This window comes from Bradyrhizobium sp. SZCCHNS3016 (assembly GCF_032484535.1).
Lineage (GTDB): Bacteria > Pseudomonadota > Alphaproteobacteria > Rhizobiales > Xanthobacteraceae > Bradyrhizobium.
This window is the reverse complement of the sequence record NZ_JAUETE010000013.1, coordinates 54,142-111,812: the sequence shown is the minus strand read 5'-3', so window position 1 is coordinate 111,812 and position 57,671 is coordinate 54,142. Positions and strand designations below refer to the sequence as shown.

At 64.8% G+C, this 57,671-nt stretch carries 47 protein-coding genes and 2 tRNA genes (2 of these 49 only partly in view); 18 read left to right on the top strand and 31 right to left on the bottom strand.

The window, feature by feature from the left end; translation table 11 throughout:
• The 5 genes from QW881_RS23680 to dusB form a co-directional block, all read right to left on the bottom strand.
• Positions 1-352: the 5' portion of a sigma-54 dependent transcriptional regulator gene (locus QW881_RS23680; protein WP_315738011.1), read on the bottom strand. The gene continues 1,019 nt to the left of window position 1, outside the view; only the first 352 of its 1,371 coding nucleotides appear in the window; it begins with the start codon at positions 350-352; its stop codon lies off the left edge, out of view.
• 17 nt (positions 353-369) lie between these two features.
• Positions 370-2,715, bottom strand: a complete 2,346-nt coding sequence (locus QW881_RS23675) for a PAS domain-containing sensor histidine kinase (RefSeq protein ID WP_315757507.1) — start codon at positions 2,713-2,715, stop codon at positions 370-372.
• Between the two features lie 175 nt (positions 2,716-2,890).
• Positions 2,891-4,333 (bottom strand): nitrogen regulation protein NR(I), encoded by a 1,443-nt coding sequence (gene ntrC, locus QW881_RS23670; RefSeq protein WP_315711890.1) that lies wholly within the window; start codon positions 4,331-4,333, stop codon positions 2,891-2,893.
• A gap of 9 nt (positions 4,334-4,342) precedes the next feature.
• Positions 4,343-5,518, bottom strand: coding sequence for a nitrogen regulation protein NR(II) (locus tag QW881_RS23665; protein WP_315757508.1), 1,176 nt, complete (start codon positions 5,516-5,518; stop codon positions 4,343-4,345).
• A complete protein-coding gene (gene dusB / locus QW881_RS23660; protein WP_315757551.1) occupies positions 5,515-6,468 on the bottom strand; it encodes a tRNA dihydrouridine synthase DusB in 954 nt (317 codons plus the stop codon). Before dusB ends, QW881_RS23665 begins: the two co-directional genes overlap by 4 nt.
• 448 nt (positions 6,469-6,916) lie before the next feature.
• Between dusB and QW881_RS23655 the strand changes: the two genes are divergently transcribed.
• The 3 genes from QW881_RS23655 to QW881_RS23645 all read left to right on the top strand — a co-directional run bounded on the left by QW881_RS23655 (position 6,917) and on the right by QW881_RS23645 (position 10,685).
• Positions 6,917-8,098 (top strand): bifunctional 2-C-methyl-D-erythritol 4-phosphate cytidylyltransferase/2-C-methyl-D-erythritol 2,4-cyclodiphosphate synthase, encoded by a 1,182-nt coding sequence (locus QW881_RS23655; RefSeq protein ID WP_315738014.1) that lies wholly within the window; start codon positions 6,917-6,919, stop codon positions 8,096-8,098.
• A gap of 66 nt (positions 8,099-8,164) precedes the next feature.
• Positions 8,165-8,776: a CinA family protein gene (locus QW881_RS23650; protein WP_315757509.1), complete on the top strand. Its 612-nt coding sequence runs from the start codon at positions 8,165-8,167 to the stop codon at positions 8,774-8,776.
• A 940-nt stretch (positions 8,777-9,716) separates the two neighbouring features.
• Positions 9,717-10,685 carry an alpha/beta hydrolase family protein gene (locus tag QW881_RS23645; protein ID WP_315757510.1) on the top strand — a complete coding sequence of 323 codons (969 nt, stop codon included), beginning with the start codon at positions 9,717-9,719 and terminating at the stop codon, positions 10,683-10,685.
• A 36-nt stretch (positions 10,686-10,721) separates the two neighbouring features.
• On the opposite strand, the gene QW881_RS23640 is transcribed toward QW881_RS23645, so the two are convergent.
• Both QW881_RS23640 and QW881_RS23635 read right to left on the bottom strand, forming a co-directional pair.
• Positions 10,722-11,072, bottom strand: coding sequence for a DUF1127 domain-containing protein (locus QW881_RS23640; RefSeq protein ID WP_315757511.1), 351 nt, complete (start codon positions 11,070-11,072; stop codon positions 10,722-10,724).
• Positions 11,073-11,320: 248 nt separating this feature from the next.
• Entirely contained in the window at positions 11,321-11,878 is a 558-nt protein-coding gene (locus QW881_RS23635; protein WP_315757512.1) for an HD domain-containing protein, read from the bottom strand.
• 860 nt (positions 11,879-12,738) lie between these two features.
• Between QW881_RS23635 and QW881_RS23630 the strand changes: the two genes are divergently transcribed.
• Positions 12,739-14,001, top strand: coding sequence for a methyl-accepting chemotaxis protein (locus tag QW881_RS23630; RefSeq protein ID WP_315757513.1), 1,263 nt, complete (start codon positions 12,739-12,741; stop codon positions 13,999-14,001).
• Between the two features lie 299 nt (positions 14,002-14,300).
• Here the strand turns inward: QW881_RS23630 and QW881_RS23625 are convergent, their stop codons facing one another.
• Entirely contained in the window at positions 14,301-14,774 is a 474-nt protein-coding gene (locus QW881_RS23625) for a type II toxin-antitoxin system RatA family toxin (RefSeq protein ID WP_315757514.1), read from the bottom strand.
• A 10-nt stretch (positions 14,775-14,784) separates the two neighbouring features.
• Positions 14,785-15,744, bottom strand: a complete 960-nt coding sequence (lipA, locus tag QW881_RS23620; protein ID WP_315757515.1) for a lipoyl synthase — start codon at positions 15,742-15,744, stop codon at positions 14,785-14,787.
• 135 nt (positions 15,745-15,879) lie between these two features.
• Between lipA and QW881_RS23615 the strand changes: the two genes are divergently transcribed.
• The gene (locus QW881_RS23615; protein ID WP_315757516.1) at positions 15,880-16,503 is read left to right on the top strand and encodes a DNA-3-methyladenine glycosylase; all 624 of its coding nucleotides are present in this window, start codon (positions 15,880-15,882) and stop codon (positions 16,501-16,503) included.
• A 108-nt stretch (positions 16,504-16,611) separates the two neighbouring features.
• Here QW881_RS23615 and QW881_RS23610 read toward each other — a convergent pair whose 3' ends face one another.
• The 5 genes from QW881_RS23610 to QW881_RS23590 all read right to left on the bottom strand — a co-directional run bounded on the left by QW881_RS23610 (position 16,612) and on the right by QW881_RS23590 (position 23,576).
• A complete protein-coding gene (locus tag QW881_RS23610) occupies positions 16,612-19,476 on the bottom strand; it encodes a valine--tRNA ligase (RefSeq protein WP_315757517.1) in 2,865 nt (954 codons plus the stop codon).
• Between the two features lie 309 nt (positions 19,477-19,785).
• A complete protein-coding gene (locus QW881_RS23605; protein ID WP_315757518.1) occupies positions 19,786-20,544 on the bottom strand; it encodes a DUF2497 domain-containing protein in 759 nt (252 codons plus the stop codon).
• A gap of 379 nt (positions 20,545-20,923) precedes the next feature.
• Positions 20,924-22,309 (bottom strand): TolC family outer membrane protein, encoded by a 1,386-nt coding sequence (locus tag QW881_RS23600; protein WP_315757519.1) that lies wholly within the window; start codon positions 22,307-22,309, stop codon positions 20,924-20,926.
• A gap of 283 nt (positions 22,310-22,592) precedes the next feature.
• On the bottom strand, positions 22,593-23,258 hold the full coding sequence (locus QW881_RS23595) for a protein-L-isoaspartate O-methyltransferase family protein (RefSeq protein ID WP_315757520.1): 666 nt from the start codon (positions 23,256-23,258) through the stop codon (positions 22,593-22,595).
• Positions 23,259-23,390: 132 nt separating this feature from the next.
• Positions 23,391-23,576, bottom strand: a complete 186-nt coding sequence (locus tag QW881_RS23590; RefSeq protein WP_315738031.1) for a hypothetical protein — start codon at positions 23,574-23,576, stop codon at positions 23,391-23,393.
• Between the two features lie 257 nt (positions 23,577-23,833).
• Here QW881_RS23590 and QW881_RS23585 point away from each other — a divergent pair.
• From QW881_RS23585 to QW881_RS23560, 6 genes are all read left to right on the top strand, one after another.
• Positions 23,834-23,908, top strand: a tRNA-Asn gene (locus QW881_RS23585).
• Positions 23,875-24,597 (top strand): NUDIX domain-containing protein, encoded by a 723-nt coding sequence (locus tag QW881_RS23580; protein ID WP_315757521.1) that lies wholly within the window; start codon positions 23,875-23,877, stop codon positions 24,595-24,597. The genes QW881_RS23585 and QW881_RS23580 overlap by 34 nt, the downstream gene beginning before the upstream one ends.
• Before the next feature lie 15 nt (positions 24,598-24,612).
• Positions 24,613-25,458 (top strand): EamA family transporter, encoded by an 846-nt coding sequence (locus tag QW881_RS23575; RefSeq protein WP_315757522.1) that lies wholly within the window; start codon positions 24,613-24,615, stop codon positions 25,456-25,458.
• Positions 25,459-25,677: 219 nt separating this feature from the next.
• On the top strand, positions 25,678-26,142 hold the full coding sequence (locus QW881_RS23570; RefSeq protein WP_315757523.1) for a response regulator: 465 nt from the start codon (positions 25,678-25,680) through the stop codon (positions 26,140-26,142).
• Positions 26,120-26,524: a response regulator gene (locus tag QW881_RS23565; protein WP_315757524.1), complete on the top strand. Its 405-nt coding sequence runs from the start codon at positions 26,120-26,122 to the stop codon at positions 26,522-26,524. The genes QW881_RS23570 and QW881_RS23565 overlap by 23 nt, the downstream gene beginning before the upstream one ends.
• A 371-nt stretch (positions 26,525-26,895) precedes the next feature.
• Positions 26,896-27,075 carry a hypothetical protein gene (locus tag QW881_RS23560; RefSeq protein ID WP_315711867.1) on the top strand — a complete coding sequence of 60 codons (180 nt, stop codon included), beginning with the start codon at positions 26,896-26,898 and terminating at the stop codon, positions 27,073-27,075.
• A 120-nt stretch (positions 27,076-27,195) separates the two neighbouring features.
• On the opposite strand, the gene QW881_RS23555 is transcribed toward QW881_RS23560, so the two are convergent.
• Together QW881_RS23555 and QW881_RS23550 are read right to left on the bottom strand one after the other, a co-directional pair.
• Positions 27,196-28,938: a methanol/ethanol family PQQ-dependent dehydrogenase gene (locus QW881_RS23555; RefSeq protein ID WP_315757525.1), complete on the bottom strand. Its 1,743-nt coding sequence runs from the start codon at positions 28,936-28,938 to the stop codon at positions 27,196-27,198.
• Positions 28,939-29,030: 92 nt separating this feature from the next.
• On the bottom strand, positions 29,031-29,606 hold the full coding sequence (locus tag QW881_RS23550; RefSeq protein WP_315757526.1) for a ubiquinol-cytochrome c reductase iron-sulfur subunit: 576 nt from the start codon (positions 29,604-29,606) through the stop codon (positions 29,031-29,033).
• A gap of 451 nt (positions 29,607-30,057) precedes the next feature.
• Between QW881_RS23550 and QW881_RS23545 the strand changes: the two genes are divergently transcribed.
• Positions 30,058-30,131: transfer RNA gene (locus tag QW881_RS23545), tRNA-Cys, on the top strand.
• Positions 30,132-30,181: 50 nt separating this feature from the next.
• Here the strand turns inward: QW881_RS23545 and QW881_RS23540 are convergent.
• The 6 genes from QW881_RS23540 to QW881_RS23515 are packed head-to-tail and all read right to left on the bottom strand — an operon-like array spanning position 30,182 to position 40,283.
• Complete coding sequence (locus tag QW881_RS23540; protein ID WP_315757527.1) at positions 30,182-30,355, bottom strand: hypothetical protein; 174 nt, start codon at positions 30,353-30,355, stop codon at positions 30,182-30,184.
• 50 nt (positions 30,356-30,405) lie between these two features.
• Entirely contained in the window at positions 30,406-31,143 is a 738-nt protein-coding gene (locus QW881_RS23535; RefSeq protein WP_315757528.1) for a tRNA-uridine aminocarboxypropyltransferase, read from the bottom strand.
• 39 nt (positions 31,144-31,182) lie between these two features.
• Complete coding sequence (locus QW881_RS23530) at positions 31,183-34,287, bottom strand: efflux RND transporter permease subunit (RefSeq protein ID WP_315757529.1); 3,105 nt, start codon at positions 34,285-34,287, stop codon at positions 31,183-31,185.
• Positions 34,287-37,415, bottom strand: coding sequence for an efflux RND transporter permease subunit (locus QW881_RS23525; protein ID WP_315757530.1), 3,129 nt, complete (start codon positions 37,413-37,415; stop codon positions 34,287-34,289). Before QW881_RS23525 ends, QW881_RS23530 begins: the two co-directional genes overlap by 1 nt.
• A gap of 29 nt (positions 37,416-37,444) precedes the next feature.
• Entirely contained in the window at positions 37,445-38,839 is a 1,395-nt protein-coding gene (locus QW881_RS23520; RefSeq protein ID WP_315757531.1) for an efflux RND transporter periplasmic adaptor subunit, read from the bottom strand.
• Entirely contained in the window at positions 38,829-40,283 is a 1,455-nt protein-coding gene (locus QW881_RS23515) for an efflux transporter outer membrane subunit (protein WP_315757532.1), read from the bottom strand. The genes QW881_RS23520 and QW881_RS23515 overlap by 11 nt, the downstream gene beginning before the upstream one ends.
• 366 nt (positions 40,284-40,649) lie before the next feature.
• Between QW881_RS23515 and QW881_RS23510 the strand changes: the two genes are divergently transcribed.
• The 4 genes from QW881_RS23510 (at position 40,650) to QW881_RS23495 (ending at position 45,276) form a co-directional block, all read left to right on the top strand.
• The gene (locus QW881_RS23510; protein ID WP_315738044.1) at positions 40,650-41,963 is read left to right on the top strand and encodes an NAD(P)/FAD-dependent oxidoreductase; all 1,314 of its coding nucleotides are present in this window, start codon (positions 40,650-40,652) and stop codon (positions 41,961-41,963) included.
• Positions 41,964-41,970: 7 nt separating this feature from the next.
• Entirely contained in the window at positions 41,971-42,816 is an 846-nt protein-coding gene (locus QW881_RS23505) for a DUF1365 domain-containing protein (RefSeq protein WP_315757533.1), read from the top strand.
• A 110-nt stretch (positions 42,817-42,926) separates the two neighbouring features.
• Complete coding sequence (locus QW881_RS23500; protein ID WP_315757534.1) at positions 42,927-44,159, top strand: cyclopropane-fatty-acyl-phospholipid synthase family protein; 1,233 nt, start codon at positions 42,927-42,929, stop codon at positions 44,157-44,159.
• Positions 44,160-44,241: 82 nt separating this feature from the next.
• The gene (locus QW881_RS23495) at positions 44,242-45,276 is read left to right on the top strand and encodes a cysteine synthase A (protein ID WP_315757535.1); all 1,035 of its coding nucleotides are present in this window, start codon (positions 44,242-44,244) and stop codon (positions 45,274-45,276) included.
• Between the two features lie 64 nt (positions 45,277-45,340).
• On the opposite strand, the gene QW881_RS23490 is transcribed toward QW881_RS23495, so the two are convergent.
• The 4 genes from QW881_RS23490 to QW881_RS23475 are packed head-to-tail and all read right to left on the bottom strand — an operon-like array spanning position 45,341 to position 49,874.
• Entirely contained in the window at positions 45,341-46,084 is a 744-nt protein-coding gene (locus QW881_RS23490) for an amino acid ABC transporter ATP-binding protein (protein WP_315711850.1), read from the bottom strand.
• Positions 46,085-46,106: 22 nt separating this feature from the next.
• Complete coding sequence (locus tag QW881_RS23485; RefSeq protein WP_315757536.1) at positions 46,107-47,627, bottom strand: amino acid ABC transporter permease; 1,521 nt, start codon at positions 47,625-47,627, stop codon at positions 46,107-46,109.
• On the bottom strand, positions 47,624-48,829 hold the full coding sequence (locus QW881_RS23480; RefSeq protein ID WP_315757537.1) for an amino acid ABC transporter permease: 1,206 nt from the start codon (positions 48,827-48,829) through the stop codon (positions 47,624-47,626). Before QW881_RS23480 ends, QW881_RS23485 begins: the two co-directional genes overlap by 4 nt.
• A gap of 28 nt (positions 48,830-48,857) precedes the next feature.
• Positions 48,858-49,874, bottom strand: a complete 1,017-nt coding sequence (locus QW881_RS23475) for an amino acid ABC transporter substrate-binding protein (RefSeq protein ID WP_315738050.1) — start codon at positions 49,872-49,874, stop codon at positions 48,858-48,860.
• Positions 49,875-50,189: 315 nt separating this feature from the next.
• Between QW881_RS23475 and metC the strand changes: the two genes are divergently transcribed.
• Both metC and QW881_RS23465 read left to right on the top strand, forming a co-directional pair.
• Positions 50,190-51,383 (top strand): cystathionine beta-lyase, encoded by a 1,194-nt coding sequence (gene metC, locus QW881_RS23470; RefSeq protein WP_315738051.1) that lies wholly within the window; start codon positions 50,190-50,192, stop codon positions 51,381-51,383.
• A gap of 121 nt (positions 51,384-51,504) precedes the next feature.
• Positions 51,505-53,199 carry a Na/Pi cotransporter family protein gene (locus QW881_RS23465; protein WP_315757538.1) on the top strand — a complete coding sequence of 565 codons (1,695 nt, stop codon included), beginning with the start codon at positions 51,505-51,507 and terminating at the stop codon, positions 53,197-53,199.
• Positions 53,200-53,344: 145 nt separating this feature from the next.
• Here the strand turns inward: QW881_RS23465 and QW881_RS23460 are convergent, their stop codons facing one another.
• The 5 genes from QW881_RS23460 to pbpC all read right to left on the bottom strand — a co-directional run.
• Positions 53,345-53,683: a lipid-A-disaccharide synthase N-terminal domain-containing protein gene (locus QW881_RS23460; RefSeq protein ID WP_172109779.1), complete on the bottom strand. Its 339-nt coding sequence runs from the start codon at positions 53,681-53,683 to the stop codon at positions 53,345-53,347.
• Positions 53,683-54,420 carry a glycosyltransferase family 2 protein gene (locus QW881_RS23455; protein ID WP_316158791.1) on the bottom strand — a complete coding sequence of 246 codons (738 nt, stop codon included), beginning with the start codon at positions 54,418-54,420 and terminating at the stop codon, positions 53,683-53,685. Before QW881_RS23455 ends, QW881_RS23460 begins: the two co-directional genes overlap by 1 nt.
• Before the next feature lie 96 nt (positions 54,421-54,516).
• Complete coding sequence (locus tag QW881_RS23450; RefSeq protein WP_316158790.1) at positions 54,517-55,308, bottom strand: phosphatase PAP2 family protein; 792 nt, start codon at positions 55,306-55,308, stop codon at positions 54,517-54,519.
• Positions 55,309-57,051 carry a glycosyltransferase family 39 protein gene (locus QW881_RS23445; protein ID WP_316158788.1) on the bottom strand — a complete coding sequence of 581 codons (1,743 nt, stop codon included), beginning with the start codon at positions 57,049-57,051 and terminating at the stop codon, positions 55,309-55,311. It abuts the gene before it with no gap.
• A 51-nt stretch (positions 57,052-57,102) separates the two neighbouring features.
• Positions 57,103-57,671, bottom strand: partial view of a penicillin-binding protein 1C gene (gene pbpC, locus QW881_RS23440; RefSeq protein ID WP_316158787.1) — the final stretch only. Its footprint extends 1,660 nt past the window's final position; 569 of the gene's 2,229 nt are visible here — the last part of the coding sequence; its start codon lies off the right edge, out of view — the gene reads right to left on this strand; it ends in the stop codon at positions 57,103-57,105.

The following is a 57,671-nucleotide window of genomic DNA, read 5'->3' as shown; positions in this document are numbered from 1 at the left end:
GCGTGGCAACCAGAATCAGGCGGTCAGACTTGAACGGCTTCTCGATGAAGTCATAGGCGCCGCGCTTGATCGCGGCGACCGCCGTTTCGATGTTGCCGTGGCCGGAGATCATCACGACCGGAAGGTCGGGATGGTCCTTCTTGATCTGCTCAAGGAGCTGCAGACCGTCGAGCTTGGAGCCCTGCAGCCAGATGTCCAGGAACACCAGGTTGGGACGGCGGCTCGTGATCTCCGCGAGCGCCGAATCGCTGTCGCGCGCGGTTCGCGTCGTGAAGCCTTCGTCATCCAGGATGCCGGCGACCAGCTCCCGGATATCGGCTTCATCGTCGACAATCAGAATATCACTCGCCATGGGTCACGCCTGTCTCGTCAGCTGCCGGTTGCGGCTTGGATTTTTGGTTCATCATTGGTCGTTTTAACTGTGTCAGCGGTTTCGCCGCCGGCCTCGGTCTTCTGCGCATTGTCAGACGCCCCCGCCTGCTCCTTCGCGCCCGTCTTCGCGGCCTGGCCGGAGACGGCAAAGCGCAGTCGCATCCAGGCGCCGCGCTGGCCGGGACGGAAATCGGACGCGTCCTTCAGCTCGAGCTTGCCGCCATGGTCTTCCAGCACGCGGCCGACGATGGCGAGCCCGAGGCCGGTGCCCTTGGCGCGCGTCGTGACATAGGGCTCGAGCAGCCGCTGCCGCGCCACCTTCGGCAGACCGATGCCGTTGTCGATGACGTCGATCAGCACGTCCTCACCCTCGCGCGAGGCGACGACATCGATCCGGCCCTTGCCGAGCTCCGCCTCGGGCACCACCTCGATCGCCTCGGTGGCGTTCTTGATGATGTTGGTCAGCGCCTGCGAGATCAGGCGGCGGTCGAACTGCGCGCGCAACGGGTCCTGCTTGATCTCGGTCTCGATGTCGATCTCGGGATGCGCGACCTTCATCAGGAACACGGCCTGCCGCACGGTGTCGGCGACGTCCTCGCCTTCCATCACCGGCTTCGGCATCCGCGCGAATCGCGAGAACTCGTCGACCATTCGCCTGATGTCGTCGACCTGCCGCACGATCGTCTCGGTACATTGCTCAAATACCGCCTTGTCCTCGGTGATGACCTTGCCGAATTTGCGGCGGATGCGCTCAGCCGAGAGTTGAATCGGCGTCAGCGGATTCTTGATCTCGTGCGCGATGCGGCGCGCGACGTCGCCCCAGGCGGACGTGCGCTGCGCCGAGACCAGCTCGGTGATGTCGTCCAGCGTGATGATGTAGCTGTCGCGCGCCTGGTTGGTCTGCTCGGCGGTGACGCGAACCGACAGATTGCGCTCGTGGCCGTCGCGCTGGATCGTGATCTGCCCCTGCACCAGCCGCTGCTTGCCCTCGCGCGCGGTCTTCATCATGTCGTCGAGTTCGGGCAGCACGTCGGAGAGCGGGTGATCGAGCACCTCCTGCTCGGCATGCCCGATCAGCTTCTCGGCCGAGCGGTTGAGGATGCCGACGCTGCCAGAGGCATCGACGCCGATGATGCCGGCGGAGGCCGACGACAGCACCGCCTCGATGAAACGGCGCCGGCTGTCGATCAATTCGCTGGCGCTGACCAGTTCGTCGCGCTGGGTGCGCAGCTCCTGGGTCATCTTGTTGAAGGTCTGGCCGAGCTGGGCGAGATCGCCCTCCGAGCGATGCACCGGGACCTGGACGTTAAGATCGCCGGTCGACACGGTGTTGGCGGCATTCATCAATTGCCGGATCGGCGCCACCAGCCAGTTGGCGAAGTTCAGCCCGATCAGCACCGAGGCCATCAGGATGGTCAGCGCGATCACCGCGAACATCAGCGCGAAGGCGATCTGGATGCCGAAGCGCCGCGCCTCGACCTGGGCGTATTCGGCGACCGACAGCTCGGTCTGCTTGAGCTGCTCGACGACCTGCGGATCGAGCGGACGCGCGACGTAGAGGAAGGTGTCGTTGAACGCGCGCAGCCGGATCACCGCGGCGACGTAGTTCGACTCCGGCAGGACCGCGATCTCGGGCTCCTCCTCCCGGACATTGTTGAGGAACTCGGGCGCCGGCGGCGAATAGGCCAGTTGCACCCCGCCGGTCTCGGCCCAGACGATCGGATTGGTGTTCTTGTCGATGATCATCGCGCCCGGCAGGTTGCGCGACGCGGCGCTGGTGGTGAGCAGCTCGCGGAAGCTGGCGCGGTCCTGGTCGAACAGCGGCCTGGCGCGTGCGATGTCGGTCGCCATGCCGATGATGTCACCGCGGATGAATTGCGCGTGCTCCTGCATGTAGGCGCGCGCGATGGTCAGCGAGTTCTGGATCGCGACCTTGGCCGGTCCGGAGAACAGCCGGTCGAGGCCGCGATCGATGGTGACGTTGGCCGCCACGGCGACCAGCACTGCCGGCAATACCGCGATCACCGAGAACAGGCTGACGATCTGCACGTGCAGCCGTGCCGCCGCCCGGCCGCGCCGGCGGGCCTGCACCACCTGCCAGACCTCGCGGATGATGATCCCCACCAGGACCAGGATCGTTCCAGCGTCGATCAGGTAGAAGGTCTTGACCACGTCGGTCGTGGGCTCGACCGGGGTCAGCCCGACCAGCACGATGAAGGTCAGGAAGGCCGACAGCAGCGCCAGCGCCACCGCCACCGGCGCCAGCCAGGTGCGCCAGGTCCAGCGCCGGCCCTCGGTGGACGACGAATCGAAGGGGGTGGCCGATGTCTCTGCGCTGGTCATTCCGGCAAGGTGGGTGATGCTGAACGCGGCATGTCCGGGAATCGGACTGATGCATTCCTACCACGCTGTTGCCAAATTGCGACAAATCCGCGGCACCGGAGCGCGTCGCGGATTTGTCTACATTAATTCTCACCTGAGGCGGGCCTGAGCTCGCCGTAAAGGTATCAAATCACCATCAAGCGCCGCTGCGGTACACCTGAATGTCGAGGTCGCGAATCTTCTTGCGCAGCGTGTTGCGGTTGAGGCCGAGCAGATCGGCCGCGCGGATCTGGTTGCCGCGCGTCGCCGCCAGCGCTGCCGTCAGCAGCGGAATCTCGATCTCCTTGAGGATGCGGTGGTACAGCCCCGGCGGCGGCACGCCGTTGGGAAACCCCTGGAAGTGCGACGACAGATAGGCCTCCACGGCGCCACCGAGATTGTCGATCGAGGTCGGCGTGTTCGAGCCGGTGGTCACCGCCGGCGGCGCCAGCTCGCCATCGATGACTGACGCGGTGATGACGTCCTGCGGATACAGCGCGGCCAAACGCCGGGCGAGATTCTCCAGTTCGCGGACATTGCCCGGCCAGCGGTGCTGCTTGAGCCGCTCCAGCGCCGCGGCATCGAGCTTCTTCGGCGGCAGGCCGTCCTTCTCGGCCAGCGCGAAGAAGTGGCGGACGAGGTCCGGCAGGTCCTCGATGCGCTCGCGCAGCGGCGGCAGCCGCAGCGGCACGACGTTGAGGCGGAAGAACAGATCCTCGCGGAACAGCCCCTGCTGGATCAGGATGCGCAGGTCCTTGTTGGAGGCGGCGACGATGCGCACGTCGGTCTTGATCGGGGTGCGGCCGCCGACGGTGGTGTACTCGCCCTGCTGCAGCACGCGTAAGAGCCGCGTCTGCGCCTCCATCGGCATGTCGCCGATCTCGTCCAGGAACAGCGTGCCGCCCTCGGCCTGCTCGAAACGGCCGGAGGCGCGGGTGTTAGCGCCAGTGAAGGCGCCTCGCTCATGGCCGAACAGTTCCGACTCGATCAGGTCGCGCGGGATCGCCGCCATGTTGACCGCGACGAACGGCCCGTTGCGGCGCTTGCCGTAATCGTGCAGCGCGCGCGCCACCAGCTCCTTGCCGGTGCCGCTCTCGCCCGAGATCATCACCGTGAGATCGGTCTGCATCAGCCGCGCCAGCACGCGGTAGATGTCCTGCATCGCCGGCGAGCGGCCGACCAGCGGAATCGATTCGAACTCGCCGTCGTCGGGCTGGCTCGCCGCGCGCTCCTTCGGCTCGGCCAAGGCACGGCCGACGATCGCAATCAGCTCCTTCAGGTCGAACGGCTTCGGCAGATACTCATAGGCGCCGCGCTCCGACGCCTTGATGGCGGTCATGAAGGTGTTCTGCGCGCTCATGACGATGACCGGCAGGTTCGGCCGCATCTTCTTGATCCGCGGCAGCAGGTCGAACGCGTTCTCGTCCGGCATCACCACGTCGGTGATGACGAGATCGCCCTCGCCCTGGCTCACCCAGCGCCACAGCGTGGCGGCGTTGCCGGTCAGCCGCACCTCATAGCCGGCGCGTGACAGCGCCTGGTTCAGGACCGTGCGGATGGCCGTATCGTCGTCGGCAACGAGAATGCTACCTGCAGGCATAGGTGGTCCTCAATTTGATCCCTGTGAGGCATGCAACGGCGTCCCCGAAACGTCATCGCGATTGCTTTGGTCTGGTTGTCTGGTTGCGCTGTACATCGGCATCAGCACCCGGAAGGTCGTCTTGCGCGGCTGCGACTCGCACTCGATGATCCCGCCATGGTCGCCGACGATCTTCGCGACCAATGCAAGTCCGAGGCCGCTTCCGGTCGGCTTGGTGGTCACGAACGGATCGAACAGATTGGGCATCAGGTCTTCCGGCACGCCGGGGCCGTTGTCCCTGACGCAGAACTCCAGCGGCAGCGACACCCGCGATTTCTTGCCGGGCACCGACAGCCGCACGCCCGGGCGGAAGGCCGTGGTGAGCTGGATCTCGGCATCCGAGCCGAGATCGACGACCGCTTCCGCGGCATTCTTGACCAGGTTCAGGAACACCTGGATCAGTTGATCCTGGTTGGCGAGCACCGGCGGCAGCGACGGATCGTAATCCTCGACGAAGCGGATGTTGCGGGCAAAGCCCGACTGCGCCAGCCGCTTCACATGATCGAGCACGGAATGGATGTTCACGGGCCCGCGCGCCACCGGGCGGTCGTCGCCGAACACCTCCATGCGGTCGACCAAAGTGACGATGCGGTCGGCCTCGTCGCAGATCAGCCGGGTCAGCATGCGGTCCTCGGAGGAGGCCTGCTGCTCCAAAAGCTGCGCGGCGCCACGGATGCCCGACAGCGGGTTCTTGATCTCGTGCGCCAGCATCGCGGCCAGCGCGATCACCGAGCGCGCAGCGCTGCGATGCGTGAGCTGGCGGTCCATCTTGTCGGCGATGGTGCGCTCCTGCAGCATCACCACGATATGGCCGGGCCGCTCCGGCAGCGGCGCGACGTGCAGGTCGACGAGCCGATCGGCGCCGGTGCGCGGCGTGCCCAGATCGACCTTGTACTCGTTGACCGGCGCGCTGGTGGTGCGGACCTGGTCGATCAGCGCCAGCAAGGGGCTGCCGAACGGCACCAGCTTCTTCAGCGACTGCCGCTGCAAAAACTGCGTCGAGGAATCGAAGAAGGATTCCGCCGCCATGTTGGCGTCCACGATCATGCCATCCGGGCCGATGACGAGGACCGGATTCGGCAAAGCGTTGAGGATGGCGTCGCCATCCGACGGAAGTCGCTTGCGCTGTTCTGCGGCTGAGCTCATGCGGCTGCACTCCAGGCAAAATCGTCGAAAGCCTCACGCAGCGCCCGATGCACCAAAGGCGGCTGCTCGGACGTCAGGATACGGTCGCGCCACGCCTTCAGTTTGTCAGCCGGCGCTTGGGCGTGCTGGGCGGCGACGTCGAGCCCCCAACTGAGATGCTTGCGGGCGTGGCGCAGGCCGACACGCGCGCCATAGTGGCGGCAGATCTCGTCATGGAGCGCTGTGAGAAGACTGAGCTGCTGAGCCAGTTCGGGCGCGCCCTCTTCCGCACCGCCGTCGAGCCGGCGGCCGATCTGGCCGGGAAGCCACGGCTGTCCTTGCGCGCCGCGCCCGATCATCACGGCATCGGCGCCGGAGGCGTCGAGCGCCTCGCGCGCGTCTTCGTAGGTGGTGATGTCGCCGTTGACGACGACCGGCAGATCGACGGCGTCCTTCACCGCGCGCACCGCGCTCCAGTCGGCCTCGCCCTTGTAGAACTGCTGCCGCGTACGGCCATGCACGGTGATCAACTGCACGCCCGCGGCCTGCGCGCGGCGCGCCAGCTCCGGGGCATTCAGGCTGCGCTCGTCCCAGCCGAGCCGCATCTTCAGGGTCACGGGCACGTCGACGGCCTCGACCGTCGCCTCGATCAGGGTCAGCGCATGATCGAGATCGCGCATCAGGGCCGAGCCGGACTGGCCGCCGGTCACGTGCCGCGCCGGGCAGCCCATGTTGATGTCGATGATATCAGCTCCGCCCTCCTCGGCGATCCGCGCGCCCTCGGCCATCCAATGCGCCTCGCAGCCGGCGAGCTGCACGACATGCGGTCCGATGCCGCTCGCCTCGCAGCGCAACCGCGATATCCACCGCCCGCGCACGAGATCGTCGCTCGCGGTCATCTCGGACACCACCAGCCCGGCGCCGAGCTCGGCCGCGAGTCGCCGGAGCGGCGCGTCGGTGATGCCCGACATCGGCGCGAGAATGGCCCGGTTGGCGAGTGAAACGTCGCCTATCTTCAAGGCTTTGGCTTGTGTATTGGCCAGACCGGTCACGAACGACTCTTAAAGCTCTCTGGACGCATCATCGCGTCTGCGCTGCACTCTCAAGCACAAATCTTGGGCAGTCAAGCGTCATGCCTACACTTTAGCCAAGACAATCAGCATTTCAAGTGCAGTGCAGCAAAATATGCTTGTTCGGCAGTCATGGTAAACCCGCGAGCCGCCGGATTTTTGCATGGCTCAGCGAGGATGCCCACAGGCGGCGGGCGATCGGCCCGCTCGAGGCCACGGCGCCTCCCGGCACATGCATCGCGATCGCAGTTGCCGCTCAGGCAACGTGTGATCCTGCTCGCTTAACATGTTCTGCAGATGTAAGAAGCCGCGAACCCATCATCTCCCTTTGCATCGATACCCTGTTCCCATGACGACTTCTCAGCGGACTGCAGCCATTCTCGTCGCGGCCGGACGTGGCCTGCGCGCCGGCGCCGGCGGTCCGAAGCAATACCGCATGATCGGCGGCCGCACGGTCATCCATCGCGCGCTCGCCGCCTTCGCCGATCACCCCGAGGTGGCGGTGGTCCAGCCGGTGGTGAACCCCGACGACATCGACATCTTCAACGCAGCCGTCTTCGGCCTGCGCCACGAGGTCCCAGCGCATGGCGGTGCGACGCGCCAGGCCTCGGTGCTCGCGGGCCTGGAAGCGCTGGCGCCGCACAAGCCCGACATCGTGCTGATCCACGATGCCGCGCGTCCGTTCGTCACGCCCGCCGTGATCTCGCGCGCGATTCGAGCGGCCGGCAAGACCGGTGCGGCGATTCCCGTGGTGCCGGTCACCGACACCATCAAGGAAGTCGGCACGGGCGGCGACATCACCGCGACACCGGAGCGCGCGAAGCTGCGCATCGCCCAGACGCCGCAGACCTTCAAGTTCGACACGATCCTGGAGGCACACCGCCGCGCCGCGCGCGACGGCCTCACCGAGTTCACAGATGATGCGGCAATCGCCGAATGGGCGGGATTGACCGTCGCGACCTTTGAGGGCGATGTTGCCAATATGAAGCTCACCACACCGGAAGATTTCGTGCGCGAGGAAGCGCGCCTTGCCGCGCAGCTCGGTGACATCCGGACCGGCACCGGCTACGACGTCCACGCCTTCGGCGAAGGCGACCATGTCTGGCTGTGCGGCCTGCGTGTGCCGCATAGCAAGGGGTTCCTTGCCCACTCCGACGGTGACGTCGGTCTGCACGCTCTGGTTGATGCAATTTTGGGCGCCCTGGCCGATGGCGACATTGGCTCGCACTTCCCGCCCTCCGACATGAAATGGAAAGGCGCCGCCTCCGACCAGTTTTTGAAATACGCCATCGAGCGCGTGACCGCGCGCGGCGGCCGCGTCGCCAATCTCGAGGTCACGATGATCTGCGAGCGCCCGAAGATCGGCCCCCTGCGCGACCAGATGCGCGCCCGCATCGCCGAGATCACCGGCGTCGACATCTCGCGCATCGCGGTAAAGGCCACCACCAGCGAGCGGCTCGGCTTCACCGGCCGCGAGGAAGGCATCGCAGCGACGGCGAGCGCGACGATCCGTCTGCCGTGGAGTGCCTAGAGGCGCACCACCCTGTCACCGCTCATGGAGCTTTCGATCTGACGGTCGGATGAGGACAACGCAGCCATGGCCAGCGAACGTCAAATCGGCTCTACCAGCGCGCTGGCCCGCTCGCTGCTCGACCTCTGCCGGTCGCGCAAGCTGATGATCGCGACCGCCGAGTCCTGCACCGGCGGCCTGGTCGCAGCGGCGCTGACCGACATCCCCGGCTCCTCTGATGTCATCGACCGCGGCTTCGTCACCTATTCCAACGAGGCCAAGCGCGCCATGCTCGGCGTCGAGGCTTCGACGCTGCAGACCTTCGGCGCCGTCTCCAAGGAGACCGCGATCCAGATGGCGGTCGGCGCCCTGGAACGCGCCGATGTCGATCTCGCGGTGGCCATCACCGGCATCGCCGGCCCCGGCGGCGCCACCCCCGGCAAGCCGGTCGGCCTGGTCTATTTCGCCGTCGCCGCCCGCGACGGCCGCATCACCCACCGCGAGCACCGCTTCGGCGCCATCGGCCGCAGCACCGTGCGCACGCGCTCCGTTATCGAGGCCCTGCGCCTGCTGATGGAGCTGGCCCGGCCACAGGTCCCCGCTAAGCCGAAACGCGCGGCGGCGACGCGACTGCGTCCGCGCGTGGCACGGACGCCGCGCCTGCATCCGGTGAAGCGGCCACGCCGGCCGCGGACGTAGTTGGAAGTGACGCGCGCGGCTCTCGCCGCATCGTCATCGCGAGCGCAGCGACGCGATCCAGTATTCTGACTGGCTGAGATTCCGAGTTGCTTCGGCACAGGGCGGAGATTTCCTCGAAGTGGCGCAGCCGTTCAGTTGCATGTCATTGCAGATCGCGCGGAAAAAGTTCCCGACGTGCCGCCCCCAAGCACCGCTTCTCGTCGCCATACTAGAGCTCTGCCGACGCAGAAAATCCAAAGACATCCACAGGAATACTTCCAGGAGTAAAAATGACGACAAAGCCAATATTAGTCCTTTCGATTACATGAGGCTCCGCTCCTGCAGGCAAACCAATGAACGTCAGGCTAGGCGCAATTCGCATAGGAACAGCAAACGTTACTCTGAACGTATTTGGAGCAGCCTTTATTACCAACGCTTGACCACCAGGGCCAGGAACGGTCCTTATCTCGCCGAGAAGCGCTTTCATCTCGTTGAGCACGTGTTCCGCGCTCGCGAGTCGTTCTGCTTGTTCGACCCTGCCCCGAAGACCTTCTATTGTCGCTATACCCGCGAGCAACTGATCGTACTGTTTAAGAAGCTGAGCAAGAACACCCTGGTTTTGTCCGGCGTCTGACAGGGCCTTTTAATAGCGCCGGAGTGTGTCCAGAGGAGGTTTGAGGCTACTTATCTCGTTGCTAATTCCATCAGCTCGCCGTTCAATTCGATCAGACTGACGCTCGTTTTGCAAACGAGCTGAAAGATTATCGTAGCCAAGATAGGTACCTACCATCCCGCCGACGAAGGGGCCAACTACAAGCAGTACAAATAGCAACGGGTAGGCCCTAATCACCTCGATCATGAAGAATGCTCCTGAATTAGTTCTAGTCTGATGGCTGTCGTGTATGGTCTCCCTCAACTATAGCGGTATACGCCATTTCTATCCCGTCTTGAGGAGATCGTCTTGCTGCATCGGACCTCCGCCACTCTCGCCCTCACCCTGTCGCTCCTCACCTCTTCCGCTCAAGCTGCCGGCCTAACACTCCTTGAGACCGATTCCGGATTCCACGGCATCATCTGGACGCCTTGCGCCACAGACGCCGGTAGGGTGCCGGTTGGAAGCCTCGCGATCCCAGGGCTGGAGACACTGCCCGGGGTAAAGAATTGTCCAATCAAGGGCACGAAGCTGCCATTGGTCGTCATGTCCCACGGTCGCGGCGGCTGGATCGGTGGAAACCACGATGTTGCGGAAGCGCTGGCGGACGCGGGATTCATCGTCGCGGCGATCAACCATCCCGGCGACAGTGTCGGTGACCTGGCGCAGCGCGACAGCCTGTCGGTCTGGCTCTCACGGCCGCAGGACATCATGCATCTGATCGATTTCATGTTGAACGATTGGACAAGCAGAGCCGCGATTGATCCGGACCGGATCGGCTTCTTCGGCTTTTCGCGCGGTGGCTACACCGGAACCGTTCTCGCCGGCGTCGACCCGGACTTTCAACGGGTGGCGCACTACTGCACGCAACAGAACCCGTTCTGCGAGCAGGTCCGCAATGGCGAGTTTCCCAGAAGCTGGCCGCACGACGAGAGGATCAAGGCGGCCGTGCTGGCCGACGCCGCCCACACGGTCGGATTCACGCGAGCAAATCTCGCGAGCATCAAGATTCCCCTCCAAGTCTGGCGCTCGGAGCTCGGCGGCAACGGGGTCGATCCGGAAGGGACCGCCCGCGTAACCGCGAGCCTTCCCGGCACGCCCGAGGTCCACACCGTGTCCGCCGCGCATTTTGCTTTCCTCGCGCCGTGCTCCGCGGAGCTCGCGGCCGCCGTCCCGCGCATCTGTGCCGATAAACCGGCGGATTTCGACCGCGCGGCGTTCCACCGAGAGTTTGACGCCGAGGTCGTCAGGTTCTTCTCCGAGAAGCTGGGCAAGTAGGATCCGTGGCAGAACCTGCGTTCCGCCGCGTCGCTCTCATGCGCGCCAGAACGGACGCCGGCACAGCCGCCGCGCCTTGTCGCGTGTCAGGCCGTAGTCCTGCAGCACCTCGTCGGCGATCCACGGCAACTCCCGGGCGAAGCGACCGCGCTCGCGCCAGCGCTTCCACCAGAGCCGCAGCAATGACACTGGCTGCAGCTCGGCGCAGCTTTGATCAGGCGCCGGTCGCGCCAAGTAGTAGATCTCGGCGCCGGGCTTGGGCGAGATGGGATGGCTCGCCGAGGGACCACGGCGCCGCTCGTCGAGCTCCTGGAAACGCAGCACATGATGGAGCGGAGTTCGCTCCTCGATGGCGCTGCCCCTCGGATCGTCGGTCGTGCTCGGCATGGCGGGCTCCCCTTCAAATGAAGAACCTGCCGGCAACAAAAAAACCGCCAGGTTCTGGCGGCTGTTCGGATCAAATGCTGCAATTCGTCAGATTGAGCGCGATCCTCCCGCCGCCAGCGAGCTACGGTGCGTGATGCGACCAAAACGATGAGTGGCGACGGTGATCATGGCCGGCTCTATAGCTGATCGCCCTGAGGTTGTCATCATCGAATCCGGTGCGAGGCGGGCAAGCGCCTTGCCCGATCTGGTTAGGACGGAAAGGCGCCGACGGTCCGCGCGAGTTGCCGCGCCAACGATCCAGGCAGGGCCTGATCGAAGATGCTGCTCAGCGTGCGATAGTACCAGATCGTCCCATCCCTTCCGCCGGTGAAGCGTTGCCACACGACGTCGCCGACCTCATCAAGGTCGCTCGCGATCGCCTCCGCGTTGTCGACCTTGTCAGCGAGCGAGACCAGCAGCGATGTCGCCGGCTTGAGCGGCAGCTTGGCGAGATAGGCTTCCTTCCGCGGGCGCCAGGCCGGCTTCGGATCGACCCAGGAATCCGTGCAGTCCGCGACAATCCCGGCGACGCCATCGCCAAAACGCCGGTGGATCTCATCCAGCGTGGCCTGCCCGCCCTGGTCCTCGGCGGCGTCATGCAACAGTCCCGCGATAGCCTGCACCTCGCTGCCGCCCGCCGACAGCACGCGGCTGGAGACGCTCAGCAGATGCGCGATGTAGGGCACGTTGCTGCCCTTTCTCAATTGGGTCCGGTGCAGCCTTGTCGCATAGACGAGCGCTTCGTCGTAGAGATGGGAGAGTGTCATTGCTTGCTTTCTTCTCTGGCTGACGCAGGGGCAGACCGATGGTTCGTCATTGGGGACTATCGGCATTGTTCCAATCATTGGGCACCACGTCGAGCATCATCCTAGCCGACCCGACGGGCGAATCAGCTGGCGTGCGGAATAGCGGAGAGCCCGCCTCCGGTTCCTTGCTGCGATCGAAGCCCATCGCGAGGGCGTGCGCCGAGACACTGATTTCCTCAATCCGTTCAATGTCCGACTCACTGTCCAGTCCTGCCGACGAAAATATTCTCGTTTCTATTTTCCAGAATTCATGCTTCCCTCCCCTCATCCCGCCTCGACACGAGGGGCGTATCGCGATCGTCACGACACGCGAGGTGGGGAGGCGATGGCCGCCGACGGGCCGCAGCGCGTCTTGGACGTGCGGACGAACGGCTCTTGGCGGACGTGAAGTCGCAGCGTCCTGACACCCCGAAGCTGGTGTCACGCCGGTGGAGATGATGATCCGCCGGTCACGGGGGCAAAACAGCCGGTCCCCGGGGAGACTGCGTATAAACGTGAGGACCATCGCGCAGGGAATGCCGGATGTCGGCTGGACCTGTGGTGACTGCCGCCTGCTTTTTTTGTTGCAGGCGGGCCATGGGTTGCGGCCAGCACCCGGCATTCCCTGCGCCCTCGTGATTTCAGAGGGTCGATCGAGATGCACAGCCCGGGCGTGATTGCGCCGCGGAGGATGCGGCTGCGTGCCCGCTGGATGCCGTCCCTCACCGTCCGGACCGCGATCGCCGACGATTATCGCTCGCCCCTCCACGGCCTAAAGGTTTTGGTTAATTTTGTCCTGCTACGTCTCGTGCGTTCTTCTCTGACAGTGGATTCGGGACCCCATGGCTTTCTTCTCCGGCAAGTCGGCTGATCGCACGCATAATCTCTTGATGACGGAGCTGTTCGAACGCCATCGCGACGCCATCCTGGTGATGTCCGAAGGCAAGATCATCGCCTGCAACGAGACCGCGGTCCGCTTCGGCGGCTTCCGAAGCAAGCAGGACCTGCTGTCGCGTTCGCCGGCGACCATGGCGCCGGAGTTTCAGCCCAGTGGCAAGCGCTCCGCCGACGTGGTGAAGGAGATGGACGCCAAGGCAAGGCGCGAGGGCCACGCGACGTTCGAGTGGACCACCAAGCGCGCCGACGGCAGCCCGGCGCTGGTCCAGATCACGCTGGTGCCGACCCAGGTCGAGGGCCAGACCTACGTCATAAGCTTCCGCCGCGATCTTTCCGACCTCATCGCCGCACGCGAGGAGAAGAAGCGCGCGCTCGACCGGATCGCCAAGGATTTCGAGACCAGCGTCGGCGCCATCGCCAACGCGATCTCCGGCGCCTCGCGCGAAGTCGAGACGACGGCCGCGTCGCTGACGACCACGGCGGATCAGGCCGCGCAGCGCGTGGCGCTGGTCGCGTCGGCGTCCAACTCCGCATCGTCCAACGTGCAGTCGGTGGCCGGCGCCACCGAGGAGCTCTCGACCTCGGTCAGCGAGATCAACCGCCAGGTCGCGACCTCCTCAACCATCGCAGCCGAGGCGGTCGAGGCGTCCTCGCGCACCAACGACCTCGTCAACAGCCTGGCGGATGCCGCCGCCAAGATCGGCGCCGTCACCGACATGATCAATGCGATCGCCAGCCAGACCAACCTGCTGGCGCTGAACGCGACCATCGAGGCGGCGCGCGCCGGCGATGCCGGTCGCGGCTTCGCCGTCGTCGCCTCGGAGGTGAAGAGCCTGTCGAGCCAGACCGCAAAGGCGACCGACGAGATATCAGCCCACATCAGCGCGATGCAGCGCGCCACCAGCGACACGGTGGCCGCGATCCAGGGCATCGGCGGCACCATCGGCCAGATCAGCGAGATCGCCAAGACCATTGCGACCGCGGTCGACCAGCAGGGCCACGCGACGCAGGAGATCGCCCGCTCGGTCAGCCAGGCCGCCAGCGGCACCCGCGAGGTCGCCACCAACATCGGCTCGGTCAGCCAGACCGTGGAATCAGCTGGCGGCGCCGCGCGGCAGATGCTGGGCGCGGCCGGCCAGCTCGCCAAGCACGCGGACGAACTGCGCGGCAAGGTGAAGGACTTTTTGAGCGCCGTGCAGGCGGCGTAGTTTCGATCGCGGCTCGACGTGTCCGCGATCAGAACGACTCCGCGACGATGTCGCGGAGCAGCTGTTTGAAGACGTGGATAGGAAGGAAAGCGCTCGGGCTTCGCACTCGGAACGCGCGGGGTGAGATGACGAGGAGCGTCCTCACCCTTCGCTGTCGTCCCGGGCAAGCCAGAGCGGCCCGCAGCGTCGCGGAGGCGCCGACCCGGGACCCATACTCCGCGGCGGCTATGGTTCGCGGGGATGACAGCTGAGGTTGGGGCGCCGGACGTGGTCTACCATCGGCAGGGATTGGCAAGGACTTACGTCGACGACACCGCCGGCTTGCGGCCGTAGATCGCATCCGCGCGCTTCTCGAACGCCGCCGACATGCGCGCGAAGATGGTGTCGAACATCGAGCCCATCAGCATCGCCAGCATGCGGCTCTTGAACTCGTAGGCGATGAAGAACGTCACCTCGCAGGCGCCCTGCTCGCGCGGCTCGAAGCTCCAGCGGTTCTCCAGGCTGGAGAACGGCCCGCTGACATATTCGACCAGGATCTTGCGCCCGGCGCGGTCGAGCGTGACGCGGCTGGTGAAGGTCTCCTTCACCAGCTTGAACGACACCGTCATGTCGGCGACGACGACCTCGGTGCCATCGGGCTTCTGGCTACGCTGGCGCACCACCAGCTTCTCGCACAGCGGCACGAATTCGGGATAGCGCTCGACATCGGCGACGAGGTCGAACATCTGCTCGGCCGTATGCGCGACGCGGCGCTTGTTGGAAAATCTCGGCATCTGGTCTCGATCAGCGCGCGATGGCGGCGCGCGCGGCCTTCAGCTTGGCGAAGTCCTCGCCGGCATGGTGCGAGGAGCGCGTGAGCGGGCTCGCCGACACCATCAGGAAGCCCTTGGTGTAGGCGACGGTCTCGTAGCCGGAGAATTCCTCCGGCGTGACGAAGCGCATCACGGCGTGGTGCTTCCTGGTCGGCTGCAGATACTGGCCGATGGTGAGGAAATCGACCTCCGCCGAGCGCAGGTCGTCCATCACCTGCAGCACCTCGTGGCGCTCCTCGCCCAGGCCGACCATGATGCCGGACTTGGTGAAGATGGTCGGATCGATCTCCTTGACCCGCTGCAGCAGCCGGATCGAGTGAAAGTAGCGCGCGCCGGGACGGACCGAGAGGTAGCGCGACGGCACGGTCTCGAGATTGTGGTTGAAGACGTCGGGCTTGGCGGCGACGACCTGCTCAAGCGCGCCGTCCTTGCGCAGGAAGTCCGGGGTCAGCACCTCGATCGTCGTGGTCGGGCACTTGGCGCGGATGGCGCGGATGGTCGCTGCGATATGCGCAGCGCCGCCGTCGGCGAGATCGTCGCGGTCGACGGAGGTGACGACGACATGGGCCAGGCCGAGCTTGAAGGTGGCCTCCGCCACATGCTCGGGCTCGCCGGCGTCGAGCGCCTGAGGCAGGCCGGTCTTGACGTTGCAGAAGGCGCAGGCCCGCGTGCAGGTGTCGCCCATGATCATGAAGGTGGCGTGCTTCTTGTCCCAGCACTCGCCGATGTTGGGGCAGCCGGCCTCCTCGCAGACGGTGACGAGGCCGTTCTCGCGCACGATGTTGCGGGTGTCGGCGTAGCCGCGGGTGGTCGGCGCCTTGACGCGGATCCAGGCAGGCTTGGCCGGCGAGATCGAGTCCGGCCGGTTCGCTTTTTCGGGGTGGCGCGGGCGCAGCGGCGTGTTCGAGAGCGTGTCGACGATGGTGACCATGGGATTCGCACAAACCTCTGTTGCGCCCTAGCTATTCCGTGCCGCGGCGCACCGCAACCGGCTGGCCGAGGATACCAGGGCATGGCAGATATGGGCAGCGCGGAACAGCGCTGATCGAGGCGGATTTTCTCCAGAATGGCGCAAAAACCGGCAAAAGCCCCCGGGGTTTCACGGCCCCGGCGGCATGGCGCGGCCAAACGGCTGACGCGGGCGTTCTTCGCCCGCGAGGTGCTGGAGGTGGCGCCGGAGCTGATCGGGGCGACCTTTCTGGTCGACGGCGTCGGCGGAACCATCGTCGAGGTCGAGGCCTATCATCACACCGACCCGGCGGCGCATTCGTTCCGCGGCCCGACGCCGCGCAACCAAGTGATGTTCGGTCCGCCCGGCTTCGCCTATGTCTACCGCTCCTACGGCATTCACTGGTGCGTGAATTTCGTCTGCGAGGCGGAGGGCTCGGCGAGCGCGGTCCTGATCCGCGCGATCGAGCCGACGTTCGGGATCGATGAGATGCGGCAGCGGCGCGGGCTGGAGGATGTCAGGACACTGTGCTCGGGGCCGGGCAAGCTGACCGAGGCGATGGGGATCACGATCGCCCATAATGGCCTGGCGCTGGATGCTCTACCGATCGAGCTGTTCGCACGAGCGGGTGATGTCGACGTCGTCACCGGCGTGCGCATAGGCATCACCAAGGCCGTCGAGCTGCCCTGGCGGTTCGGACTGAAGGGCTCGCGGTTTTTGAGCAAGCCGTTCGCGCGCTAAGCCCATGGCAGTCATTCCGGGATGGTCCGAAGCACCAGACCCGGAATCTCGAGATTCCGGGTTCGATGCTTCGCATCGCCCCAGAATGACGAAGGAGAGAGGACTACGTCACGCGCCCTGAAGCCGCGACAACGCGTCTTGGAGCTTGGCCTTGCGGGCCAGCGCCGCCTCGCGCTTCTCCTTCTCCTCCTCGACCAGTTCCTCGGGCGCGTTGGCGACGAACTTCTCGTTGCCGAGCTTCTTATCGACGCGCTCGATGTCGGCCTCGGCCTTGGCGATCTCCTTGCCCAGGCGGGTGCGCTCGGCGGCGAGATCGACCACGCCCTTGAGCGGCAGCGCCGCGACCTCACCGCGCACGACGAGCTGGGCGGAGCCTTCGGGCGCCGTATCGGCGAAGGAGATGTCGGAGAGACGCGCAAGGCGCTTGATCACCTCGCTCCAGCGCGGCGCGCGCTCCCTCGTCTCGGCGGAGGCAGCGACGAGCGCGAGCGGCATCAGAGTCGCCGGCGGGATGTTCATCTCCGCGCGGACCGAGCGGATCGCGGTAACGAGATCGACCACCCAGCCGATCTCGGCCTCGGCCGCTTCGTCCTTGAAGCTGGCGGCGTCGAACGAGACCAGCAGCGGCGGCACCAGGGGATCGCCGAAGCTGGCGGCCGACAGCGCGGCGATCTCGGCGACCGTCGGCCTGTCGGTGCGGTGCGGCCAGGGTGACAGGGTCAGCAGACTGTCGCGCTTGGCGGTCGACTCCCACAGCGCCTCGGTGATGAAAGGCATGAAGGGATGCAGGAGCTTGAGGATCTCGTCGCGCGCCCAGGCCACCATCGCGCGGGTCTCGGCCTTGGCCGGGCCGTCCTCGCCGAGCAGGGTCGGCTTGGAGAGCTCGACATACCAGTCGCAATAGACATCCCAGACGAAGCGGTAGATCGCATTGGCCGCGTCGTTGAAGCGATACGCCTCCAGCGCCTCGGTGACCTCGCGCGTCGCGGCGGCCGCCTCATGGGCGATCCAGCGATTCAGCGTCTCCTTGGCGGAGGCCGGATCGAAGCCGTCCGGCACGGTGCAGCCGTTCATCTCGGCGAAGCGGCTGGCGTTCCAGAGCTTGTTGGCGAACTTGCGGTAGCCGTCGACGCGCTGGGTCGACAGCTTGATGTCGCGGCCCTGCGCCGCCATCGCGGCCAGCGTGAAGCGCAGCGCATCGGCGCCGTGCTCGTCGATCAGCGCGAGCGGATCGATGACGTTGCCTTTCGACTTCGACATCTTGGCGCCCTTCTCGTCGCGGACGAGCGCATGGATGTAGACGGTCGAGAACGGCACCTCCTTCATGAAGTGGATGCCCATCATCATCATGCGGGCAACCCAGAAGAAGATGATGTCGAAGCCGGTGACCAGCACGTTGGTCGGGTAGTAGCGCTTCACCTCCGGCGTGGCATCCGGCCAGCCGAGCGTCGAGAACGGCCACAGCGCCGAGGAGAACCAAGTGTCGAGCACGTCCTCGTCACGCGTGATGAAGCCGTCGCGCTTGTTTCGGTCGAGCGCCATCTCGCGCCCCTGCTCCGCGGTGATGACCTCCTGCTCGACATAGTAGCCGAGCGCGTTGGACACCGCCTCCTCCTCGGTCTCGGCGACGAACACCTTGCCGTCGGGCCCGTACCAGGCCGGGATCTGGTGGCCCCACCACAGCTGGCGCGAAATGCACCAGGGCTGGATGTTCTCCATCCAGTCGAAATAGGTCTTCTCCCAGTTGCGCGGCACGAACGTTGTCGCGCCCGACCTGACGGCTGCGATCGCCGGCTGCGCTAGGGTCTTGGCGTCGACGTACCACTGGTCCGTGAGGTACGGCTCGATGACGACACCGGAGCGGTCGCCATGCGGCACCATGTGCGTGTTCGGCTCGACGCGCTCGAGGAAGCCGAAGGATTCCAGCCGCTCCAGGATCTTCTTGCGCGCAGCAAAACGCTCGATGCCGTGGAACTCCCTGGCAAACTCCTCGGAGCCCTCAGGCAAGCCGCGCAGATAGTCCTCGTTGTCGACCAGCGCGATGCAGCCTTCGCGATCGAGAATGCTGATCTGCGGCAGGCCGTGGCGGCGGCCGACCTCGAAGTCGTTGAAGTCGTGCGCCGGCGTGATCTTGACCGCGCCGGTGCCCTTCTCAGGATCGGAATAGGTATCGGCGACGATCGGGATCTCACGCCCGACCAGCGGCAGGATCACGCGCTTGCCGACGAGATGCTGATAGCGTTCGTCGTCCGGATGCACCGCGACCGCGCTGTCGCCGAGCATGGTCTCGGGACGCGTGGTGGCGACCACGATGAAGCTCGTGGGATCCTCGGGGCTGAACGTCGTGCCCTCGATCGGATAGCGCAGGTACCAGAGATTGCCCTTGACCTCGATCTGCTGCACCTCGAGGTCGGAGATCGCGGTCAGGAGCTTCGGGTCCCAGTTGACCAGCCGTTTGTCCTTGTAGATCAGGCCGGCGCGGTGCAGCTCGACGAACACCTTCACGACGGCCTTGGAGAGGCCCTCGTCCATGGTGAAGCGCTCGCGGCCCCAGTCGCAGGAGGCGCCGAGGCGCTTGAGCTGGTTGATGATGGTGCCACCGCTCTCGTCCTTCCACTGCCAGACGCGCGCGAGGAACTTTTCGCGGCCCATCTCGCGGCGGCCGGGCTGCTGGCGCTCCATCAGCTGACGCTCGACCACCATCTGGGTCGCGATGCCCGCATGGTCGGTGCCCGGCTGCCACAGCACGTCGCGGCCGCGCATGCGCTCGAAACGGCACAGGATGTCCTGCAGCGTGTTGTTGAGCGCGTGCCCCATGTGCAGCGAGCCGGTCACGTTCGGCGGCGGGATCACGATGGTGAAGGGATCCGCATTGCGCCGATCGGGGCGACCGGCGGAGAACGCGCGGGCATCCTCCCAGACCAGGGACATGCGACCTTCGAGATCGGTGGGCTGATAATTCTTATCGATCATGGCATTTCCAGCGGCGCGGGGCCGGCTGTCCAATTCGGGATGTCGCGGAACTCGTCCGGGCCTTTTGTGACACGACCTGAAAAAGCTCGCGCAAGCTGTTGGTGCTTGGGCTGTTTTCGGACTGATGTCCGACCGCGGACCGCGCTCCCGGAAGAGCCCTCTCGATCCGTCCGGCAGGGATCAGCTTGACAGGGCTAGAAAGCCGCCGCGGCGCGCCAAGTCAACAGCAGCGGCGAACATTGACGGATAGCGTCTACCGCCCGCCGCGGCTCACTCCAGAACGGAACGGGAGATCGTGCCGTCTTGGCGTCAGCGGCCGCGCGAGACGCGCTCGATCTCCGCCTTGACGATGCGCTCCACCAGGGCCGGAAGATTGTCATCCAGCCACGATTTCAGCATCGGACGCAGCATCTCCTTGACGAGGTCCTCGAGCGTCCGGGCGTTGTTGCTCAGCACCGTATTGGCCAGCGCGTTGAACGCCGATTCGACGGCGTTCACCGTCGATGGGGCCAGGATCGGCTGCTTCGGCGTGACTTGCTCGAACGCGGACTCGAAGCTGGCAGCCTTCTGATTGAGCCGCCCGGCCTCGATGAACTCGATATCGTCCCGCGGATCCACCTTTCGGAAGGATGCCGCGGCGGGGGCTGGCGCTGGAGCGGGAGTCGGTGGGGCCACTGCCATGTCGTCCGTCAACTCGAGTACTTCAGGTTCGGGATCGGGCTCGGGTGCTACCGGCCGAACCTCTGCGACCGGAGTCGTTTCATCCAAACCCGCCAGCAATGCGTCAATGTCGTCCTGGTTGTTGCTCGCGGCGGCCGCAGGCGCTGGCGGCGGTGCGGGAGGTGGAGGTGCGGGCTTGGCGGGAGCCGCAGCGGCGATCTTCGAAGGTGGGATGTCGTTCATCGCCGACTTCGCTGCCGGGGCCGCCGGCTTCTCGGCCTTGACCGGCTCCGGCGCGGCGGCCTTGTCTGCCGCCGGCGGCTTACCCTCGTCGTCGGCAATGATACGCCGGATCGACGCCAGAATCTCCTCCATGGAGGGTTCTTGGACCTTCGCAGGCTGCGTCATTTCCGACTCCAAATCAGCAACGCTGCCGTACGAACCGGCTCAGCGCAAAAGTCCCGGGCGCCGGCCCCAAGTGGCTTGGACTTCTCAACGGACATGCCAACTTGTCTCCGGACAAGGCCTGATCGATGCAAAACAACAGAACGATACTGCCCATGTCGGAGTCTATTCTTGGAAGAACTTCCGACGCAGTCCGAATCGTTCGGCGGCCATTTTGAGGCTATGTCATGGCAACAAATGAATGCAAGCAACGCCGGCCGCGAACCCGGTGGAGCACGGAGGTCGCCCGTCAAGCGTCGCCCATTCGTCACAACCACAGCATGTGCCACAAAAAAATCCCCCGGCCAAGGACCGAGGGATCAGGGTCGATAATAAGAATGTACTAACGACCATCCGGCGTCCGTACACCTGCCCAGTTATCCCGGACCTGCTGGTAGTGCACACTGGGATCGTAGCTGGTGGTCGGCAGGTTCAGCACTTGCGGTGACAGCCGCCCCACGGTCTGAAGCACCGTATAGGATGCCACCACGCGGTCATGCTGGGCGTTCACCAGCGAATTCCGCGCGTTGACCAGCGCCTGCTGAGCGTTGAGCACGTCGAGGGTGGTGCGCTGCCCGGCCTTGGCCTCTTCGCGGACACCATTGAGGGCGATCTCGGAGGCTGAGACCTGGGCCTGTGCCGACTGCACCTGTGCCTTGCCCGCAAGCAGCTTGCCCCAGGCAGATACCACGTCGGAGCGAGCCTGATCGCGCGTCTGCTCAAGGGTAAGACGCCGTTGAGCCAGCGTCTCCTTCGACTGCCGGATCAATGCATATTCGCCGCCACCCTGAAAGATCGGCACGTTGAGCGTTGCCGTCGCACCGGCATTGAACGCCTTGTAGGATTGAACCGACGTTTCGTACGATTCGGTCGCCGAGGCCTGGAGCGTGACGGTCGGCAGCAAAGCACCTTCGTTGATTTTCAGCTGCAGGAATTGAACGTCGATGCCGTACATCGCGGACGTCACGCTCGGGCTTTGGGTCAAGGCCGTCTCGATCGCTTGCTGAAGCGTAGGCGGCAAGTAGCGATCAACAGGGGAGCCCGGCATGAGATTCACCGGCTCACTGCCGATGATGCGTCGGAAATTCGACCGTGTCGCAGTCAGATTCGCTTCGGCCGTGAGCTGCTGCGTGCGGCCTGCCGCCAGCTGCGCCTCGGACTGCGCAACGTCAGTGCGGGTGACTTCGCCGACATTGAAGCGGTCGCGCGTCTGTTTGAGCGTCTGCTCCAGCACCCGTGTATTGCTGCGCTGAACCTCGACGATCGCCGCATCGCGCAGGTAGTCCATGTAGATGGTGGCCGCCGACAACAGCACGTTCTGCTCCAGAACGCGCAGACCTTCCCGCTCACCAGAGACACTTGCTTCAGCCTTCCGGACACCATTGGCCGTCTGCTGACCGTTGTAGAGAGTCTGGTTCACCGTCAAACCGACACTGCGCGGCCGCTGCAGGCCGCTGGCGGCGGGGGCACCGGGAGCAGCCTGCAGATCCGTGTACGACACCCCGCCCGTCGCCGACAGATTTACTTTCGGCCGATACCCCGAGAGCGCCTGGGGGACACCTTCGTCGGTCGCGCGAACAAAGGCGCGCTGGGCATTGAGCTGAGGATTGTTCTGATACGCGCGCACCAGCGCAGCCTCGATCGTGTCGGCCAGCGCTGGCGCCGGGCCCGCACAAGCCATCACGAGGACCGCAGCCGCCGCTGCAGTGACGAGCTTCACCCCAAACATCCCTGTTCCATTCATATGTTACCGGCTCGAACGCCAGAGCCGGGCCGTAACCTGTTGAAGAGACTCCCGCGCACCTCGCACCTTATTCCCCATGCATGCGCAACGGAACTACCCAAGCCTGGAACCTGTGCCGAAAACTGTCAACGTGCAGCATCCGGGCCACACTTCTGATTTAAAACAGAATTTTGCCCGCCAGAGGGCGCGAAAACGACGCAGCAAACCCTCCTGCGCTACGGAATGGCCCGGCAGTTCAGAGAAGCCGCGAAGAGCTTCGTCGGACGCTTTAGAACACGAACTCCGGGACCTGTTCGAGACCGGGAATGACCGGTGCCGCGGCATCGAACAGGACCCTGCTGCCGATATCACCATGCGATCGCGTAAAGATCATGGCGCGGGCGGGACGTACGGTGGCGAAGACACCGACCAGGCGGCCGCCCTCCTTCAATTGACGGCAAAGACCGTCGACAGGGACCTCGGTGGCCCCATTGAGGAGAATCACGTCGAAGCGGCCGTCCGCCGGATCACCCTGCGCGGCCGGCGCGACCCGAATCGTGACCGGGCAGCCATCGACGGCGGCAAGCAGCTGCTTGGCGCGCCCTTCGACAGCAGAATCGACCTCGATCGCCGTCACGCTGCCCGCGAGTCGGGCGGCCAGCGCGGCGAGATAGCCCGTCGCACATCCAACCACGAGCACGCTGTCGGTTGGCTTGATCTCGGCAGCCTGTAGCAGCTTTCCGGTCAGCATCGGCTTGATCAGATACCGCTTGGCAGAGGCGGATTCGGAGACGTCGAGATCCAAGTCGAGATAGGCCAGCGCCTGCCGATCTGCGGGAACGTAGGCTTCCCGCGGCACGGTCAACAACGCATCCAGCACGCGGTGATCGGTGACGTCGCTGGTCCGAACCTGACCATCGACCATTTTCTGGCGCGCCGTCGCGAATGAAGACATGAGCAGACCTGCAAGCAAAGTGGATGGACCGCGGACGATCTGCGCAATCTTTTGGTACAAGGTCCCCGAAAAGGCAACATGCGGGTTTGAACGGATCCGCTGGGAAGCCGCGTCTGCGAGAGCGGTCGCCAGCTACTCGATCACCACGGCGAGTCGTCCGAGCAACTGCACGATCTCGTCAATATGTTCGGAATCACCGCGCGTCACCATGTCGGCCAGCCGCGTGAGGCATTCGTCGTCGCTGAGACGCTCGACCTGGTCGGGAATCAAGGAGGGCGCGGAGGCGGCTTCGGCGAATTGGATCACGGTGTTTGGCATCTGCGACACTCCATGAGCGCGGGCACTGGCCGGTTCCAGCCAAATATCGGTGGCGCTCTACTCCCCTCCAAGTGAAATTCCTGTCATCGAACTGTGGGCGGCCGCTGCCCAGCAAGCGTTCAAAATCAATATAACCATCTGAAAATTCGCTACTTTATTCCATAGTGCGCAATCGTCGCAAAGATGCGATTTCGTTCTATGCAAGGCGGAAAGGCTTTGTTATACGCTGCCCCGCTCGCGAACATTGCTTCGCCTGTTCCTCGGTAGCTCAGCGGTAGAGCATTCGACTGTTAATCGAATGGTCGCTGGTTCGAATCCAGCCCGGGGAGCCATTCTGGCCAAGCCGAATGGTTCTTTATCCTCACATTCCCTCTTTCTTGTGACGCTGGGCACCCGCCGATTCGCGGCGAACGCGCGCCTCCTGACCGTCATCTGGCTGGGCGGCGTGGCTGTCCGCCTTGACGGCGCATGGGGCGTCGGGCAAGCGGGACGGATCTCTTGCAAGTGGCGACCAGCGATGCCGATTTCCGATCATCTGAGAGCCGTCCGCAGCAAGATCGGCCATGATCTGTTGGCGACCACGGCAGTTTCCATCTCCGTGTTCGACGACCATGGCCGCATTCTGCTCGGACGCGACGCGGAGACGGGCCTCTGGACGTTGCCCGGCGGCGCCATCGATCCGAATGAGCACCCAGCCGATGCGGCCACCCGCGAATGCTTCGAGGAGACCGGACTGGTGGTCCGGCCAAAACGTCTGCTCGGGGTGTTCGGCGGCCCGGAGTTCCTCATCCGCTATCCCAACGGTGATCTGACCTACTATACGGTCATCGCGTTCGAGGCCGTCATTGAAGGCGGCGCGCTTGCGCCCGACGGCGAGGAGATGGCGAGCCTGCGATTTGTCGATCGCGCGGAGTGGGAACAGCTTGCGGTTTCACCATCGAGCCGAATCATCTCGCGGCAGGCGCTCCAGCACGACCCCGTCCCCTACTTCGCTGCCGCGAGCTGGCGGCCCGAGAGCTGATCCGGACCCAAGACGTTGGATCCTGTCGCCGCAATTCTCATGCTGATGGCCGGTCTGCTTCACGCGACTTGGCATGCCATCGTCAAGACCGGCAGCAGCCTCTCCCTCCTGGCTGGCATGGGGCTGGTGAGCAGCGTCCTGATCCTGCCCTTCATGTTTCTCGTTCCCGTTCCGGCCCCCTCGACCTGGCCGCTCATCGTCGCTTCGCTCGTCTTGCACGCAGGCTACAAGGCGAGCCTCGCAACGGCCTACCGCTCGGCCGAGCTTGGACGCTCCTACCCGATCGCGCGCGGCGCCGTTCCGCTATTTGCAGCGCTGTTTGCCTCGCTGGGTCTACAGCAACCGCCACGGAGCGGGCAGTTGATCGGGATTGCCGTGATCGTCCTCGGCATCACCGGCCTGGCGCGCGACCGCATCCACGGCCCCGTCGATCGTCGTGCGTTCTGGGCTGCGATCTGCGCCGCCGCACTGGTCGCGGGCTATTCGGTCGTCGATGCGGCAGGCACCCGGCAGACCCAAGGCTGGGCTTCGTTCACGGTCTGGATGATCGTGCTCGACAGTGTCGCGTTCTTCCTCGTCGCGATGATGCTGCGAGGGCCTGCGCTGGTGTGGGAGATCCGCGACGCCTGGATTCCGGTGCTGATCGCAGGAACCCTGGGGCTGGCGTCATTCGTGGTATTCCTTTGGGCCTTGAGCCGCAATCCGATCGCCAATGTGGTGGCCTTCCGCGAATGCAGCGTCTTGTTTGCGACGCTGATCGGCGTGCTGTTCTTGAAGGAGCGAGCGACGCCGCGGCGGCTCTGCTGCGCCGCACTGATCGCAGCCGGGCTGGTCGCCATCGCCTTGCTCAAGCCGGGCTGAGCTTCTCCAAACTGCCGAAGCGATTGGTCCGGAAAGCATGGTTCCATCTCGTCGCGCTTAGTGCACATACGCCCGCCCGCGGCCGGGAAGTTCCGTAAAGCTCCTCGTTGCAGAATCGTAACAACTAATTCAGTGTTAACCACTTTCTCATTTTCGAGCTTCAACCTATTGTCCTTGTAGCGTGAGAGTCCTTCAGTCCCGCTGATACTGAGGTGGCCCATGCCTACTGTCCTCATTATTGATGATGACTATGCTACGCGCGCTGCGCTGGAAGCATCATTGAAGAAGAAGCGGTTCTGCGTGTTTCTCGCGCCGGACGGTCCGACCGGCGTTCGATTGATCGGCAGCGTGTCCTTCGATGCCGTCGTGATCGACATGTTCATGCCGGGTATGGATGGGATCGCAACCATTCGTGAGCTCATCAAGATCGATCCCACGGTGCCGTTCATCGCGATCTCCGGCTACGCATTCACCGACAAGAAACAGGGCGCTCCGGACTTCCTCGGTATGGCAATCAAGCTCGGAGCGACGGCTGCGTTGCAGAAGCCGTTCGACATCCGCGATCTGCTCGAAGCGGTCGATCGTTCGATCGAGGTGCGTCAACGACTTCTGACCGAGGCGCGGCACGTGGCTCCTCGCTCACATCTGTCAGGAAGGCCTCATGATGAACATCCTGGTCGTTGATGACGAAGTCGGCGTTTGCTGTGTCATCCAGCACCTTCTGGTTCGCGAGGGCTACGCGGTGACTGCCGTCACCAACGGTCGGCTGGCGATGGATGCGGTGACCCGCGGTGACTTCGCCGCGGCTCTGATCGATCTCAACTTGGCCGACATGGACGGCAACGACGTGATCCGGGCTGCACGCGCGGCTCGGCCCACGATGCCCATCGTGATGATGTCGGGCATGGTGCTGGAATCAGGACGCGGGACGGCTGATTTGCTCGGCCTCTCGGCCAGAATGGTCGGCCTTCATCGTTTGGCGAAGCCGTTCAAGCCGAAAGACCTGTCGCAGCTGATGCGTGACATTCTGGCGCAGGACACCGAACCTCTCGCCGTCGCGGTCTGACCGCCAGCGATTCGGTCGCACGCGTCGAGCCGGACGTTTGGAGCGGATCGCCTCTTCGACCTTTGCCGGAGAAGCAGCCTGCGACTCGCGGCGGCCATGTCGATCTCTTGCTCACGGTCGGCTGCAGGCCGGCTCGTCGTCGCTGTACGGCATCACCTGGCGCACAGGGAGACGGGTCAAGGGGAGACGAGAAGTCTCGAGGGGTGTGAGCCTGTTCACACCGGAACAGCGCGGACCGCGGTACCTTTTGGAACGACGGGCACCGGTAACGATTAGGTCCTTTGCGCCCGATCGTTAGAATTTGAGCGATCCGCTCAATTTGAACAAAGTGGAATTTTGCCATCGTGGCTCGCAGTTTGCGCGAGGGCAAGATGAGCGAAGCCGAATACGAGTTGTTGATGGACGTTGTGAGAACGGCTATTGCGCCCGAGACCGAGACCGATTCCATGGCCCGCTTGTTTTCGATCCTGCATTTCCCCACGGCAGCCAACGACAACCAGGGCGCCTGGCCGCTGATCCCGTTTCCAGACGGCTGGTTCGCGGCCTGCTGACGCGCGATCCTCTGTCGCCATGCAGGCCAGGCGATCGGCACGTCTTGGCCGGAACATTGCTGCAGTCTTCGTTTCCTGGAATGGCGACGACCGAGGCCGCCGCCATTCAGATCACCGGCGCTACTTCCTGACTGCGAACACCCAGACGACGCCGCCTTGCGGGACGTTGTCTTCGAGACCGATGTTGCCTTTCGAGAGCGCATCCTGGATGCGCTGCGCGTCGACGCCCCAGCCGGACTGCACGGCGATGTACTGGGTGCCATCGACCTCATAGGCGACCGGCATGCCCATGATGCCCGAATTCGTCTTCTGCTCCCACAGCAGCTCGCCGGTGTTGGCATGGAAAGCCCGGAACATCCGGTCATTGGTGCCGCCGACCAGGACGAGATCGCCCGCTGTCGCGGTCACCGACCCGAACAGCTGGGATTTCGGGAAATTGTGCGACCAGACCTTCTTGCCTGTCGCTGGATCCCAGGCCTGCAGCTCCCCGAAATGGTCGGCACCGGGCCGCACCGTGAGCCCGATGTCCTCGGCCTTGGTGCCGAGCCAGAGCTGGCCGGGAACGAACGACAGCTTTTCCCCGGTGAAGCCGCCGCAGAAATTCTCGTTCGCCGGCACGTAGACGAAGCGCGTCTTCTGGCTGTAGGCCGCGGACGGCCAGTCCTTGCCGCCCCACAACGAGGGACAGAAGTCCACCCGCTTGCCGAGCGTCGGCTTGTGCGCGGGATCGACGATCGGCCGTCCCGTCTCGGGCTCGATCCCCTTCCAGACATCGGTGTGGACGAAGTTCCAGCCGTTGACGTAGTTGATGCGCTCCGGCGTGCGCTCGAGCACCCAGAAGATGGCGTCGCGTCCGGGATGGATCAGGCTCTTGAAGCTGCGGCCGTCGCGCTGCAGGTCGACCAGCATCGGTGCATCGACCTCATCCCAGTCCCACGAATCGTTCTGGTGATACTGGAAATGCGTCTTGATCTTTCCGGTCGCAGGATCCAGCGCGATCACCGAGCTGGTGTAGAGATTGTCGCCGGGGTGCAAGCCCCCTGGCCAGGGCGCGGCGTTGCCGACGCCCCAATACACCGTCTCGGCGTCCTTGTCGTAGGTGCCGGTCATCCAGGCAGACCCGCCGCCGTTCTTCCAGTCGTCGCCGCTCCAGGTGTCATGCCCGGGCTCGCCCTCGGCAGGGATCGTGAAGGTGCGCCAGAGCTCCTTGCCGTCCTCGGCGTCATAAGCGGCGACATAGCCGCGGACGCCGAACTCGCCGCCGGAGCCGCCGACCATCACCTTGCCGCCGACGATGAGCGGCATCAGCGTGAGATATTGTCCCTTCTTGTAGTCCTGGACCTTCTTGTCCCAAAGCACCTTGCCGGTCTTGGCGTCGAGCGCGACCAGATGATCGTCCGTCGTGGCGAGGTAGAGCTTGTCCTGCCAGAGGCCGACGCCGCGATTGGTCGGATGCAGCTGGAACAGATCCTCGGGGAGCTCGCGCTTGTAGCGCCAGTACTGGTCGCCTGTCTTGGCGTTCAGCGCGATCACCTGTCCCATCGGCGTCGTGATGAACATGACGCCGTTGTTGACCAGAGGCGGCGCCTCGTGCCCTTCGACGACGCCGGTGGCAAAGGTCCAGACCGGCACCATGTCCTTGACGTTCGTGGTGTTGATCTGGTCGAGCGGACTATAGCCTTGGCCATCATAGGTCCGGCGATAGAGCATCCAGTTGCCTGGCTCGGGATTTTCGAGCCGCGCGGGCGTGACAGGACTGTAGTTGTCGATGGGGCCGGCCACGGCTGCAGGTGCGGCGAGACAGGTGAACGCCATGGTGCTCGATAGCAGCCATTGCTTGATCGCGGTGGACGTGATGGACATGGACAAACCTCCCCTGCTTCGTTTTTGGATTCACTTGTTGTCGTGACGGGTGTCGAGACGATGCGAGTTCCGATCGGCACATGGGATTCTCATCAGCCCTGTTGGCCACCTACCTTTCCAATGAAGGGCGCAGCGATCATGAGCGCGCCGTCCTTGATCACGAGGGGAAGCGCGGCAAGCCGCCGCGGCGCGGGGCCGAACACGACCTGCGCCCCGCGCCTCGGGTCGTACTCGGAATTGTGGCACATGCATTTGAAGACATCGTCGTTGCCCTCGGTCGCCTTGATCCAGGCCGTGACCGGGCATCCCGCATGCGAGCAGATAGCCGAGTAGGCGACGATGCCCTCGGCCGCGCGCTGACGCGTGTCTTCGTCGAGTTCGGTTGGATCGAGCCTGACGAGCAGCACCTCGTTCAATCGCGATCCGTCACGCACGATCGCATTCGCTGGATCCTTCGGCCACCCATGAACCGGTGGCTCGCCGATCTTCAAGTCGTCAGGCGTGATCGTCTGCCCTTCGCGTTCCCCTTCCGAGAACACGATCAGGTCGCCTTTTTGCGGCCGCTTCTCCCTGCGCGGATCGTCGTCATCGGCCGCGGCGCTGGTGACTGTTGCGCATGCGGCAAGCGTGCCGAAAACCACCGAGCGGCGCGTCGGGTGATCATCCATGACAGATCTTTGCGTGTGAAGTCGTGTGTGAGTCGTGGGAGTGCTGCTCTACAGCCCGGCGTCCCGCAACACAGCCCAACATAGAACAATTAGAACAACACAACCTGAAAAAATCAAGGCGCGCTGCGCGATTTCGCCACGATGTTTTCGACTATCGTCGCTGCTGCGCGTCATTGCCGGTGAAGCGGTTCGGCGAAAGGTCCTCGCGATCGAGACCGACGGTGTCGCCAGCGCCGTCTGGAATTGCGACAAAGCGAGATGTGGCTCAAGGTCGCAATGAGCGCGGCGTGACAACATCCCTATGCGCTGCCGTGGCCCGATGCCGACCAGCTCGAAACGCGGCTCGGGGCATCGAACTTCCACTTGGCTAAGGGTCCGGATCGATGGAGTCGGCTTCGCGACGAGAGTGGTTGCCTAAGCGCGAGATTGCCTATATTGCTCCGCCCACAGGGGCCACGTGGCGGAGTGGTTACGCAGCGGTCTGCAAAACCGTTTACACCAGTTCAATTCTGGTCGTGGCCTCCACTCAATCAAAATCAAGCGGTTGGACTACCCATTGGGGCCGCGAACCGGCCCTAGATGGGCAGATCGTCGATGCCGCCGGGATAGCTGACCTGCGCGCGCGGCCAAGTCAGAATTGCCCCTCGTTCACCGGCCGAGACACCGCCCCGATCCGAGCCAGACCTGCCGGCTAGCCGGGGCGCGTAATCCCGCAACTGCACCACATTGGACTTTTCTGCTTCCTGCATGGCTCTCATCCTCGTTCCATGCTGCAATGCAAGAAGCGTACCCTCGGTTCCTAAACCCGCCGTTTGCGGCTGCGCCAATCCGGCTTGCGGGCCTTTGGGCGGGGCGTGAGCTCCGGATGCTCTTTCTCCGCCTCCCGATACCGCGCAAGCATGCGCTCGAAGCTCGCGTCGAGGGCCGTGGCGATCTCAGGCCGCCGTTCCAGCGCGGCCATCAGCATCCCGGCTGCCTCGATGGTCGACAGCCCGTCGCGGCGCGGTTCGCGGCGCAGCCGACCGTAGCGCGACGGCTGCCGCGGCCCGAGGATCACGCGCTGGCACTTCAGCATCCACGGATTGCGCCACCACAGCGCCTTGGCCTGGCTCCAGGTGCCGTCGAGCAGGATCACGCCCTCGATCGACTTGAGGATGGCGCGCTGGTTGTCGGCCACCTCACCCTTGCGGGTCACCGCGACCACCTCGCTCTCGGGATCGAGCTCGGCCGCCTTCGCCGAGCCGAGATAGAGAATGGCCCAGCGCGAGGGATCGGCGACCGGCCGTCCCAGTGCCTTGGCGAGGCTCGGCCAGGATAACCCGACCTTGACCACCGCGTTCTTGAAATGCAGGGCGGCGAGCCGCGCGGTGCCGAGCGCGCGATCCTGCTCCTGCGGATGCTGCAGGATCAGGAGCCCCAGCCGGCTCTCCAGCGGTGTGACGCTGTCGCAGATGCACAGCGGCAGCGGTTTCTGGCAACGCGGGCAATCGGGCGGCGCCTCGGTGGTGAGCGGCGGATGGTCGTGTGGTTCTGGCATGCGGCGGCTATACGCGTCCGCGGACAGCGCCACAACGGCTCATTCAGCGGGCGCGGCGAGCGGCTCCGGCGTAGAGCGGCGGCGCAGCCGGTCGATCAGCAGGTAGATCACCGGCGTGGTGTAGAGGGTGAGGATCTGCGACACCAGCAGCCCGCCGATGATGGTGATGCCGAGGGGACGGCGCAGCTCGGTGCCGGGACCGGTCGCGATCACCAGCGGCAGACCGGCGAACAGCGCGGCGAGCGTCGTCATCAGGATCGGACGGAAGCGCACCCGGCAGGCCTCGAAGATCGCGTCGGCCGAGGACATGCCGCGCTGGCGCTCGGCCTCAAGCGCGAAATCGACCAGCATGATGCCGTTCTTCTTGACGATGCCGATCAGCAGGATGATGCCGACGAAGGCGATCACGGTCAGCGGCGTATTGGTGATCTGCAGCGCGAGCAGCGCGCCGAGCCCCGCCGACGGTAGCGTCGAGATGATGGTCAGCGGATGCGCCAGGCTCTCATAGAGCACGCCCAGCACGATATACATCGCGGCCAGGGCGAACAGGATCAAGAGCGGCTGGCGGCCGCTGCTCTTGTTGAAGTCCCCGGCATTGCCGTCGAAGCTGCCGCGGATGCCCTCCGGCATGTGCAGCTCATCGACGGCGCGCTGAATGTTGGCCGTCGCGGTCTGCAAGGGCACGTCCGGCAGCAGGTTGAACGACACGGTGGTCGAAGGGAACGATTGTGAGTGATACACCGCCAGCGGTGACAGGCCGCGCTCGGCCTTGACCAGCGCCGACAGCGGCACCTGCGCGTCCCCTGCCCCGGCCACATAGATGCGGTCGAGATTCGAGGGATCGGTCTGGAATTTCGGGTCGATCTCCAGCACGACCATGTACTGGTTGCGCTGGCTGTAGACGATCGAGATCTGGCGTTGCGCGAAGGCGTTGTTGAGCGCGTTGTCGATGTCCTGGACGCGGACGCCGAGGCTCGCCGCCTTCTGTCGGTCGATCCGCAGCGCGAGCTGCAGCCCGCCGGGATCGCGGTCGCTGGAAATGTCGGTGATGCCGTCGACCGTCTCCAGGCGCTTGGCGACGATCGGCGCCCATTTCTGCAGAAGATCGAGGTCGGGACTGCTCAACGTGTACTGGTAGTCGGAATCGCTCTGGCGACCGCCGGTGCGCACGTCCTGCGCGGCGAACATGAAGAGCCGAATGCCGGGGACCATCGCGAGGCTCCGCCTGAGGCGGTTGATCACGAGCTCAGTCGAGACGCCCTCGCGCTCCGCCGGGGGCTTGAGGTTGATGAACATGGTGCCGCGGTTCGAGGTCGCCCCGCCCGGCCCGCCGCCGCCACCGATGGTCGAGCCAATCCCGGCCACGGCCGGATCGGCCATCACGATGTCGGCGAGCCGCTGCTGCAGTCCCAGCATGGACTGGAACGAAATGTCGGCCGAGGCGCGCGTCGCACCGATGACGAAGCCGGAATCGTCGGTCGGGAAATAGCCCTTGGGCACCTTGATGTAGAGCGTCACCGTGAGCGCGATGGTGGCGAAGAACACGATCAAGGTGAGGAACGGATAAACCAGCACGCCGCGCAGCGTCCAGGCATAGAAGCGGACCATGCCGGACAGCACGCCTTCGACGATACGGTCGAACCAGGTGGCACGATCGGACAGCGTCTCCTTGATGTAATGCGCGCAGATCATCGGCGTCACCGTCAGCGACACCAATGTCGACACGACGATCGCGAAGGTCAGCGTCAGCGAGAACTCGCGCAGGAGACGGCCAACGACGCCGTCCATGAAGATCAAGGGCACGAAGGCCGCAATCAAGGAGAGGCTGATCGACAACACGGTAAAGCCGATCTGGCGGGCGCCATCGAGCGCGGCGCGCATCGGCGACAGACCATGCTCGAGATTGCGGTACATGTTCTCGATCATGACGATGGCGTCGTCGACGACGAAGCCGACGGAGATCGCGAGCGCCATCAGCGAGAGATTGTCGATCGAGAAGCCTGCGAGCCACATCGCCGCGCAGGTGCCAGCCAGCGCCAGTGGAACCGAGACGCCGGCCGCCACCGTCGGCACCAGGCGGCGCAGGAACAGGAACACGACGACCATCACCAGCACGGCAGTCGCGAGCAAGGTCCACTGCATGTCCTCGACCGAGGCGCGAATGGTCCCGGTGCGGTCGACCAGAGTGGAGATCTCGATGCCGGCCGGCAGCCATTGCTTGAGCTCCGGGAGCAGCGCCTTCACACGGTCGACGGTCTCGATCACGTTGGCGTCGCCCTGTTTTGCAATCTGGATCAGCACCGCCGGCTGCTTGTTGAACCAGGCAATCGAACGCACGTTGCGTACGGAATCCTCGACGTCGGCGACATCCGACAGCCGCACGAAGCTGCCATTGCTGCTCTTGATCAGGATGTCGCGGAATTCGGCCGCGCTGCGCATCTGCCTATTGATGGCAATGGTCTCGCTCTGCCGCGCGCCCTCGAAGATGCCGACCGGCCCGATCGGATTGGCGTTGATGATCGCCGTCCGGACATCGTCGGTCGAAATCCCGGCATTGGCGAGGGAGACCGGATTGAGTGCGATGCGCACGGCAGGCTGATCGGCGCCGCTGACAGTGACGTTGCCGACGCCGGGCACCTGGAACAGACGCTGCGCCAGAACGGTGTCGGCGACGTCGTACATCGCGCTCGGCGTCATCGTCTTCGAGGTCAGGGCCAGAACGAATACGGGAGCCGCGGCCGTGTTCGCTTTGCGGAAGCGCGGCAGCGCCGGCAGGTCGCTCGGAAGGTCCGACAGCGAGGCGTTGATGGCCGCCTGGACGTCACGCGCGGCCTTGTCGATGTCGCGGCCGATCGAGAATTGGATCTGGATGTTGGTGGTGCCGAGCGAGCTCGTCGAGGTGATCTGGTCGACGCCTGAGATCTCGCCGAGCCGCCGCTCCAGGGGCGCCGCGACCGTCCCCGCCATGACGGACGGGTCCGCACCCGGGCGCGACGCGCTGACGAAGATCGCGGGGAAATCGACGTTCGGCACCGGCGCGACGGGAAGGAAGATATAGGCGACGATCCCGACCAGGAACAGGCCGATCGAGAGCAGCGTGGTGCCGACCGGCCGGCGAATGAACGGCTCGGAGATCGAGGCCATCACTGGATGCCTTCGGTCGCACCTGCGATCGGCGGCGACGGCAGGTTCGGCGCCGGCGGCAGCGCGCGCTCGAAGCGACGATTGATGCGGTCGAGCGCGAGATAGATGACCGGCGTCGTGTACAGCGTCAGCAATTGGCTGAGCAGCAGGCCGCCAATGATGGAGATGCCGAGCGGAAAGCGCAGCTCCGAGCCGGTGCCGCTTTCGATCGCCAGCGGCAGCGCGCCGAACAGCGCGGCCAGGGTCGTCATCATGATCGGGCGAAAGCGCAGGAGACACGCCTGCACGATCGCGTCGTAGGGTGTGCGGTTTTCGTGACGCTCCGCTTCGAGCGCGAAGTCGATCATCATGATCGCGTTCTTCTTGACGATGCCCATCAGCAGAATGATGCCGATCAGACCGATCACCGACAGGTCCTGGCCGAACAGCATCAGCGCCAGAATGGCGCCGACACCCGCCGAGGGCAGCGTCGACAGGATGGTGATCGGATGGATGTAGCTCTCATAGAGCACGCCGAGCACGATGTAGATCGTGACCACGGCCGCCAGCAGCAACCAGGGCTGGCCGGCCAGCGACTTGGCGAACTCGGCGGCATCGCCCGAATAGACACCGATGATGCTGCCGGGCATGCCGATGCGATTCTCGGTCGCATGGAGCGCCTCGACCGCCTCGCTCAGCGCCGCGCCGGGAGCGAGATTGAAGCTCAGCGACACCGCCGGAAACTGCGCCTGGTGCGAGATGGCGAGCGGCGCGGTGGTGCGCTTCAGGCTCGCCACCGCCGAGAGCGGCACCTGGCCGCCGGCGCCAGGCAGATAGAGCTTCGACAGGATCGAGGGATCGCGCTGATACATCGGCAGCGCCTCCAGCACGACGCGGTACTGATTGGCCTGACCATAGATCGTCGAGATCTGCCGCTGCGCGAAGGCGTCGTTGAGCGTGTCGGTGACGCCCTGCAGGCTGACGCCGAGCTGGCCGGCGCGCTGGCGGTCAATGGTCAGCTCCGCGCGCAGGCCGCCCTCCTGGGCTTCGGAGGAGACGTCGCGGAATAGAGGGTCGCGGCGCATTTCTCCGACAAGCTGCCTCGCCCATTTCGACACCTCGGTGGCATCGGCGCCGGTCAGCGTGTACTGATATTGCGAGCGGCTCGCCTGGGTCGAGATCTGCACGTCCTGGACCGGCTGGAAGTACACGGTCATGCCGGGCACGCCCGAGGTCTTCTGCTTCAGCCGGTCGATCACCTCGGCGACGCCATCTTGCCGCTCGCCGAGCGGCTTCAAGGTCATGACGAGACGGCCGACATTGGTGGTCGGGTTGACCGATCCGGCGCCGATCACCGAGACGACGCCGACGACGTCGGCGTCAGCTTGGATCGCGGCGGCGACGTCCGCCTGGCGTTTCGTCATTTCGGCGAACGACACGTCGGGGCCGGCCTCGGTCACTGCAGTGATCGAGCCGGTATCCTGCAGCGGCAGAAAGCCCTTGGGCGCGACGACGTAGAGCGCCAAGGTCGCCGCCAAGGTCGCGAAGGTCACGACCAGCGTCTCGGTCTGGCGATCCAGCACCCACAGCAGGCTGCGATGATAGACGGCCACGGTGCGGTCGATGAAGCGGCTGACGGCGTTCAGCCCCGGCAGCACCCACTCCTCGCTGGCGTGCTTCAACAGCCGCGAGCACATCATCGGCGTCAAGGTCAACGACACCACCGCCGATGTCACCACTGCAATCGTCAGCGTCAGCGCAAATTCCCGAAACATGCGGCCGACCAGACCGGACATGAACAAGAGCGGAATGAACACTGCGATCAGCGAGACAGTCAGCGAGATGACGGTGAAGCCGATCTCGCGCGCGCCGCGCAGCGAGGCGTTCATCGCGCTCTCGCCATTCTCCATGTGGCGCACGATGTTCTCGATCATCACGATGGCGTCGTCGACGACGAAGCCGGTGCCGATGGTGAGTGCCATCAGCGAGAGATTGTCGAGGCTGAAGCCGGCGAAGTACATCACGCCGAAGCTCGTGATCAGCGACAGCGGCAGCGCGACGCCGGCGATGATCGTGGCCCGCAACGAGCGCAGGAACAGCAGCACGACCAGCGTCACCAGCACCACGCTGAGCAGCAGCGTGAACTGCACGTCGTGCACCGAGGCGCGGATGGTCACGGTACGATCGCTGACGATAGCGAGCTTCACCCCGGCCGGAATCATGCGCTGCAGCTTCGGGATCTCGGCACGGATCTGCTTGACGACCTCGATGACGTTGGCACCCGGCTGCCGCTGGATGTCGAGGATGACCGCAGGGACGCCCTGGTACCAGCCGCCGGTCCGATCGTTCTCCAAACCGTCGATGATCGTTGCGACATCGCCGATCGTGACCGGCGAGCCGTTGCGGTAGGCGATGATGATCGGCTTGTAGGCGTCGGCGGCCCCGATCTGGTCGTTGGCCGTGATCAGATAGGCCTGCTGCGCCCCGTCCAGCGATCCCTTGGGTCCGGAGACGTTGGCGCCTGCGATGGCGGCGCGCAGGTCCTCCATCGAGATGCCATAGGCCGCGAGCCGCGCCAGGTCGGCCTGCACGCGCACCGCGGGCTTCAGTCCGCCGAGCACCGAGACGCGGCCGACGCCGGAGACCTGGCTCAGCCGCTGCGCCAGGATCGTGTCGGCCATGTCGCTCATCGCGCGCAAAGAGATCGTGTCCGAGGTCAGCGCGAGCGTCATGACCGGCGCGTCGGCCGGATTGACCTTGGCGTAGGTCGGCGGATAGGGCAGCGACTTTGGCAAGACGCCGGCGGCGGCATTGATTGCCGCCTGGACGTCCTGCGTGGCGCCGTCGATGTCGCGTCCGAGATCGAACTGCAGCGAGATCTGGCTGACGCCGAACGAGCTCGTCGAGTTCATCGCGGACAACGACGGGATCTGGCCGAGCTGGCGCTCCAGTGGGGCCGTGATCAGCGAGGCGATCACATCAGGGCTGGCGCCCGGCAGTTGCGTTGTCACCTGGACAGTCGGGAAGTCGACCTGCGGCAGCGCCGAGACCGGCAGCGCGAGATAGCCGAGCAGGCCGCCGATCAGCAGGGCGACGCCGAGCAGCGAGGTCGCGATGGGACGGCGGATGAAGGGTTCGGAGACGCTCATCGCGACTGCTCGTCACTCTTGCGGTTGCGTCATGGCTGTGCCTTCGCACCGCGACCTGCTTCACTCCCTCCCTGGGGCGCTGCACCGCCGGGGTCGGTCTGACCCCCAGCCTCAGGCCTGCGGCGCCGCTCGCCGTCCTTCGGCGCACCTTCGGGTGGCGCTCCGCCCTCCTTCGCCTGCTCTTTTCCTTGCGGATTGCGGCTGCGCTTGCGCGGCGCCAGATCGGCCTGCGGCGTCTGCTCGGCGCGTCCGACCACGACTTTGACGCCGTCGGCCAGATTGGCAAAGCCGGTCGTCACCACGCGGTCCGACGGGCTCAAGCCGCTGGCGATCACGGCCTCGCTCTCGTTCTGCTGCACGACCGTCACCGGATGCGCCGAGGCGATGTCGCCCTCGCCGATCACGTAGCTGAACGTGCCTGCCGGCCCGCGCTGCACGGCCGAGGTCGGCACCGTGATCGCCTGCGACAAGGTCTCGACCTTGAGGCGGACATTGACGAACTGTCCGGGCCAGAGCTGGAATTTGCCGTTGGGGAATTCTGCTTTCAGTTTCAGCGTGCCCGTCGTCTGATCGACCTGGTTGTCGATACCCCGCAACGTGCCGGTGTCGATGACGGTGACGCCGTCATTGCCGAACACGTCGACAGCGAGCGGCCCCTTGGCGGCGGCCGCATTGACGCGCATGATCTGCTGCTGCGGCAGGCTGAACTGCACCGCAATCGGCTGAAGCTGCGTGATGACGACGAGACCGGTCGCGTCGGACGCATGAACGATGTTGCCCTGGTCGACCTGGCGCAGGCCGGCGCGGCCGGAGAGCGGCGCCACGATCTTGGTGTAGCTCAAGGTCGTCGCCGCATTATCGATCGCGGCCTGATCCGCCTTGATCAGCGCCTGCTGCTGCGCCACCACCGCGCGCTGCGTGTCGGCCTGCTGCTTGGAGCCGGCATTGCTGGCGGCGAGCTGCTCGTAGCGGGCGAGGTCGAGCTTCTGGTTGGCGAGCTGCGCCTCGTCCTGCGCCTTCTTGGCGACGGCCTGGTCGTACTGCGCCTGGTAGATCGCCGGATCGATCTCGGCGAGCACGTCGCCCTTCTTGACGTCCTGCCCCTCGACGAAATTGACCGCGACTAGCTTGCCGTCGACCTGGGAGCGCACCGTGACGGTGTTGAGCGCGCGGACGGAGCCGACGCCGTCGAGATACACCGGCACGTCCTTGATGACAGGCGAGGCGGCCAGGACCGGAACCGGAAGGTCGGGCCGCGCGAAGCGGTTATTGGCCTGCTGCTTCTGCTGCATCGCCGACCAGCCGATATAGCCGAGGCCGCCCAGGATCAGCAGCGTGATCGCGATCGACACCAGCCGCCGTGCCACGCTGGACCGCGCGCGCTTCACTGCCGCTGCTCCCTTCTCGTCCGGTTTAAAGAGCATCGGCCGACTTCTCCATGCGCGGCTCCCAGCCGCCGCCGAGCGCCTGATAGAGGCTCACGAACGCCTGCAGGCGCGCCAGTTGCGCCTGCCATAGCGCGTCCTCGGCCTGGAACAGCGTCAATTGCGTATTCAAGACTGTCACGATGTCGGCAGTTCCCGCGCGCAGTTGCTGCTCGGAGAGCTGGAAGGCGCGGCGGGAGGCGGCAACGACTTCTCGCTGCAATTGCAACTTGATCGTGGTCTGCTTGATCGAGAACAGCGCATTGTTGACGTCGGTGAAAGACTGGATGACCGTCTTGCGGTAGGTTTGCAGCAGCTCGTCCTGTCGCGCCTTGGCGTTCTCGAAATTGCCCAGGATTCTACCACCATCGAAGATCGGCTGGGTCAGGCTGCCGGCGAGGCTGAAGAACGCCGCATGCGGCTGAAACAGTGACACCAGTGCTGCGCTCTGGTAGCCGCCATTGCCGGTCAGCTGGATGCTGGGAAAGAACTGCGCCCGCGCGCTGCCGACATTGGCGGTGGCCGACGCCAGCTGCGCTTCCTGCCGGCGGATGTCCGGCCGTTGCGTCAAGAGTTCGGACGGCAGCCCGGGCGTGACCCGCGGCGTCCTGATCCGGTCGAGCGAGCCGCCGGCAATGCGAATGCCCTCGGGCGATCGCGCGACCAGCACGGCCAGGGCGTTGACGTTCTGATCGAGCGTCTGGCGCAGCGGCGGCACCGCCGCCTTCTGGTTGGCGAGCACGCTCTCCTGCTGCGCGACGTCGAGATCATTGCCGGTGCCCGCCTTCTGCCGCTCGCGGATGGCATCGAGCACACGCGTGGCGCTGGCGATGTTGCGCTCGGCGGTCCGAATCCGATCCTGAGCGGCCAGCACCTGGAAATAGGCATTGGCGACGGTGGCGAGCGTCGTCAACTGCGTGACGTCGCGGTCGAAGCGGTTGGCCACCGCGGTTTCCTCGGCCGCCTGCAGCGCGTCGCGATTCTGGCCGAAGAAGTCGAGCTGGTAGCTCGCAGAGAGCGAGGCTTGGTAATTGACGACCTCGCGGCCGCCATTGGTGAGCCCGCTGGAGCTCGACCCGGACGTGCGCGAATAGGTCTCCTGCCCCGTGCTCGACAGGCTTGGCAGCAGCGCCGCGCCGGCCTGCCGCGCCAGCGCATCGGCCTGCCGGAACCTTGCCACAGCAGCGGCAATATCAAGGTTGACGCTCTGCGCCTCCTCCATCAGCTGGGTCAGCTCGCGTGATCCGAAGCCGCGCCACCAATCCAGCGGCGGCGGCGCCGCCATATCGGAACCGGACGCCGCCTTGTAGCGCTGGGGCAAGTCGAGGGCCGGATCGGGAATATCCTGGGTCAGCAGGCAGCCGGCCGAGTTCGCCGCCAATCCGATCGCCGCCAGCCAGTGGACAAATCGCCGCAGGGCAGCCGGCACACGGCGCTCCCGCATCCCGGCGACGATCCGCGGGTCAGCGGACGCGCGGCAAGGCTCGTCGACGGCGATCGGCACGATGGACACTGGCGTGATGCTTCCCTGTAGTCTTGGGAATCATTCTAGCCGCAGCCCACGGCGCCGGACAGCCCTGCAGCCCCCCGTCCCCCCAGCAGCGATGGTGCCGATAAAGTCCACCGAATCGACGAATCTCCCGTAAATCAGCGGAGTTTCGTGCGGGCACGGCCACGGGCCACCGGCTGCCGCCTTACCAAGATTTCATCTGTCGAATGCCGTTTTGGGCGGGGTGTGACGCGGGGAGCGCGCCCGTGAAACCCTTTGGCGGCGACTCCGTAACTTGCACGTGAACTTCAGGGGGCATTCATGCGAGTTGCGGTGGTCGGAACGGGTATTGCGGGTAACGCCGCGGCCTGGTCCCTGGCGAAGCGTTATCCGATCACCGTCTACGAGCGCGATCTCCGTCCGGGCGGCCACAGCCACACCGTGACGATCGACTATGACGGCGCTCCGGTCTCTGTCGACATCGGCTTCATCGTCTACAACGAGCTGAACTATCCTGAGCTCACCGCCTTGTTCGACCATCTGGGGGTCGAGACGGTCGACAGCAGCATGAGCTTTGCCGTCACCGCGGATGCCGGCCGCTTCGAATGGAAGGGGGGCGGCAACACCTGGCTCGACACCGCCAAGGGGCTGTTCGCGCAGCCGAGCAATCTGCTGTCGACATCCTATCTCTGGATGCTCAGGGACATCCTGACCTTCAACGAGCAGAGTACAGCCGACTTCAAGGCCGGGCGCCTGCATGGCCTTACGCTCCGGGATTATTTCCGGCGCAACCATTTCGCCCCGCGACTGCTCACCGACTATCTGGCGCCAATGGGTGCCGCGATCTGGTCAGCCCCGGCGTCCGAGATGCTGGACTTTCCGGCCGAGAACTTCGTCGCGTTCTTCAGCAATCACAGGTTGCTGCAATATGACCGTCCGGTCTGGCGCACCGTCAAGGGCGGCAGCCGCCGCTATGTGGAGAAGCTGACGTCGAGCTTCCGCAAGCATATCCGGCTCGGCAGCGCCGTGACCAGCATCGAACGCACTGCCCACGGCGTCGTCGTTCAGGACAGCAGCGGCCGTCGCGACACCTACGATCATGTCGTGATCGCCGCACACAGCGACCAGGCGTTGTCGATGCTCACCGATGCGGACGAGCGGGAGCGCAGCATCCTCGGGGCGATCAAATATTCGCCCAACACGATCTATCTGCACCGTGACAGCAGGCTGATGCCGAAGCGTCGCCGCGCCTGGGCTTCGTGGAATTTCCTGCGCTGGCAGCGTGAGGGCGTTCCCATGAACGACGTCGCCGTCACCTATTGGATGAACAACCTCCAGGACATCGACAACGCCAAGCCGCTGTTCGTCAGCCTCAACCCACCCTTCGCTCCGGCTCCGGAGCTAACCTTTGGCAAGTATATCTGTGAGCACCCGCAATACACGGCTGCCGCCTTTGCGGCGCAGAAGCGTCTGGCAGCGATTCAGGGGCAGCGCCATACCTGGTTCTGTGGCGCCTGGACCGGCTATGGCTTTCATGAGGACGGGCTACGCTCGGGTCTCGCCGTGGCAGAGGCGCTCGGCGCGAACGTGCCGTGGCGCGGGCTTCCCACCGAGCTCGCCGAGGCTGCGGAATAGGCGCGATATGGACATGGATCACTCGGGACCGGATGACAGAACGGAAGCGGCCGCGCTCTATGTCGGACAGGTCATGCATGCCCGCATGCGCCCGACCACGCATCGCTTCCGCTATCGCGTGATGAGCCTGCTGATCGATCTCGGTCGGCTCGACCAGGCGGACCGGCAGGCTTCGCTGTTCGGGGTCAATCGGCGCGCGCTCTACAGCTTCCACGAGGCCGACCACGGTCCGGGCGACGGCTCGTCGCTACTGGCCTATGCGCAGACCTGTGCGGCGGATCAGGGGATCGATCTCAGCGGTGGGCGCGTGCTGCTGCTGTGCTATCCGCGGCTGCTCGGCTACGTGTTCAATCCGCTGTCGGTCTATTTCTGCTATCGCAGCGACGGCACCCTGGCGCTGATGATCTACGAGGTCCGCAACACCTTCGGTGAGATCAAGCCCTATGTGCTGCCGGTCAGGCCGGATGAGCTGTCGGCAGCAGGGCTGCGCCAGGCGCAGGACAAGACCTTCTACGTCTCGCCCTTCATCGACATGGCGATGCGTTACCATTTCCGGGTCATGCCGCCGGGCGACAATGTCAAGCTGCGGATTCTCGAAACTGGGGCCGACGGCCCCCTGCTTGCCGCAACCTTCTCCGGCCGCCGTCGCACGCTGACCTCTGGCTCCCTGCTCGCCGCCTTCGTCTCGCTCCCGCTGGTGACTGTCAAAATCTTTGCCGCGATCCATTGGGAGGCGCTGCGGCTGTGGGCCAAAGGCGTCCGCCTCGTCCCGCGCGGCGAAATCAGCGCAAGCCCTGGAACCAATACCGGCTTGGCGGGGAACGGCAGCCACGCTTATATTTCACGACGCTGACCGGAAACGGCCGGCGCGCTCTGCGTCCGTGATTCCCTGCCCGCACAGGTGCCACACCGGCCAGCCGACGGGGGACGTGGGCTCGAGCCGTTTGCGTGAATGGACCTGCCATGCCGAACGTCATCCCAGTCACCCCTGACACCATCGACAAGGTGCTTGCCGATCTTCCCCGCCTGCCCCGCCTTGCCCTCGGCTTCGGCTCGCGCTTGCGGAAAGGCACGCTCGACGTGACCCTGCCGGACGGACGGGTGATCCGGCTCGGCGGCGTTGAGCCCGGGCCGGCCGCCGCAATGATCCTGGCCAATTACGGCTTCGCATCGCGCCTTCTCAATGGCGGCGACATCGGCATCGCCGAGGCCTATCTGAACGGCGACTGGGACACGCCGGACCTGACGCAGTTTCTCTATCTGTTCTGCGTCAACCAGCACCTGCTGCAGTCGATGCTGGAAGACAAGCCGCTGATCCGGTTTGCCCAACTGGTCCGGCACTGGTTCAACCGCAACACCAAGCGTCAGGCAAAGCGCAACATCTACGCCCATTATGACATCGGGAATTCGTTCTACTCGGCGTGGCTCGATCCGAGCATGACCTACTCCTCGGCCCTGTTCGAGGAGGACACCACCGACCTCACCGCCGCGCAGACCAACAAGTACAAGCGGCTGGCCGAGGCGATCGATCTCAAGCCCGGGCAGAAGCTGCTCGAGATCGGCTGCGGCTGGGGCGGCTTTGCCGAATATGCCGCCAAGACGTTCGGCGCCCAGGTCGTTGGGCTGACGATCAGCCAACAGCAGCGCGACTTCGCGCAGCGCCGCATCCACGAGGCCGGGCTCGCCGAGAAAGTCGAAATCCGCCTGCAGGATTACCGCGACGAGCGTGACCGCTACGATCGCATCGCCTCGATCGAGATGATCGAGGCGGTCGGCGAACAGTTCTGGCCGAAATATTTCTCGCAACTGCGAGACCGTCTACTGCCGGGCGGACTGGCCGGTGTCCAGGCAATTACCATCCAGGACAGCCTGTTCCAGCACTACCGCCGCGAGGTCGACTTCATCCAACGCTACGTCTTCCCGGGAGGCATGTTGCCGACGCCGCAGATCCTGAAGTCGCTCGGCGACCGCTTTGGCATACCCGTCATCCGCGAGCGCATCTTCGGGGAAGATTATGCCAGGACGCTCGCGATCTGGCGAAAGAACTTCCGGGAGGCCTGGCCGGACCTCACGCCCGCAGGATTCGATGAGCGCTTCAGGCGGCTCTGGGAATATTATCTGTCCTACTGCGAAGCAGGTTTCCTCTCTGGGAACATCGATGTTCGCCAGGTCGTCTTTGCGAAATCAGGGGGCTGATCCGGCCGGCTTACGCTGCCCTGGATATCAGGCTAGGGTCCTCTTAAGTGTGCTCGAGGAAACTCCTACGGTATCTGCAAACATGACCATTCATATTGACGTCGTCGCGGCGATCGGCAACACGCCCCTGATCAAGCTCAATCGCGCCTCGGAGGCGACGGGCTGCACCATTCTCGGCAAGGCCGAGTTCATGAACCCGGGCCAGTCAGTCAAGGACCGTGCTGGCAAGTGGATGATCCTGGAGGCCGAGAGGCGCGGCGATCTCAAGCCGGGCGGCCTCGTGGTCGAGGCCACTGCCGGCAACACCGGCATCGGTCTGGCCGTGGTCGCCAGCGCGCGTGGCTATCGCACGCTGATCGTGATTCCGGAGACGCAGAGCCAGGAAAAGAAGGACATGCTGCGGCTGTGCGGCGCGGAGCTGGTCGAGGTGCCGGCGTTGCCGTTCAGCAATCCCAACAACTATCAGCATGTCGGCCGCAGGCTCGCCGACGAACTGCGCAAGACCGAGCCCAACGGCGTGCTGTTCGCCGACCAGTGGAACAACCTCGACAACGCCAAGGCGCATTATGAGTCCACGGGACCCGAGATCTGGGAGCAGACCGACGGCAAGGTCGACGGCTTCATCTGCGCTGTCGGCACCGGCGGCACGATCGCCGGCACGAGCCGCTATTTGAAGGACAGGAACAAGGACATTGTCACCGCCTGTGCCGACCCGCACGGCTTCGCGATGTACGAATGGTTCAAGAACGGCGTCGTCAAATCGACGCCCGGCGATTCCATCACCGAAGGCATCGGCATCGGTCGTGTGACGCCCGTGATCGAGACCGCCAAGGTCGACGACGCGTTCCTGGTGTCCGACGAGGACGCCGTCAACACGATCTACGACCTCGTACAGCATGAAGGCTTATGCCTGGGCGGCTCGACCGGCGTCAACGTAGCCGGCGCGGTGCAACTCGCGCGGAAACTCGGCCGCGGCCACACCATCGTGACCATCCTGTGCGACTCCGGCACGCGCTATCAGTCGAAGCTGTACAATCCGGAATTCATGCGTTCGAAGAACCTGCCGGTGCCGGCTTGGCTGGAGCGGCGCAGCGGCATCAAGCCGCCTTTCGTTTGAGGGCGAGTAGCGAGTAGAACTTTTCGCCCTATTCGCTATTCGCAAGTCCCTATTCGCTTCCTCATCAATGCCGCAAAATCTGGCTCAGGAACAGCTTGCTGCGCGCATGCTGCGGGTTGGCGAAGAACTCCTGCGGCGTGTTCGATTCGATGATCTGGCCGGCGTCCATGAACACGACGCGGTTGGCGACCTCGCGCGCGAAGCCCATCTCGTGGGTCACGACCAGCATGGTCATGCCCTCCTTGGCGAGATCGACCATGGTGTCGAGCACCTCCTTCACCATCTCCGGATCGAGCGCCGATGTCGGCTCGTCGAACAGCATGACCTTCGGGTTCATCGCCAACGCGCGCGCGATGGCGACGCGCTGCTGCTGACCACCCGACATCTGGCCCGGGTATTTCTGCGCCTGATGCGGGATCTTGACCCGCTCCAAGAACTTCATCGCAGTCGCCTCGGCTTCCTTCTGCGGGATGTTGCGCACCCAGATCGGCGCCAGGGTACAGTTCTCCAGCACGGTCAGGTGCGGAAACAGGTTGAAGCTCTGGAACACCATGCCGACCTCGCGGCGAACCTCGTCCACCCGCTTGAGGTTCGGACCGAGATCGATGCCGTCGACATTGATCTCGCCCTCCTGGAATTCCTCGAGCGCGTTGATGCAGCGGATCAGGGTCGACTTGCCCGAGCCCGAGGGCCCGCAGATCACGATGCGCTCACCCTTCCCGACGGAGAGGTTGATGTCGCGCAGGACGTGGAATTCGCCGTACCATTTGTTGAGGGCGGAAATGCTCACGATCGAATTTGCAGTCATGGGTCTCTCGATGATCTCTGGCTCAATGGCGCCGGTGCGCGTTGACGCGGCGCTCGACCAGCATGGAGTAGCGTGACATCCCGAAGCAGAAGGCGAAGTAGATCAGCCCGGTGAAGGCAAAGCCGGTGAAGGCCGTGGTCGGCGTTGCCCATACCGGATCGGCAAACGAGGCCTTGAGGCTGCCGAGCAGGTCGAACAGCGCCACGATGGACACCAGCGAGGTGTCCTTGAACAACGAGATGAAGCTGTTGACGATGCCGGGGATGACGTGGCGCAGCGCCTGCGGCAGCACGATGAAGCTGGTCGTCTTCCACCAGGACAGCCCGAGCGCGCTCGATGCCTCCGCCTGACCACGCGGTATGGCCTGCAGGCCGCCACGGATGACCTCGGCCATGTAGGCGCCCGAGAACAGCGCGACGCCGATCAGCGCCCGAACCAGGCCGTCGACCCTGACATTGCCGGGCAGGAACAACGGCAGCATGTAGGTGGCGAAGAACAGCACCGTGATCAGCGGCACGCCGCGCACCAGTTCGATGAAGGCAATCGAAAAGATGCGGATCAGTGGAATGGTCGAACGGCGGCCGAGCGCAAGCGCAATGCCGATCGGCATCGACGCGACGATGCCGATCACCGAGACGACCAGCGTCACCAGCATTCCGCCCCACAGCCTTGTATCGACGATGGGAAGGCCGCCGCGATCGAGGCCCATGATCGCAATGACGATGGCGATGCCGGCGAAGGCCGCGGCCGTGGCGATCACGCTGCGCAGCGCCCTGCTCCCGCCACCGACGATGAAGACCAGCGCGGTGACAATGATCGCGGAGAGCACGAGATCATTCCACACGGGCTGGTGAGATTGCTGCAGCTCATTGCGGATCCAGACCAGCGGCCAGATCACGAGCGATGCAAGCGTACCGATCAGCACGACCAGCTTGCCGAGCAGCCACAGCAGCATGCCGACCACCGGCAAATTGTCGCCGGCGCGAACCAGCGCGTTACCGGCCGTATCGATGCTCTCGACGAACAGCTGGAGCGCGCCTGTGGTCCAGCTCACGCCGAAGCCCTCCAGCCCACCGCCATAGAGCAGGAAGAATGCGACCACCGGAAGCGCGAAGAAGAACAGGCCCGCGTTCAATCCTTTGGCCGGCAGGCGCGGGATCAGCAGCGGCGCCAGCAGCACCACCGCGAGCCCGTAGGTCAGATTGACCCGCCACCGGTCGGCCTCCGGATAGAAGCCGTACATGAACTGGCCGAACTTCGCCGAAATGTAGGGCCAACAGGCGCCGACCGGATGGCCCGCGTTCTGCGCCAAACAAGCTTCGCGGTCCTTGCCGACCCACACCGCGTCGACCAGCAGGAACTTGGCCGCCGGGATCACGGTGAACCAGATCAACAGCGCGCTCACCAGGGTGAGCAGGATATTGGTCGGCGAGTTCAACAGCCTCGTGCGGACGAAGCCGACGAACCCCGTCGTCTTGATGGGCGCCGGACGTTCTCCGGCCATGTCCTGACGGATGAAGGTTGAGGCCGTGATGTCGGTCATGCGCCAAGTCTCTTCCCAAGCCGCCAGCTGTAGAAGCTCATCATCGCGCTGGTGATCAGCGACAGCGCCAGATAGACGCCCATCGTGATTCCGATGATCTCGATGGCCTGACCCGTCTGGCTCATCGTCGTGCCCGCGAACACCGAAACGAGATCGGGATAACCGATGGCGACCGCGAGCGAGGAGTTCTTGGTCAGGTTCAAATACTGGTTCGTCAGCGGCGGCAGGATGACGCGGAGCGCCTGCGGCACGACGATCAGGCGCAGCACGGTGCCGCGGCTCAGTCCGAGCGAGAGCCCCGCTTCCATCTGCCCCTTGTGGACCGAGAGGATGCCGGCACGCACCACCTCGGCGATGAACGACGCCGTGTACATGGTCAGCGCCAGGGTCAGCGCGACGAGCTCGGGAATGATGCGCGAACCGCCGGCGAAGTTGAATCCCTTGAGCGCCGGCACCTCGAACGAAATCGGCACGCCGAACACGAGCGTTGCAATCAGCGGCAGGCCGATCAGCAGCCCCAGCACGTAGGGCCAGATCCGCATCGCATGGCCGCGTACGAACAGCTCACGCCGCGCGTAATAGTGCAGACCGGCCGAGCCGACGATCGCGGCACCGAGCGCGATCAGGAACGGCATCAGGCCGGGCTCCTCGATCGGTCGCGGAACGATGAAGCCACGATTGTTGAGAAAGAACGTCGAGAAAAGAGAGATGCTCTGTCGCGGTCCGGGCAGAGCCGCCAACACCGCAAGATACCAGAACAGGATCTGGAACAGGAGCGGCAGGTTGCGGATCAGCTCGACATAGGCGCCGGAGACACGCGACAGCAGCACATTCGGTGATAGCCGGCCTAGAGCGACCAGGAAGCCCAGGATGGTCGCCAGCACGATGCCGATGACCGAGACCAGCAGGGTGTTCAGCACGCCGACGATCAGCACGCGGCTGTAGCTGTCGGAGCCGGAGTAGCTGATCAGGGTCTGGTTGACGTCGAAGCCGGCCGTGTTGTTGAGAAAGCCGAATCCCGACGTGATACGTTGGGCTGCGAGGTTGCTGCGTGCGTTGGCCACGATCTCGTAGCCAACCCACACCAGGACTGCGACGAACAGGATCTGCAGGATGATGCCGTTCCATCCTGCCTTTCCTCCGAGCATGCGCTTCAGCCGAAGCCCATATTGCGGAGGCGGTAGCCTCGCTTCGATGCTCATTCGCCGCAGCCCCGATCTCGTGCAGCGATCAGCGGATCGGCGGCGCGTACTGCAGACCGCCCTTGTTCCAGAGCTGGTTCAGACCGCGCGCAATCTGCAGCTTGGACCCTGCGCCGACGTTGCGGTCATACATCTCGCCGTAATTCCCGACCGCTTTCACGATGCGCGAGAACCAGTCCTTGGTGAGGCCGAGCTGCTCGCCGAGATTGCCATCGGTGCCGAAGGCGCGCTTGAACTCGGGCTTGTCCGACTTGGCCATCTCGTCGACGTTCGCCTGCGTCACGCCGAGCTCCTCGGCGGTGACCAGCCCGAACAACGTCCACTTGACGATGTCGAACCACTGATCGTCACCGTGACGCACCATCGGGCCCAGCGGCTCCTTCGAGATCACTTCAGGCAGCACGACGTGATCGGCCGGATTGGACAGCTTCAGCCTCTCGGCGTAGAGGCCCGAGACGTCGGTGGTAAACACGTCGCAGCGGCCGGATTCATAGGCCTTCACGGTCTCGTCGGCGCCGGCGAACGCAATTACCTCGTACTTCATCTTGTTGGCCTTGAAGTAGTCGGCGAGGTTCTGCTCGGTGGTGGTGCCGGTCTGCACGCATACCGAGGCGCTGTTGAGCTCGAGCGCAGAATTCACCTTGAGGGCCTTCTTCACCATGAAGCCCTGGCCGTCATAGTAGGTCACGCCGGCGAAATTGGCGCCCAGCGAGGTGTCCCGCGACAGGGTCCAGGTGGTGTTGCGCGACAGCACGTCCACTTCGCCCGACTGCAGTGCGGTAAAGCGGTCCTTGGCGGACAGCGGGACGAACTTCACCTTGGTCGGATCATTGAAGATTGCGGCGGCGATGGCGCGGCAGACGTCGACGTCGATCCCGGTCCAGTTGCCCTTGTCGTCGGGCGACGAGAAACCAGGGAGGCCCTGGCTGACGCCGCAGGCGAGCATGCCACGATCCTTGACGGTCTTGAGCGTTTCGGCCTGGGCGCCGACGCTCGCCAGCACCGGGGCGAGAGCAAGAGTGAGAGCCAGAGTGACGCGTTTCATAAATACAGCCTTTCGCGGTCGTCCTTGGGGAGCGATGAAGTCTCAGCGCGCAGGGGGGCCCGACCTGAATCCGCGTTGCAAACGCCATACCAAGAATATGGCCTACACCATGCACAACGAAGCCGTGCAGGCGAGATGAAGCGGAAATCGCGGCAAGCCCCTCAACGTGCAGCGATCGAATTGCGCCGGCATCACAGAACGACTGGCGGTCCGGGTCAAGGGGTTGACGGGCCTGTTCTGCATTCTGTTATTAACGACCGCAGTGCTGCCCGATTTCGAGCTATCCCGGCAGGTTAAGAGAGAAAAGACACGCGAATGGCATCATCGAATGACCCCGCTGCGGCGGTGCGACAAAACGTCGAAACACGGCTGATCACGGCGGGGCGGGATACTAAGGCGCAGCACGGATTCGTGAATCCCCCCGTCGTTCATGGTTCGACGGTTCTGTATCCAACCGCCGAGGACCTGCACGCACACCGCGGCGAATTCCAGTATGGCCGCCACGGCACGCCGACGACGAAGGCCCTGCAGCAGGTCCTGATGGCGCTGGAGGGACCGCAATGCGCCGGCGTCGGCATCGCACCATCCGGCCTTGGGGCAATCTCGACCACGCTGCTGTCGGTGCTCAAGGCCGGCGACCACGTGCTGGTGTGCGACAGCATCTATCGTCCGACCCGCAATTTCTGCAACGGCATGCTGGCGCGCTACGGCGTCGAGACGACCTATTTCGACCCATTGATCGGCCCAGGAATTGAGCAACTGCTCAAACCAAATACACGCGCGGTGGTTGTCGAGGCGCCCGGCTCGCAGTCGTTCGAAATGCCGGACATCCCCGCCATTGCGGCGGTCGCACATGCGCACGGCGCACTGGTCATCGATGACAACACCTGGGCGACGCCGCTCTACCACCGCTCCCTCGACCAGGGCGTCGACATCAGTATGCAGGCGGCCACCAAATATATCGGCGGCCACTCCGACATCATGTTCGGCACGATTTCGGCCAATGCGAAGGCGTGGCCGCTGATCGCCGAGGGCATTCGCCTGCTCGGCGTCTGCGCCGGCCCGGACGACGTGTTCCTCGCCCTGCGCGGGGTGCGGACGCTGGGCGTGCGCCTGGCGCAGCATCATCGCTCGGGGCTGGAAATGGCCCGCTGGCTCGCCGCGCGTCCCGAGGTGATCGAGGTGCTGCATCCCGCGCTGGAGAGCCATCCGGGGCATGCGATCTGGAAGCGGGACTTCACCGGCGCCTCCGGCCTGTTCAGCATCGTGCTGCAACCAAAGCCACAAGCCGCGGTTGATGCGATGCTCGACACGCTGACGCTGTTCGGAATGGGCTATTCCTGGGGCGGCTTCGAGAGCCTTGCGATTCCGTTCGACTGCGCGAGCTACCGCACGGCCACCACCTGGGCGCCGGGGGGGCCCACGCTGCGTCTGCATATCGGCCTGGAGAACGTGGAGGATCTCAAGGAGGATCTCGACCGGGGCTTTGCGGCGTTCAACGCGGCTTAAGCACGCTCGCAGCCAGCGGAGCGCCGCGCGATCGGGCAGCCAGGGACGACAAATTGGCGTTGATGTCCCGCCGATTGGGGGTAGCCTTGCGCGGCAAGGAAAGCTGGAACGAACGGAAATCATGGTTTTGCTCGATCTGATGGGCGGCGTGGCGTTGCTGCTGTGGGGCCTTCACATGGTCCACAGCGGCATTCTCCGCGCCTTTGGCCCGGATCTCCGGCTGCTGCTGTCGCGGGCGCTGCGCAACCGCTTCAGCGCCCTTGCTGCCGGCCTCGGTCTGACCGCTCTGCTCCAGAGCAGCACGGCGACCGCGCTGATCACGACCTCCTTCGCAGCGGAAGGCCTGGTCGGCCTGATCCCGGCGCTCGCGATCATGCTCGGCGCCAATATCGGCACCACGCTGATCGTCCAGGTGCTCTCGTTCAACGTGGCTGCGGTCGCCCCCATCCTGTTCGTGCTCGGCCTGGTGGCGTTCCGCAGTGGGCCGCGATCGCGCATCAAGGATCTCGGCCGGGTAGCAATCGGCCTCGGCCTGATGCTGCTGTCGCTGCATATTCTGATCGATACGTTGGCACCCGCCGAAGAAGCGCCAGCGATGCGCGTGTTCATGCAGGCGATCACGGCCGATGTCACGCTGTGCATCATCTTCGGTGCGCTCGTCACCTGGGTCGTGCACTCCAGCGTCGCCAGCGTGCTGCTGGTGATGTCACTGGCCTATGCGCATTTCGTTACGGCCGATGCGGCGCTGGCGCTCGTGCTCGGGGCCAATCTCGGCAGCGCCGTCAACCCGGTGTTCGAGGGCGCGCACCGCGACAATCCCGCGAGCTATCGCCTGCCCGTCGGCAATCTCCTCAACCGCATCATCGGCGTCGCGCTGATCACACCCTTCCTGCATCCACTCGCCAATTTGCTGCAATCGTGGCAACCGGATCTGTCGAAGCTGACAGCGCAGTTCCACATGGCGTTCAATCTCGGCACGGCCGTGGTCTTCATCGGCCTGCTGGGCGGCATGGAGAAGTTGCTCACGCGACTGTTTCCGGACCGCCCGGCCGAGGTCGATCCTGCGAAGCCGCGCTATCTCGACGAGACCGCGCTGGAAACCCCGTCGCTTGCGCTTGCGGACGCGGCGCGCGAGGCGCTGCGCATGGGCGATCTGGTCGAGACCATGTTGCGCAACGTCATGACCGCGATCATGACCAACGACCGTGGCCTCGTGGATCAGGTGTCACGCGCGGACAACGTCGTCGACCGGCTCGACGAGGCCATCAAGCTCTACATCACCAAGCTGACGCGCGGCAGCCTGGACGAGCGCGAGGGCAAGCGCGCGATGGAGATCATCTCCTTCGCGATCAACCTCGAGCATATCGGCGACATCATCGACAAGAACCTGAGCGAGCTCGCGACCAAGAAGATCAAACGCAGGTTCCAGTTCTCCGCTGAGGGCGCCGACGAGCTGCAGGCCTTTCATCGCCAGATCATGGAGGCGCTCCGCATCGCGTTCGGCATCTTCATGTCCGGCGATGCGCAGCAAGCCCACCAACTGCTCGATCAGAAAGCCGAGCTCCGCAACGCCGAGCTCGGCGCGACCGAGCGGCACCTCGAACGTCTGCGCGAGGGCCGCTCGGAGACGCTGGAAACCACCTCGCTGCATCTCGACGTGCTGCGCGATCTCAGGCGTATCCACTCGCACATCTGCTCGGTCGCCTATCCCGTGCTCGATGCGGCCGGCGAGGTCGCGACCCGCCGCAGCGAAGCAGTCGAGAGCGCAGAGGCCGCCGCCCTGCCCGCATCGTCGGCCCAGCCGTTGCCGCGCTGAGTCTTGCGCGTCCTATCAGTGAAACTACTCTTCCGGTTTCACGACCACCGTCATTCCTGGGCAAGCGTCAATATGCAGCCGCGACGCGGCTGCGCGTGGCGATTGAACCCGGAATGTCGGCGGTGGCGCGACCCCTACGGCTCGATCAGTTGCTCAGCGTCTGCGATTCCCGCTGGCGGTTCTTGAAGATCAACATCACGTTGCGGACGTAGATGATGTTCGACAGCAGCTGGCCGAAGATGATGACCGGCTCGCGCTTCACGAGACCATAGATCAGCGTCATCAGCCCTCCCCCGATCGAGAAGAACCAGAATGCGAGCGGCACGACGCTCTTGCCCGCGCGCTCGCTGGCGATCCACTGCACCAGGAAGCGCGCAGCGAAGGCCAGTTGTGCGGCGAGGCCGAACACCAGCCAGAAATCGAACTTGGCGATGAAGATGTCGTAGAGATAGTTGCTGAACGCCTGCCCGAATTGAATCAGCATTACTTCACCTCGATCGCAACCGGCGTCGGCTTCTTGCGGCGGATCAGCCACCACACGCCGGCGAGATCCATGATCCCGATCCAGAGCCGGTCGAAGAACCCGTAGTTCGAGACACCGGAGTGCCGAGGCCGGTCGATCACGTCGACATAGGCGATGTCATAGCCCTCGCGCCGCACCAGCGCCGGCAGGAAGCGGTGCAGACCATCGAAATACGGCATCATCAGGAACACGTCGCGGCGAACCGCCTTGAGGCCGCAGCCGGTGTCACGCGTTCCATCGTGCAGCACCGCATTGCGGATCTTGTTGGCGAGCCGTGACTGCAGTTTCTTAAAGCCAGTATCCTTGCGGCCGACCCGCTGCCCGGCGACGAGGCCGACATGCGCACCGCCCTTTTCGAGCGCGGCGATGAGCTCGGGCAGAAAAGCAGGGTTGTTCTGCCCGTCCCCGTCGAGCGTCGCGACGACAGCGCCGTGGGCGGCGCGGATGCCGCTCCTGACAGCCGCCGATTGGCCGGAAGACGTCTCATGCCGCAGGACGCGCAGGTTCGGCCGCCGTGCCATTTCCTCGGCGAGCCGCTGCGCGGTCTCGTCGGTCGAGCCGTCATCGACGTAGATGATCTCGTACGGCCACAGACCATCGAGCGCGGTCGCGATCTCGCTGATCAGCGGCGTGATGTTGCCGGCCTCGTTGCGCACGGGAACGACGATGGAGACGGCAACGGGGGATTCGGTCGACAAGAGTTGAGACTCGTAAGGGCGTGATCGGGCCGGTTCCTGCCCCGGGGCGCTCCGGCGGAGGCTTCTTATGGGGCTTGGGGCCCGCTATCAACCCCTTTAGCGCGGTACGATTTGGCCGTCCTTGCCGAGACGAAAGCCGAGCCGACGAGCTGCGAACCAGTAGCGGACGAGCATGGCGCAGGCCAATCCCACCACGGCGCCGGCGACCACGTCGCTCGGATGATGCGCCAGCAGCACCAGCCGACTCAAGGCGATCACGACGGCATAGATGAACATGGGAACGCGCAACCGCGGCCAGATGGCGGACATTGCAAAGGCCAGCGCGAAGGCCGTCACCGCATGTGCGGACGGCATGCTGAAATAGGCCGGCGTGCCGTTGAACGGGTCGAAATTGAAGGCATTCGCCTTGCCGCCGACGAAGGGGCGGCCGCGGCCGATGATGTATTTCAGCACTTGGGCAGCAAGTACCGCGCTCAGCACCGCGAAGAAGGCGTATTGAACGTGGGTCGCGAAATTCAGCAGACGGCTGCGGCTGGCTTCCGGCCACAGCGGCGCAATCAGGATCGTCGCGACGACGCTCACGGCCAACAGTCCCAGCACGTATTCATCCTGACCGAACTCGGTGATGATCCGCACCGGCCAAAGGCTCGATGTTCCGCGTGTCGGCATCAGCCCGATCTCGTAAGCATCGAACGCGAACATCAGCATCAGGATCGCACTCAGGCCGATGGCGCCGAGCAGGAGAAGCTCGCGCCCCAGGCGTTGCCGGCTCGCGGCCTCCGGCGCCGTTTGCGGCTGGCGGACCAGCCGGCCGAGCGAGAATTTGCCGACCAGCGCGAGCTGGGCGAAATAGCCTGACGATCGCGCGGGGCTGTCGGGCGCCGACATCTATTCGGTGCCCTCCGAGCGATAGATCGCGATCGAGACCGGACGGCCCTGCGAGATGTTGTAGCCGTCGATGCGCTTGGCGACGTTGTAGCGCAGCCCGATCGCTTCGGCCCGTTGCACGAAGGCGCGCTCGGTGCGCTGCTCGACCAAAGCAAAGCGGCAGGTGCCCTGGCTGAGGAAGTCGGCGGCGCCGGAGCCGTCGGTGAGTTGCGTCGACGACCCTGTCATGAAGACGAGGCTCGGCTCGTGGAAGCCTGCCGCCGCCGCCTTCGGCCCGACGCAGACCACGTTGCGGAGCGCGCGCGCAATCTCCGCGCTGGGAAACAGCGGCGTCAGCGCCGGCAGCACGGCGCCGTATACCACGAACGCCAGGAACATCGCCGCCACGCCGGCATTCAAGAGCGAGCGCTCGGCACGGCCGTCGTCATAGAGCCACCAGGCGAACAGGCCGAAGATCAGCGACGCCGCGACGAACGGCCAGGCCAGGAACACCGGCTGGTGCGTGACGATGATGGCGCCGATCACGGCCACCACCGAGGTGATGGCGGGAATCACAAACCACCAGGCCGCGCCGCGCCGCAGCCAGTTGCGCGCCAGCACCCGCCGCTCCAGCGCGCCCACCGTGAGGATCGCGATCGCCGGATACAGCGGCAGCACATAATGCGGCAGCTTGGTCAGCACAGCCTCGAACACGATCCAGGACGGCAGCAGCCAGGCCAGCAAGAACTGCGCCCCCGGCTCGCGCCGCGCGCGCCACACCGCAGGCGCCGCCATCGCGGCCAGCGGCGCGCCGGGCCAGAAGGTGATGAACAACAGCAGCAGATAGAGGCCCGGCGGCGCGCCATGCGACTCCTGGGCGCCGATCTTGCTCAGCATGTCGCCGCCGACGGAGTCGGCGAAGAAGGTGTCGCCGGCGCGCAGGAAGATCAGCACGAACCAGGGCAGCACCAGCACCAGCATCCACATCAGTCCCCACAGAGGGCGCAGACGCGATAGCCAGCCGGCGCCGCGATCCATGATCGCCAGGGTCACGATCGTCAGTCCCGCGAACATCAGGATCAGCGGGCCCTTGATCAGGATGCCGCCGGCGAGCGCCGTCCAGAAGATCGCGGGCGGTCCCCAGGGCGGATGCACCGGATCCTCGCCGCGCTGCCACGACAGATAGACGCGCGCCAGCGCACCCATGGCAGCCACCACCGTGAACAGCAGCATCGCGTCGGTCTTGGCGAGCCGGGCTTCCACGCCGAGCAGCACCGAGCAGCACATCAGCAAGGCGGCGAACACGGCGCCGCGCCGTGTCACGAAGGAGAGCGCGGTCCAATAGGTCAGCAGCACCGCGCCGATCGCGCCGATCAGCGAGGGAATGCGGTAGACCCAGATGCGCAGCTGCGCACGCGGCAGACCGATCGCCGACGCCGTCTCGACCGCGGCCGATTGCAACCAGTAGATGCCGACCGGCTTCTTGTAGCGCACGTCGTCCTGGAAGCGGATGTCGACGTAATCGCCGCTCTCGACCATCTGCTTGGTCGCCTGGGCGAAGCGCGCCTCGTCGCGATCGATCGGCGGGATCGTGAAGAAGCCCGGCAGGAACAACAGCAGCCCGCAGACGAGCAGGAACGCCGCCGCCCTGGTGTGGCTCACGGTGACGGCATCGATCATCCGCACCAGCCGATTGCCTGGATTGACCAGGTTCTTCGGCTCGCGCGGCTCTCCAAAACGGGGGCGGGCATAGGTCTCGACCATGGGGTTCCGAATACGCTGAAACCGCCATGTCGACAACCGCTTAGCGAACCCTCACTGGATTCTGACCACAACTGTGTCCGCAGCGCCCGTGGCGTCGATCACGGTGAGGCGGGCAAAGCCCGGCCCGGGCGGATCGATCAGGCGCTGGCGGCGGCTGTCGATCTCGCCCACGGCCAGTCCATTGACCAGCATGGTCAGCGGCAGCACGCCGCCCGACACTTTCACCGGCATCACCGATGCCTCGCGTCCCGCGGATCGGTCGACATCGATGCGCGAGCCGTTCAGCGGGAACTGGATGTGCGGCGCCTGTTCGGCGACGGTCCGCAGCAATTCGCCGATCGGCCGGAACCGGCGCAGCGGCAGCGGCAACTTTGAATTGCTGGCGACCAGCGCCCCCTTGGGCGGCTTCGGCAATGTTGCTGGCAGCTTGCCGCTGCGGGCAAAAGCGTCGAACAGGATCGGCGCCGCGGCGACGCGGCCGATCAGGCCGGGCACCGGCGCGCCATCGGGCCGGCCGACCCAGACGCCGATCGTGACGCGGCCGTCGAAGCCGACCGACCAAGCGTCGTGATAGCCGTAGCTGGTACCGGTCTTGAAGGCGATCCGGTTGCGGGCTGCGT

Coding starts and splice junctions, on each gene's coding strand:
- QW881_RS23675 (WP_315757507.1), bottom strand. CDS start 2,715: ATGACCAGCGCAGAGACATCGGCCACCCCCTTCGATTCGTCGTCCACC.
- ntrC (WP_315711890.1), bottom strand. CDS start 4,333: ATGCCTGCAGGTAGCATTCTCGTTGCCGACGACGATACGGCCATCCGC.
- QW881_RS23665 (WP_315757508.1), bottom strand. CDS start 5,518: ATGAGCTCAGCCGCAGAACAGCGCAAGCGACTTCCGTCGGATGGCGAC.
- dusB (WP_315757551.1), bottom strand. CDS start 6,468: ATGTCGGGCATCACCGACGCGCCGCTCCGGCGACTCGCGGCCGAGCTC.
- QW881_RS23655 (WP_315738014.1), top strand. CDS start 6,917: ATGACGACTTCTCAGCGGACTGCAGCCATTCTCGTCGCGGCCGGACGT.
- QW881_RS23650 (WP_315757509.1), top strand. CDS start 8,165: ATGGCCAGCGAACGTCAAATCGGCTCTACCAGCGCGCTGGCCCGCTCG.
- QW881_RS23640 (WP_315757511.1), bottom strand. CDS start 11,072: ATGCCGAGCACGACCGACGATCCGAGGGGCAGCGCCATCGAGGAGCGA.
- QW881_RS23635 (WP_315757512.1), bottom strand. CDS start 11,878: ATGACACTCTCCCATCTCTACGACGAAGCGCTCGTCTATGCGACAAGG.
- QW881_RS23630 (WP_315757513.1), top strand. CDS start 12,739: ATGGCTTTCTTCTCCGGCAAGTCGGCTGATCGCACGCATAATCTCTTG.
- QW881_RS23625 (WP_315757514.1), bottom strand. CDS start 14,774: ATGCCGAGATTTTCCAACAAGCGCCGCGTCGCGCATACGGCCGAGCAG.
- lipA (WP_315757515.1), bottom strand. CDS start 15,744: ATGGTCACCATCGTCGACACGCTCTCGAACACGCCGCTGCGCCCGCGC.
- QW881_RS23615 (WP_315757516.1), top strand. CDS start 15,880: ATGGCGCAAAAACCGGCAAAAGCCCCCGGGGTTTCACGGCCCCGGCGG.
- QW881_RS23610 (WP_315757517.1), bottom strand. CDS start 19,476: ATGATCGATAAGAATTATCAGCCCACCGATCTCGAAGGTCGCATGTCC.
- QW881_RS23605 (WP_315757518.1), bottom strand. CDS start 20,544: ATGACGCAGCCTGCGAAGGTCCAAGAACCCTCCATGGAGGAGATTCTG.
- QW881_RS23600 (WP_315757519.1), bottom strand. CDS start 22,309: ATGTTTGGGGTGAAGCTCGTCACTGCAGCGGCGGCTGCGGTCCTCGTG.
- QW881_RS23595 (WP_315757520.1), bottom strand. CDS start 23,258: ATGTCTTCATTCGCGACGGCGCGCCAGAAAATGGTCGATGGTCAGGTT.
- QW881_RS23590 (WP_315738031.1), bottom strand. CDS start 23,576: ATGCCAAACACCGTGATCCAATTCGCCGAAGCCGCCTCCGCGCCCTCC.
- QW881_RS23580 (WP_315757521.1), top strand. CDS start 23,875: ATGGTCGCTGGTTCGAATCCAGCCCGGGGAGCCATTCTGGCCAAGCCG.
- QW881_RS23570 (WP_315757523.1), top strand. CDS start 25,678: ATGCCTACTGTCCTCATTATTGATGATGACTATGCTACGCGCGCTGCG.
- QW881_RS23565 (WP_315757524.1), top strand. CDS start 26,120: ATGATGAACATCCTGGTCGTTGATGACGAAGTCGGCGTTTGCTGTGTC.
- QW881_RS23560 (WP_315711867.1), top strand. CDS start 26,896: ATGAGCGAAGCCGAATACGAGTTGTTGATGGACGTTGTGAGAACGGCT.
- QW881_RS23555 (WP_315757525.1), bottom strand. CDS start 28,938: ATGTCCATCACGTCCACCGCGATCAAGCAATGGCTGCTATCGAGCACC.
- QW881_RS23550 (WP_315757526.1), bottom strand. CDS start 29,606: ATGGATGATCACCCGACGCGCCGCTCGGTGGTTTTCGGCACGCTTGCC.
- QW881_RS23540 (WP_315757527.1), bottom strand. CDS start 30,355: ATGCAGGAAGCAGAAAAGTCCAATGTGGTGCAGTTGCGGGATTACGCG.
- QW881_RS23535 (WP_315757528.1), bottom strand. CDS start 31,143: ATGCCAGAACCACACGACCATCCGCCGCTCACCACCGAGGCGCCGCCC.
- QW881_RS23530 (WP_315757529.1), bottom strand. CDS start 34,287: ATGGCCTCGATCTCCGAGCCGTTCATTCGCCGGCCGGTCGGCACCACG.
- QW881_RS23525 (WP_315757530.1), bottom strand. CDS start 37,415: ATGAGCGTCTCCGAACCCTTCATCCGCCGTCCCATCGCGACCTCGCTG.
- QW881_RS23520 (WP_315757531.1), bottom strand. CDS start 38,839: ATGCTCTTTAAACCGGACGAGAAGGGAGCAGCGGCAGTGAAGCGCGCG.
- QW881_RS23515 (WP_315757532.1), bottom strand. CDS start 40,283: ATGCGGGAGCGCCGTGTGCCGGCTGCCCTGCGGCGATTTGTCCACTGG.
- QW881_RS23510 (WP_315738044.1), top strand. CDS start 40,650: ATGCGAGTTGCGGTGGTCGGAACGGGTATTGCGGGTAACGCCGCGGCC.
- QW881_RS23505 (WP_315757533.1), top strand. CDS start 41,971: ATGGACATGGATCACTCGGGACCGGATGACAGAACGGAAGCGGCCGCG.
- QW881_RS23500 (WP_315757534.1), top strand. CDS start 42,927: ATGCCGAACGTCATCCCAGTCACCCCTGACACCATCGACAAGGTGCTT.
- QW881_RS23495 (WP_315757535.1), top strand. CDS start 44,242: ATGACCATTCATATTGACGTCGTCGCGGCGATCGGCAACACGCCCCTG.
- QW881_RS23490 (WP_315711850.1), bottom strand. CDS start 46,084: ATGACTGCAAATTCGATCGTGAGCATTTCCGCCCTCAACAAATGGTAC.
- QW881_RS23485 (WP_315757536.1), bottom strand. CDS start 47,627: ATGACCGACATCACGGCCTCAACCTTCATCCGTCAGGACATGGCCGGA.
- QW881_RS23480 (WP_315757537.1), bottom strand. CDS start 48,829: ATGAGCATCGAAGCGAGGCTACCGCCTCCGCAATATGGGCTTCGGCTG.
- QW881_RS23475 (WP_315738050.1), bottom strand. CDS start 49,874: ATGAAACGCGTCACTCTGGCTCTCACTCTTGCTCTCGCCCCGGTGCTG.
- metC (WP_315738051.1), top strand. CDS start 50,190: ATGGCATCATCGAATGACCCCGCTGCGGCGGTGCGACAAAACGTCGAA.
- QW881_RS23465 (WP_315757538.1), top strand. CDS start 51,505: ATGGTTTTGCTCGATCTGATGGGCGGCGTGGCGTTGCTGCTGTGGGGC.
- QW881_RS23460 (WP_172109779.1), bottom strand. CDS start 53,683: ATGCTGATTCAATTCGGGCAGGCGTTCAGCAACTATCTCTACGACATC.
- QW881_RS23450 (WP_316158790.1), bottom strand. CDS start 55,308: ATGTCGGCGCCCGACAGCCCCGCGCGATCGTCAGGCTATTTCGCCCAG.
- QW881_RS23445 (WP_316158788.1), bottom strand. CDS start 57,051: ATGGTCGAGACCTATGCCCGCCCCCGTTTTGGAGAGCCGCGCGAGCCG.